This window comes from Acetobacter senegalensis (assembly GCF_001499615.1).
Lineage (GTDB): Bacteria > Pseudomonadota > Alphaproteobacteria > Acetobacterales > Acetobacteraceae > Acetobacter > Acetobacter senegalensis.
Genome location: NZ_LN606600.1, coordinates 1978029 through 2035699, shown reverse-complemented (window position 1 = coordinate 2035699; position 57671 = coordinate 1978029). Strand labels below are relative to the sequence as shown.

The 57671-nt window shown below is 57.4% G+C and carries 51 protein-coding genes (2 of these 51 cut by a window edge); 26 read left to right on the top strand and 25 right to left on the bottom strand.

The window, feature by feature from the left end; all coding sequences use genetic code 11:
- From ASN_RS09305 to ASN_RS09275, 7 genes are all read left to right on the top strand, one after another.
- Positions 1–276, top strand: the 3' end of a protein-coding gene (locus tag ASN_RS09305; protein ID WP_058988004.1) for an ABC transporter permease. Its footprint begins 600 nt before the window's first position; the window shows 276 of its 876 coding nt (coding positions 601–876); the start codon falls outside the window, past its left edge; the stop codon is at positions 274–276.
- A gap of 1 nt (position 277) precedes the next feature.
- Positions 278–1090, top strand: a complete 813-nt coding sequence (locus ASN_RS09300; RefSeq protein ID WP_058988003.1) for an ABC transporter ATP-binding protein — start codon at positions 278–280, stop codon at positions 1088–1090.
- A 156-nt stretch (positions 1091–1246) separates the two neighbouring features.
- Positions 1247–2746, top strand: coding sequence for an MATE family efflux transporter (locus ASN_RS09295; RefSeq protein WP_006558137.1), 1500 nt, complete (start codon positions 1247–1249; stop codon positions 2744–2746).
- Positions 2718–2927, top strand: coding sequence for a hypothetical protein (locus tag ASN_RS09290; protein ID WP_006558136.1), 210 nt, complete (start codon positions 2718–2720; stop codon positions 2925–2927). The genes ASN_RS09295 and ASN_RS09290 overlap by 29 nt, the downstream gene beginning before the upstream one ends.
- Before the next feature lie 102 nt (positions 2928–3029).
- Positions 3030–3608, top strand: coding sequence for a YqaA family protein (locus ASN_RS09285; protein WP_058989256.1), 579 nt, complete (start codon positions 3030–3032; stop codon positions 3606–3608).
- 133 nt (positions 3609–3741) lie between these two features.
- The gene (locus tag ASN_RS09280) at positions 3742–4746 is read left to right on the top strand and encodes an SDR family oxidoreductase (RefSeq protein ID WP_058988002.1); all 1005 of its coding nucleotides are present in this window, start codon (positions 3742–3744) and stop codon (positions 4744–4746) included.
- 507 nt (positions 4747–5253) lie between these two features.
- Complete coding sequence (locus ASN_RS09275; protein ID WP_058988001.1) at positions 5254–5964, top strand: META domain-containing protein; 711 nt, start codon at positions 5254–5256, stop codon at positions 5962–5964.
- Positions 5965–6014: 50 nt separating this feature from the next.
- Here the strand turns inward: ASN_RS09275 and ASN_RS09270 are convergent, their stop codons facing one another.
- The 4 genes from ASN_RS09270 to ASN_RS09255 form a co-directional block, all read right to left on the bottom strand.
- Positions 6015–6224 carry a TOBE domain-containing protein gene (locus ASN_RS09270; protein ID WP_006558129.1) on the bottom strand — a complete coding sequence of 70 codons (210 nt, stop codon included), beginning with the start codon at positions 6222–6224 and terminating at the stop codon, positions 6015–6017.
- 75 nt (positions 6225–6299) lie between these two features.
- Positions 6300–6746: a hypothetical protein gene (locus ASN_RS09265; protein ID WP_006558128.1), complete on the bottom strand. Its 447-nt coding sequence runs from the start codon at positions 6744–6746 to the stop codon at positions 6300–6302.
- Positions 6747–6869: 123 nt separating this feature from the next.
- A complete protein-coding gene (locus ASN_RS09260) occupies positions 6870–7763 on the bottom strand; it encodes a 4-(cytidine 5'-diphospho)-2-C-methyl-D-erythritol kinase (RefSeq protein WP_197603359.1) in 894 nt (297 codons plus the stop codon).
- An 8-nt stretch (positions 7764–7771) separates the two neighbouring features.
- The gene (locus tag ASN_RS09255) at positions 7772–9634 is read right to left on the bottom strand and encodes a tetratricopeptide repeat protein (protein ID WP_058987999.1); all 1863 of its coding nucleotides are present in this window, start codon (positions 9632–9634) and stop codon (positions 7772–7774) included.
- Between the two features lie 150 nt (positions 9635–9784).
- On the opposite strand from ASN_RS09255, the gene ASN_RS09250 reads away from it, so the two are divergent.
- Together ASN_RS09250 and ASN_RS09245 are read left to right on the top strand one after the other, a co-directional pair.
- Positions 9785–10684: a uracil-DNA glycosylase gene (locus ASN_RS09250; RefSeq protein ID WP_058987998.1), complete on the top strand. Its 900-nt coding sequence runs from the start codon at positions 9785–9787 to the stop codon at positions 10682–10684.
- A gap of 210 nt (positions 10685–10894) precedes the next feature.
- Entirely contained in the window at positions 10895–12832 is a 1938-nt protein-coding gene (locus ASN_RS09245) for a lytic transglycosylase domain-containing protein (RefSeq protein WP_058987997.1), read from the top strand.
- Positions 12833–12940: 108 nt separating this feature from the next.
- On the opposite strand, the gene ASN_RS09240 is transcribed toward ASN_RS09245, so the two are convergent.
- Complete coding sequence (locus ASN_RS09240) at positions 12941–14023, bottom strand: zinc-binding metallopeptidase family protein (protein WP_006558123.1); 1083 nt, start codon at positions 14021–14023, stop codon at positions 12941–12943.
- A 66-nt stretch (positions 14024–14089) separates the two neighbouring features.
- Positions 14090–15073, bottom strand: coding sequence for a transglutaminase family protein (locus tag ASN_RS09235; RefSeq protein WP_058987996.1), 984 nt, complete (start codon positions 15071–15073; stop codon positions 14090–14092).
- Positions 15074–15386: 313 nt separating this feature from the next.
- Here ASN_RS09235 and ASN_RS09230 point away from each other — a divergent pair, with 313 nt between their 5' ends.
- The 3 genes from ASN_RS09230 to ASN_RS09220 all read left to right on the top strand — a co-directional run bounded on the left by ASN_RS09230 (position 15387) and on the right by ASN_RS09220 (position 20459).
- Positions 15387–16859 (top strand): circularly permuted type 2 ATP-grasp protein, encoded by a 1473-nt coding sequence (locus ASN_RS09230; RefSeq protein ID WP_058987995.1) that lies wholly within the window; start codon positions 15387–15389, stop codon positions 16857–16859.
- Positions 16841–17890 (top strand): alpha-E domain-containing protein, encoded by a 1050-nt coding sequence (locus tag ASN_RS09225; protein WP_407922281.1) that lies wholly within the window; start codon positions 16841–16843, stop codon positions 17888–17890. Before ASN_RS09230 ends, ASN_RS09225 begins: the two co-directional genes overlap by 19 nt.
- Before the next feature lie 214 nt (positions 17891–18104).
- A complete protein-coding gene (locus ASN_RS09220; RefSeq protein WP_058987994.1) occupies positions 18105–20459 on the top strand; it encodes a TonB-dependent siderophore receptor in 2355 nt (784 codons plus the stop codon).
- Between the two features lie 100 nt (positions 20460–20559).
- Here ASN_RS09220 and ASN_RS09215 read toward each other — a convergent pair whose 3' ends face one another.
- Complete coding sequence (locus ASN_RS09215) at positions 20560–21858, bottom strand: hemolysin family protein (protein ID WP_039903896.1); 1299 nt, start codon at positions 21856–21858, stop codon at positions 20560–20562.
- Between the two features lie 277 nt (positions 21859–22135).
- The gene (gene hpnH, locus ASN_RS09210; protein ID WP_039903878.1) at positions 22136–23356 is read right to left on the bottom strand and encodes an adenosyl-hopene transferase HpnH; all 1221 of its coding nucleotides are present in this window, start codon (positions 23354–23356) and stop codon (positions 22136–22138) included.
- Between the two features lie 402 nt (positions 23357–23758).
- On the opposite strand from hpnH, the gene ASN_RS20435 reads away from it, so the two are divergent.
- From ASN_RS20435 to murA, 10 genes are all read left to right on the top strand, one after another.
- Positions 23759–23881: a hypothetical protein gene (locus ASN_RS20435; RefSeq protein ID WP_269148856.1), complete on the top strand. Its 123-nt coding sequence runs from the start codon at positions 23759–23761 to the stop codon at positions 23879–23881.
- A 14-nt stretch (positions 23882–23895) separates the two neighbouring features.
- Positions 23896–25833 (top strand): 1-deoxy-D-xylulose-5-phosphate synthase, encoded by a 1938-nt coding sequence (dxs, locus tag ASN_RS09205; protein WP_231948506.1) that lies wholly within the window; start codon positions 23896–23898, stop codon positions 25831–25833.
- A gap of 2 nt (positions 25834–25835) precedes the next feature.
- Positions 25836–26489, top strand: coding sequence for an ABC transporter substrate-binding protein (locus ASN_RS09200; RefSeq protein ID WP_058989254.1), 654 nt, complete (start codon positions 25836–25838; stop codon positions 26487–26489).
- 73 nt (positions 26490–26562) lie between these two features.
- Positions 26563–27738, top strand: coding sequence for a bacteriohopanetetrol glucosamine biosynthesis glycosyltransferase HpnI (gene hpnI / locus ASN_RS09195; protein ID WP_058987992.1), 1176 nt, complete (start codon positions 26563–26565; stop codon positions 27736–27738).
- A 93-nt stretch (positions 27739–27831) separates the two neighbouring features.
- Positions 27832–29256, top strand: a complete 1425-nt coding sequence (gene hpnJ / locus ASN_RS09190; protein WP_006559363.1) for a hopanoid biosynthesis associated radical SAM protein HpnJ — start codon at positions 27832–27834, stop codon at positions 29254–29256.
- 93 nt (positions 29257–29349) lie between these two features.
- Positions 29350–30201 (top strand): hopanoid biosynthesis-associated protein HpnK, encoded by an 852-nt coding sequence (gene hpnK / locus ASN_RS09185; protein ID WP_058987991.1) that lies wholly within the window; start codon positions 29350–29352, stop codon positions 30199–30201.
- Between the two features lie 488 nt (positions 30202–30689).
- Complete coding sequence (locus tag ASN_RS09175) at positions 30690–32375, top strand: carbohydrate porin (protein ID WP_058989253.1); 1686 nt, start codon at positions 30690–30692, stop codon at positions 32373–32375.
- Between the two features lie 136 nt (positions 32376–32511).
- Positions 32512–32730 (top strand): hypothetical protein, encoded by a 219-nt coding sequence (locus tag ASN_RS09170; protein ID WP_058987989.1) that lies wholly within the window; start codon positions 32512–32514, stop codon positions 32728–32730.
- Complete coding sequence (dcd, locus tag ASN_RS09165) at positions 32721–33275, top strand: dCTP deaminase (RefSeq protein ID WP_035377510.1); 555 nt, start codon at positions 32721–32723, stop codon at positions 33273–33275. The genes ASN_RS09170 and dcd overlap by 10 nt, the downstream gene beginning before the upstream one ends.
- A gap of 9 nt (positions 33276–33284) precedes the next feature.
- Entirely contained in the window at positions 33285–34547 is a 1263-nt protein-coding gene (murA, locus tag ASN_RS09160) for a UDP-N-acetylglucosamine 1-carboxyvinyltransferase (protein ID WP_006559356.1), read from the top strand.
- A gap of 358 nt (positions 34548–34905) precedes the next feature.
- On the opposite strand, the gene ASN_RS09155 is transcribed toward murA, so the two are convergent.
- From ASN_RS09155 to budA, 7 genes are all read right to left on the bottom strand, one after another.
- Entirely contained in the window at positions 34906–35928 is a 1023-nt protein-coding gene (locus ASN_RS09155; RefSeq protein ID WP_058987988.1) for an MYG1 family protein, read from the bottom strand.
- A 479-nt stretch (positions 35929–36407) separates the two neighbouring features.
- Entirely contained in the window at positions 36408–36995 is a 588-nt protein-coding gene (locus ASN_RS09150) for a LutC/YkgG family protein (RefSeq protein ID WP_035377503.1), read from the bottom strand.
- Complete coding sequence (locus ASN_RS09145) at positions 36992–38386, bottom strand: lactate utilization protein B (RefSeq protein WP_058987987.1); 1395 nt, start codon at positions 38384–38386, stop codon at positions 36992–36994. Before ASN_RS09145 ends, ASN_RS09150 begins: the two co-directional genes overlap by 4 nt.
- Positions 38383–39126 (bottom strand): (Fe-S)-binding protein, encoded by a 744-nt coding sequence (locus ASN_RS09140; RefSeq protein ID WP_058987986.1) that lies wholly within the window; start codon positions 39124–39126, stop codon positions 38383–38385. The genes ASN_RS09145 and ASN_RS09140 overlap by 4 nt, the downstream gene beginning before the upstream one ends.
- Positions 39127–39150: 24 nt before the next feature.
- Positions 39151–40848, bottom strand: a complete 1698-nt coding sequence (locus tag ASN_RS09135) for a thiamine pyrophosphate-binding protein (RefSeq protein WP_058987985.1) — start codon at positions 40846–40848, stop codon at positions 39151–39153.
- A 351-nt stretch (positions 40849–41199) separates the two neighbouring features.
- A complete protein-coding gene (gene alsS / locus ASN_RS09130; protein ID WP_058987984.1) occupies positions 41200–42888 on the bottom strand; it encodes an acetolactate synthase AlsS in 1689 nt (562 codons plus the stop codon).
- A 71-nt stretch (positions 42889–42959) separates the two neighbouring features.
- Positions 42960–43742, bottom strand: coding sequence for an acetolactate decarboxylase (budA, locus tag ASN_RS09125; RefSeq protein WP_058987983.1), 783 nt, complete (start codon positions 43740–43742; stop codon positions 42960–42962).
- A gap of 116 nt (positions 43743–43858) precedes the next feature.
- On the opposite strand from budA, the gene ASN_RS09120 reads away from it, so the two are divergent.
- Positions 43859–44794 carry a LysR family transcriptional regulator gene (locus tag ASN_RS09120; RefSeq protein WP_039905036.1) on the top strand — a complete coding sequence of 312 codons (936 nt, stop codon included), beginning with the start codon at positions 43859–43861 and terminating at the stop codon, positions 44792–44794.
- 298 nt (positions 44795–45092) lie between these two features.
- On the opposite strand, the gene ASN_RS09115 is transcribed toward ASN_RS09120, so the two are convergent.
- From ASN_RS09115 to ASN_RS09080, 8 genes are all read right to left on the bottom strand, one after another.
- Positions 45093–45968 (bottom strand): sulfurtransferase, encoded by an 876-nt coding sequence (locus tag ASN_RS09115; protein ID WP_058987982.1) that lies wholly within the window; start codon positions 45966–45968, stop codon positions 45093–45095.
- 134 nt (positions 45969–46102) lie between these two features.
- Complete coding sequence (locus tag ASN_RS09110; RefSeq protein WP_058987981.1) at positions 46103–46558, bottom strand: 23S rRNA (pseudouridine(1915)-N(3))-methyltransferase RlmH; 456 nt, start codon at positions 46556–46558, stop codon at positions 46103–46105.
- Positions 46559–46643: 85 nt separating this feature from the next.
- Positions 46644–47096, bottom strand: coding sequence for a ribosome silencing factor (rsfS, locus tag ASN_RS09105; RefSeq protein WP_006559496.1), 453 nt, complete (start codon positions 47094–47096; stop codon positions 46644–46646).
- Between the two features lie 95 nt (positions 47097–47191).
- On the bottom strand, positions 47192–47860 hold the full coding sequence (locus ASN_RS09100) for a nicotinate-nucleotide adenylyltransferase (RefSeq protein WP_058987980.1): 669 nt from the start codon (positions 47858–47860) through the stop codon (positions 47192–47194).
- A 5-nt stretch (positions 47861–47865) separates the two neighbouring features.
- Positions 47866–49164, bottom strand: coding sequence for a glutamate-5-semialdehyde dehydrogenase (locus ASN_RS09095; RefSeq protein ID WP_167541336.1), 1299 nt, complete (start codon positions 49162–49164; stop codon positions 47866–47868).
- Positions 49165–49217: 53 nt separating this feature from the next.
- The gene (gene ychF / locus ASN_RS09090) at positions 49218–50312 is read right to left on the bottom strand and encodes a redox-regulated ATPase YchF (protein ID WP_006559492.1); all 1095 of its coding nucleotides are present in this window, start codon (positions 50310–50312) and stop codon (positions 49218–49220) included.
- On the bottom strand, positions 50312–50893 hold the full coding sequence (pth, locus tag ASN_RS09085) for an aminoacyl-tRNA hydrolase (RefSeq protein WP_006559491.1): 582 nt from the start codon (positions 50891–50893) through the stop codon (positions 50312–50314). Before pth ends, ychF begins: the two co-directional genes overlap by 1 nt.
- Before the next feature lie 88 nt (positions 50894–50981).
- Positions 50982–51599 (bottom strand): 50S ribosomal protein L25/general stress protein Ctc, encoded by a 618-nt coding sequence (locus tag ASN_RS09080; RefSeq protein WP_006559490.1) that lies wholly within the window; start codon positions 51597–51599, stop codon positions 50982–50984.
- A 195-nt stretch (positions 51600–51794) separates the two neighbouring features.
- Here ASN_RS09080 and ASN_RS09075 point away from each other — a divergent pair, with 195 nt between their 5' ends.
- The 3 genes from ASN_RS09075 to ASN_RS09065 all read left to right on the top strand — a co-directional run bounded on the left by ASN_RS09075 (position 51795) and on the right by ASN_RS09065 (position 55744).
- The gene (locus ASN_RS09075; RefSeq protein WP_058989251.1) at positions 51795–52847 is read left to right on the top strand and encodes a threonine aldolase family protein; all 1053 of its coding nucleotides are present in this window, start codon (positions 51795–51797) and stop codon (positions 52845–52847) included.
- Positions 52848–52964: 117 nt separating this feature from the next.
- Positions 52965–54761, top strand: a complete 1797-nt coding sequence (aspS, locus tag ASN_RS09070) for an aspartate--tRNA ligase (protein ID WP_045541458.1) — start codon at positions 52965–52967, stop codon at positions 54759–54761.
- A 62-nt stretch (positions 54762–54823) separates the two neighbouring features.
- Positions 54824–55744 (top strand): cell envelope integrity EipB family protein, encoded by a 921-nt coding sequence (locus ASN_RS09065; RefSeq protein ID WP_058987979.1) that lies wholly within the window; start codon positions 54824–54826, stop codon positions 55742–55744.
- Between the two features lie 524 nt (positions 55745–56268).
- Here ASN_RS09065 and ASN_RS09060 read toward each other — a convergent pair.
- Complete coding sequence (locus ASN_RS09060; RefSeq protein ID WP_058989250.1) at positions 56269–56808, bottom strand: hypothetical protein; 540 nt, start codon at positions 56806–56808, stop codon at positions 56269–56271.
- A 17-nt stretch (positions 56809–56825) separates the two neighbouring features.
- Positions 56826–57671, bottom strand: partial view of an aminopeptidase gene (locus ASN_RS09055; protein WP_006559599.1) — the 3' portion only. Its footprint extends 450 nt past the window's final position; the window shows 846 of its 1296 coding nt (coding positions 451–1296); its start codon lies beyond the right edge, outside the window; its stop codon occupies positions 56826–56828.

Here is a 57671-nt window from a genome sequence, read left to right as displayed (position 1 = left end):
CGTTTTCGGGATGTTCCTCCCATTGTGGCGAGCACCATGCAGATTCTGTTCTTTGTCACGCCTGTGCTCTGGAAACCTGCGTTGATGTCCATTGGTCAGAACTGGCTGTTACTGGACCCCATGTTCCCCCTGATGGAAATTCTACGCGCCCCCCTTACCGGCGATGTTTTGAAAGCCGCCATATGGCCCGCCGCGCTAGGGTGGTCCGCCGGGTTGGCTGTTCTGACCTTCCTGCTGTTTGCCCGCATGCGGGCGCGTCTGGCCTATTGGGTGTAAAATGGCAGGCATTACAGTTCAGGATCTGGACGTTTCCTTCCCCCTTTACCATGGAACAGCCCGCAGTTTGCGCAAGACAATGCAGGCCTCTCTGGGTAGCCGCTTCATGCAGGACCGTCGGGACCGTGTGGTGGTACAGGCCCTGCGGGACATCTCCTTCACGCTTAACCCCGGAGACAGACTGGGTCTGGTAGGCGGAAATGGTGCAGGCAAAACCACTTTGCTGCGCGCGCTGGCGGGGATTTATGAACCCGTCAAGGGAAGCGTAACGGTAGAAGGCAATATCGGCACACTTCTTGACCCTTCTCTGGGCATGAACAACGAATTGACAGGGCGTGAGAACATTCACCTTCGCGGCATGTTCGCCGGGCTGTCAAAATCGCAGATACAGACCGTAGAGGAAGATGTAGAGGCCTTTGCCGGGCTTGGCTCCTTTATGGACCTTCCCGTGCAGACCTACAGCTCCGGCATGATGGTCCGGCTCTCCTTTGGTCTGGCCACCGCCATCATGCCGGATGTGCTGCTGATGGATGAATGGTTCATGGCGGGAGATGCCTCATTCCGTCAGCGTGCCCGTTCCCGTCTGGAAACTCTGGTCTCCAAAGCCGATATTCTGGTGCTCTCCAGCCACATGGCGGATGTCATGGCTGAATGGTGCAACCGTCTGATCTGGCTGGATGGTGGCAAGATCAAAATGGATGGGCCAACAGAGGACGTGCTGGAAGCATATCTCGGCACGCCCATTGCCCCGAACCCTGAGGAAAATGTGCTGCCACAGCCCGACCCGGCAGCCATCGTGGCATCTGACGAATAAGTAAGAAAGACGTTACACCCTTTCTCCGCTTGTGTCTGAAGGCGCTTTTCTGGGTTGGCATGACGGCTTTCTCTTTCCCCCATTCGCAGGAATGAAGGGACATGACATAATACAAGACTCGTCACGATTGCCTGCGGGCGCTGGAACGGAGTACGCATGCCCCAGAAAGACCCGCCATCCAGACAAAAGGCCTGTTTTATTACGGGCAGCATCATGCGGCATGTTCTGGTTATGGCTGGCACCGGGGCCATTGGGCTGATGGCCGTTTTTGCCGTTGATATGCTCAACATGGTCTATATCGCGCATCTCGGCCAGACTGCCCTGACGGCTGCAATAGGCTTTGCCGGTGCGGTGATCGGATTGCAGATTGCCGTGGCCATTGGGCTGACCATTGGCATCAGCGCAGCAACGGGCCGGGAAATCGGAGCAGGGCGGCATGAAGATGCGCGTCAGATTGCCTCCTCCGCCTTGGCTGTCATGCTCATGCTCACCACCCTGCTGGGGTTGGGCACCATGATTGCGGCGCACCCCATTCTTTCCCTGTTTGGCGCGCGCGGCGATGCCCTGGCTTACGCCACGAGCTATCTGCAAACCGTCAGTCCGTTTCTACCGCTTATCTGCACCGGGATGGGGTGTTCCGCCCTGATGCGGGTGGTGGGTGATGCCAAAGGCTCCATGCACATCACCCTTCTGGGGGCGGTGGTTGCCGCCATTCTGGACCCGATCATGATTTTCGGGCTGCATGAAGGATTGACCGGGGCCGCCATCAGCACCGTGATCTCCCGTCTTGTTGTCGCCTCAGCCGGTGTGCGTGGGGCATTGCGGCATGACATGATCACATGGCCCACTTTCTCCCGCATTGCGCGGGATACCCGGCATGTGGGCTCCATTGCCATGCCCGCTATTCTCACCAACCTCGCAACGCCGGTTGGTGGCGTTTACGTGACGGAATCCATGGCGCGGTTCGGTCTGGAAGCCGTGGGCGGACAAGCCTCCATAGAACGCACGGTGCCGGTGCTGTTTTCGCTTGTTTTTGCGCTGACAGGTTCCATTGGGCCGATCATGGCGCAAAACATGGGTGCGGAGTTGTACCACCGTGTGCGGGAGACGCTGGGGGCGGCCCTGAAACTGGTCATCCTCAGTATCGGGCTCACATGGATCATTCTGGCAGCCATGCAGAATTATGTGGTGGGGGTCTTCAATGCCCATGGTGATGCCGCCATGCTGATCCATCTGTTCTGCTCCCTGACCATTGGCAGTTACCTGTTTGTGGGGATGCTGTTTGTGGCCAATGCTGCGTTCAACAACCTTGGCTTTCCGCTGTATTCCACGGCTTTCAACTGGGGGCGGGCCACGCTGGGCACCATTCCCTTTGTGGGGTTTGGCACCCGTTTCGGGCCAGCAGGCGTGCAGATCGGGCAGGCGGCTGGTGTGATTGTGTTTGGCACCCTGGCGGTCTTGACCGCGTTTCGTGTTACGCGGACACTCACCGGGCCTGTTACTGCCAGCGAGCCGGGAACAGTTCCGGCTTCAGATATCCCGACCGTAAGTGCCGAAGCCGCCATGGCAGAACTGGACGAACTGAACAACACACCTGAACTGTGTGAACCAGACGGGGATCAGCCTTATGTCCAAACTGACAACCGAAGAACGTAACGCCCTGCCGGATGACGCGTTTGCCCTGCCGGGCCGACGTTACCCGATACCCGATGCCTCTCACGCCCGCGATGCGCTGGCCCGTGCCAGTGAAATGCTCCACCGCGGCACGCTGACACAGGAAGAGTATGACACCATCCATCGCAAGGCCGAGGACGTGCTACGCCGTGAAAGGATGTAAATCCTTTCCGTGAAGGAACACAGCCATGGGCTCTGGCGCCAGAACTGAGCTCGTGGCATCTGTCCTGCCATGTCTGACGTAACAGCCCCTGTCCGCCCGTCCCTGCTGAACCGCCTTTATGCTGCGGTGCTGAAGCACGCCGCCAGCCCATATGCGCCGCTATGGCTGGCGGCGCTGGCGTTTTCAGAGGCCAGTTTCTTCCCCCTACCACCAGAAACGCTGCTGGTGCCCATGGTTCTTGCGCAGCGCCAGCAGGCCTGGCGTTACGCTGCCATCTGCACTGTAGCCAGTGTGGCAGGCGGGATTCTGGGGTGGATGATCGGGGCCATGTTGCTGGACTATCTGGCCATGCCCATTGTGCGCTTTTACCACGCCGAGCACACCCTGCTGAACCTGCAGGAAAAATTCCGGCAGTGGGGCGTATGGATTGTTCTGTTCAAGGGGCTCACCCCTATCCCCTACAAGTTTGTCACCATCGCCAGTGGTATGGCCCATTTTGCTCTGGGCCCGTTCATTATCGCCAGCGCCATTACCCGTGGCCTTCGCTTCTTTCTGGTGGCGGCCCTTCTGCGCAGGTTTGGTCCCCCCATTCAGGCCTTTATTGAAACACGCCTGCCCGTGGTGATGGGGGTTTTTGCCGTTCTTCTGATAGGCGGGATTCTGGCGCTTCGTTATCTGTAACCTCTGCCCCCGCTGCTCCTACGCCGTCCGCACAGCAGCCCGGCACCGCCCGCAACTTGCAGGACAGCCCGGAGCGGGGCAAAACATCCGACAAAACTGAACCACCACGCCAGAAGGCAAGGGAGATCACCACATGCCATCCCAGATTGCTGTTGTTACCGGTGCCGGAGCAGGCATTGGCCGCGCCGCCGCCCGTGCGCTGGGCCGTGCAGGGTTTGACGTTGCCCTTCTGGGCCGTAATGAGGACCGCCTGAAAGATACCGCGCGGGATCTGGCGGCGCATTCCATCCGCACCCTTGTTATTCCCGTGGATGTTGCGGATGCAGATGCCGTTGCCAAAGCGGCTGACCGGGTAGAGAACGAGCTTGGCCCGATTACCGCATGGGCCAACTGTGCCGGGGCTACGGTTGTCGGGCAGGTGGCTACGCTCTCCCCGCAGGATATTCGCCGCGCCACGGAAGTGACGTATCTGGGCAGCGTCAACGGCACTCTTGCGGCACTTGAACGCATGCGCCGCCGCGGGCATGGAGCCATTATCAATCTTGATCTGGCGCCTTCCCTGCGTGGCCTGCCTCTACAGGCTGTGGAAAATGGATCACGCGCCGCGCTGCGAGGCTTTTGTGAAAGCCTGCGGCCAGAATTGTTGCATGATGCCGATCGGATTCGGATTGTGATGGTGGATCTCCCCTCCATCAACACCCCGCATTATGGATGGACCCGCAACACCACCGGCAAACGCCTGAAGCCTGTTGGCCCCGTGTATGAGCCGGAAGTAGCAGCGGAAGCTATTTGTCGGGCGGCCTTTACCACCAGCCGTTCCATCTCCATTGGGCCAAGCACCACTTTTGCCGCCATCTGGAGCCTTCTTGGGCCGGGCTGCCGGGAAAAGCGCATGGCAGACCATGGCTATAAAGCCCAGCTTGAAAAAACCTGTGCTGATACAGACGCCAAGGATGATCTGTTTGAAAGCGTACCTGGCGCATTTTCAGCGCATGGGGCTTTTGATGCCAAGTCACGCAGGCTGGACAGCCCGCTTTCCTTCTTTGTGACATCCAGCGCACGCGCTGGCATTGCGGGCGCATTGCTGGCAGCCGGGCTGACAGGACTGATTTCCCATATCCGCTCCGGCCGCAAGTAAGAGTGGCCTTTTTTACCCCCTTTTAAATAGGGGGAGCAGAGATACCCGGAAAAACCTCCGGGTTAAGCTGTTGCGCGGTTGTGGACCTGAACAGGTTGATATTTTCAGTCTCCAGAACCGCTTTCAACCCGTGAGCCCGTGCCCCAGCGTTTCCTGTACCCCCTTATCCGCATGTCCCGTTCTTAAAAAACGGGATCTGTTTTCCGCTGTCATTGCCACTGGATGAACAGAAGCCGCTTTCTGTCTTTCTCTGCTGAGCAGCCATCAGGCAACCAATAGACCGGAGCAGGGTTTCTACTCTTTGAACTGAATATCGGAACTGCTTTTCTTTATCCATTATGCATCACGGCAAATATCTGCCGGTTTTGAACTTATGGATGAAGAAGAAAAGAACAGTTCCAGCCACACACCATGCCCACGGGAGAGCCTATGTCTTCATCCTTTCTGCGTCGAACTCTAATGCTCGGGATGATCGGGGCTCTTGGTTTGGGAGGCTTATCAAGCGGAATGGCTCAGACATCTTCTCCCATTACTCTACATGGCAGCATAACCTACCGGGAGCGCATGGCTCTCCCCCCCGCCACAGTAGAAATACGGATTGTGGATATGACAAACAGGCCCACGCAGCCTGAAACTGTATCACGCGCCAGCTTTGCCACTACGCGGCAGGTGCCTATTCCGTTTCATATCACGCTGAACCGCGCCCTGCTGAAACCGAACCGGGCTTACGGAGTTGTTGCCACCCTTCTGGTGGAGGGACAACCTTGGTTTAAAACCCCTATGCCAGCCCCGCTGAACCTCAAAAATCAGTCCAATATTCTACTGACTCTCCGTCGGCATGGCACAAAGCGACCATCTCCCGCTCTTGCTGGCTCCTGGTATCTGGTCACGTTAGGGAAAACACTTCTGCAAGACGGCACACCAACACCCACGCTGGAATTGCATGAGGACGGAACCGTTGCAGGCTCCACCATCTGTAATCAGATCAATGCGACCATGACCGCAACGGGAGAGAAGCTGAAGTTTGGGCCGGTTGCCACCACGCGTCGGGCCTGCATGGACGCCACAACGGCGGAACGGGAACGTCTTTTTCTGGCAAGTCTTGAACAGACCAGCGCCTGGCGCATGAACACACCGGGCGATATGCTGACTTTGCTAAATGACCAGACACAACCGCTTCTGGTCTTTCATCGTCAGTCACACCTGCCCGTCAAATAATCCCGGCGTGGTGAAAACGCTCATGCAGAACAGCATGAGCGCAGAAAAAATCAGTCTACACCGACCATAACATCAGAAGCCTTGATCACAGCCGTGGCGGGTTCACCCACTGTCAGACCCAGATCGGCAACCGCTTCATTGGTGATGGCGGCCATCACAACGGCACCGCCCGTCAGTTCGATGCTGACGTGTGATGTGGTGGCGCCTTTTTGAATGGCGACAACTTTGCCTTGAAGCTGGTTTCGTGCACTGAGTCTCATGTCTTCTTCATCCTTTGTTTAAAATACAAATTTCACATCACAGAGCGCTATAGCGCTCTGTGATCTTCAATCACGTCAGTTCAGTTTGCCTCTATTGGCTTTCTGCTCCTGCCGTAATTGCTGGTGCAAATGCAGCCCGCGCATCAGCCGGTCAGAATCCTCAGGTGTCAGCACCAGCCCAATCGGGCCAAACGCCGGATGCTGAAACGCCAGCACCGAACCTTCTGTGCGTGCTTCCGGCTGAAGCGCCCATCTGGTGCGGGTAACAGGTGTAAAACGTGCCCCTTCAATCGGCTGCACGTCCTGATCAGCCAGCATCGTCTCCCGCACACGGCCCAGAACACTGATCAGGTGGGTAACCTGCTCCAGTGAAAGCGGAACCTCCACTTTAGGTTCTGTGCCCTCTCCTGAAAGCGTCATCTGAACCGATTTGTGATCGTCAGACAGCGTAAGGTCTATTTTTGAAGACATGATGCGCACCTCTTCCTGCTGGCCTTCACTGTGCCCGGTATCCTTGACCATACGCTTCAATGAGAGAGAACATCTGTTTCTGCCCTATCTCTCTGCGCGTCTGGCCCGTGGTGCTCCATAAAGGAAGGCACTCGTTTACATATGGGGCTCTTGTATGGTTTCCGCCAGAGCGGCTTACGCCAAGGCTCCGCCCCACAACCACCATGACGGGTGCTCTGCCCCAAGCGCATGCGCCGCCTTGCGTGCGTCTTCAGCAGAAGGGAAAAGCGCAAAACAGGTTGCACCAGACCCACTCATTCGAGCCAGCAGACAATCCGCCTGCTCGGCAAGAGCGGAGAGAACAGTCCTGACGGGCGGACACACCTCACAAGCCGGGGCTTCGAGGCAGTTACCCAGCCGGGCCAGATCATTCGCCATGTCCTGCGCCGATTTCCACTCTGCTGGCAGAATCGCCCGCTCCCGGAACGCACTATCCCGTTTCCGGAATACATCCGGGGTGGAGACAGCCTGCCCACAATTCACCAGCACCATGCCACATGTCGGCAGATGAGGTGCAGCAGAGAGATGCTCGCCTATTCCTTCCATCCGGGCAGTCTGACTGGCGACGCAAACTGGCACATCGGCCCCCAGCTTTTCCGCCAGATGCATCAATGTGCCCACAGGGACATCCACCTGCCATGCCCGCGCCAGCAAACGGATTGCCGCAGCCGCATCGGCTGAGCCACCACCAATGCCAGACGCCACGGGCAGTTCCTTGGTCAGAACAAGCCGCCCGCCCTGCACGTGGGCAGAAGAACCGCTGACAGAACGCAACGCCGCCGCTGCCTTCATCACCAGATTATCCGGCCCGGCAGCATCCGCCCCCAAGGTTTGGCCAAAGCGCCCTGTCAGTTCCAGATGCAATGGTTCCGCACCGGGCTGATACTGCAAACTGTCTCCGGCACCGGCAAACACCACAAGACTATCCAGCAGATGGTAGCCATCCGGGCGCTTGCCCGTAACGTGCAGATACAGGTTGATCTTGGCGTGAGCCTGTTCTGTCAGAATCTGTGTTGATGGGTCCATTATGGCTGACATCACGGCGTTTGCTTTCCTCCGGGCTGGCCTGCTGGTGCGTCTGCCTTTGCGGGAGACGCGTGTTGAATCTGTTCGGCTTTCTTGTCACCTGAGGCGGCAGCCCGTGCAAGAGCGGCACGTATCAGCGCTTCATCTCCGGGTTCAGGCTTCAGACCAAGCGCTACGTTCCACTGATCCACTGCCTCGCTGTGTCGGCCAGCGCGCCAGTAGGCCTCGCCAAGGTGGTAATTGACTTCCGGATCTTCCGGCGTCTGTTCCGCTGCCTGTTCCAGCAGCATGATCCCTTCCTTAAGGTCTCCCTGCTCCACCCGCACCCAGCCCAGACTGTCACGAATGGCGGCATCCTGCGGGGACAGCGCGATCGCCCGGCGCAACAGCTTTTCCGCTTCAGGCAGATCTTCCTTCCGCTCAGCCATGGAATAGCCAAGGGAGTTCAGTAAGACAGGTTCATCAGGAGCAAGGACGAGAGCTGCCTTCAAGTCCGCTTTGGCGTGCGGCCAGTCTCCCATCTCGTGATACGCCATGGACCGCAGAAACAGCAGAGACCAATCCACCGCCTTTTTAGGGGTGGCAAGCGCTATGGCCTGCGTATAGGCGGCTATGGCCCCTTTCCAGTCTTTCTGGGCGGAAAGGGTGTTCCCCAGCGCCCGGACGGGGAGAATCAGATTGGGGGACTCCTGCACCAGCCGGTTCAGTTTTTCCCGCGCCTCATCCAGATTGCCCGTGGAGCCATCTGCCAACGCAAGCCGGAATGCCGCAACTGGTGCCAGAGGGTCTGTTTGCGGGATGCGCAGCAATGTCTCCCGCGCTGCTGTCTGATGCCCCTCATCATCCTGAATTTCAGCCAGCATCAGCCGCGCTTCCGCCAGATGAGGGTCCAGCCCCAGCGCAAACCCCAGCATCAGGCGGGAGGCCTCATCAAACTGATGATCATTCGGCATGGGCCGGTTTTCCTGCCCGGCGGCGCTCTGGCGAGACTGCTGGAGCGATTGCTGCCTTAACAGAAAAGCCGTCAACACATAGGCGCGCGCCACCCCCTGCTGTGGGGAGGCTACTGGAAAGTGGCTGATGGAGGCCTGTAACTGTGTGCCTGCTAGCGCCAGAACGGGGTCTGCTTCAAGCATGGAGCGGAGCAGATTGCGGGCCTTTGTCTGCTCCCCCTGCGCCCAGAACCACGCAGCGTAGGACCGGGTCAGCAGCAGATCATACCCCGGCATCATGCGGGCGGAGAGAGCAAACAGATCTCCCGCCTGCGCCTTTTTCTGCGCAACCTGCGCGATCAGGGCGGCATGGAGCGTATAGAACGGCACCAGCACGGACCCCTGAATATGGGTCAGAGCGGCAATGGCCTCATCGGCATGGCCTTGGGCCTGTTGGCACCATGCCTGAAGCATGGGCATGATCAAATGCGCCATGGGGTCCGCCCCGGCCTGTTGATAATAGCGGGACGCTGCGGGCCAGTCTCCGCGCACCGCAGCGTCATTCCCCAGCACCAGAGAAGAAATAATAGTCTGCCCGCCCGGTAGCGCGGCGTTGAGATGCGCCAGAGGCACTGCCTCCGGGTCTCCTGCCATGACGCTGCGCACAAAAGCCTGCTTCACCAGATCCTTGTTGGACGGATCAGCCGCCGCGGCGGCCCTAAAGGCGCGGGCGGCATCCAGATCATCCCCGTTATGGGTTGCGACCACCGCTGTCAGAAAAGCGCCCGAATCGACATGCCCGTGTTGACCGCCAGCCTGATCCTGATGCGGCCCCGCCGAATGGACTTCAGCCGCCGTAGCATCCCGCGCAGCAACAGCGGGTGTCAGCACAGATGCAGAAAGCAGCAGGAAAACCGTAGGCAGAAGGCGACAAAACAGCATAATGACCCTTATCCAGGAGCGGCTCAGGCCCCAAAACCCTTCGGGCGGCCCCGTTCCGGCAACAACTGGGGAGAATGACATGAACGGCGGACACTTCTCTACCCTGCCCGCAGCCAACCGCCAAACTGCCCCCTTCTCCGTATGGTTTACATGATGGATGGCGCTCTGTCTCTTCTCCACCTCTATGCGGAATGGGGGGTGGACACGGCTGTTGAGGATGCGCCGCTAGACCATCGGCTGGCACGCCTTGCTCCGTTGCCCGTTCTGCAGGAGACCGGGCGTCAGAGCCGGGACCATCAGGACCATGATCCTCACAGACACAGCCCCCACCCTGCCGCCGGGCCGCAGGCGCGGAAAACACCGGCAACGCCTGCTCCTGCTTCAGCGCAGCGCTCTTCCACCAGTTCCCCTGCCTCACTATCGGCCGCAGGGCCTGCATTGCTTGCAGACAGCATTGCACAGGCACGTGCTGTAGCCGCTGCCGCCACGTCACCCGACTCCCTGAAAGCGGCGGTGGAGCAGTTTGATTCCTGCTCACTGCGCATAACAGCCATGCATACCCTCTTCCCGGAGGGGCCCATGCACGCTCCTCTGATGATTATCGGGGAAGCGCCAGACGCCGATGAAGACCGTAGTGGCCATGTTTTTTCTGGCCTGTCCGGCACATTGCTGGACCAGATGCTGAGCGCCATCGGGCTGGCACGGGATTCACTGCTGCTGGCCACGGCTCTTCCCTGGCGGCCACCCGGAGGAAGACCCCCTACAGACGCCGAACGCCGTATCTGTCAGCCGTTTCTGGAGCGGGCCATTGCCCTGTTTGCGCCGCAGCGGCTTCTGCTGTGCGGACGCCTGCCTGCCCACCTTTTAACGGGAACCAACAAGGCCCTGCCGCGTAGAAGCTGGCAGCCAGTAAGTGTAGCCGGTCTGCCTGCCCCCGTGCCGGCGCTGATCATGCGACACCCGCTGCAATTACGTGCCAGCCCGACTGCCAGAAAGGACATCTGGAACGATCTGCTGCTTGTTGCCCAAATGCTACAGCAAAATGGTTGAAAACAGATTGTGACAACAGGAACATGATCCTGACACAAAAATAATCATGCAGTGATCGAACAGAATTTTCCTTAAGAAACACAAGTAGTTCTTTAATAATTTACCCGCTATTCAGGCGGGCCTTTGCCCCGTACCCAAAGGAGGGCCCCGCTGTGCTTCCGGACCACCAAACTTGCTTTTTGGAGCAGAACCTCATAGACCCCGCCAGCCATGCGAGCGATAGGTCAAATTTCTCATAATATCGCAGCGAGGGCCTTTATGGCCGGAGCAGCCCTGTTGGCTAGTGCAACCGTCGTAGCGACGCGCGCCCATGCCAAGCCGCCCGAACCCGGGCCAGACACGCACAGCGAGGAGCTGGCGATGGTCTTGCCCAGGCAGGCGTTTCCGGAAGGGGATGACATCCCTCTGCCGAAGCCGCTATCCCCTGAAGTTGATACCCAGATCCGCGCCATTTTCCGCCTGCAACGGCAGGGGGCCTTTGCGGAAGCCATTACCAGCACCACCCGCCTGACAGATTCCACCCTGCTGGGCGATATTGAGGCGGACCGTTACCTCAACCCCGCCTACCACCCCGGCGCGACAGAACTACGGGGCTGGCTGAAAAAATATACCTCCTACGCCGATGCCGCCGCCATATGGGCCCGGCTGGCAGCCCTGCCACAGCGTGGGGGCCCTCTGCCTCCTGCTCCGGCTGGCGAGCATCTGACCCCCGAACACGCGACCATTCCGGCTGATCCGCTCACCCGCGATTATACGCGCAACCCCTTGCTGGACCGCACCTTGCGGGAACGCACGGGGTGGGGCCTGAAGGGCGTACACAGCGCCCTGAAACTGATTACCGCCACACCGGGCATGACCCCCGCCTATGCCGCACAGCTTCAGGCCGAGACAGCACAGGCCATGCTGGATGCGGGCGAGACAGATTTTGCGCTGGATATTGCCCGGACTGCTGTTGAAAGCGCCAAGGGCAACAATGCCCTCGCCGGGTTTGTAGCGGGGCTGGCCCTGTGGCAGCAGGAACAGTATGCGCAGGCCGCGCCGTTCTTTGAACGCGCTTCCCACGCCCGCAACGCCACCCCGGAAATGCGGGCTGCCTGCGCCTTCTGGGCTGCACGGGCGCATGAAAAGCTGGGCAGCGACCGCGCGCGCCATCTATGGCTGCAACATGCGGAAGCCTTCCCCAACAGTTTCTATGGCCTTCTGGCGGCCCATATCCTGCACCCCGCTGCGGGCAACCACAGCCGGGATCACACCCACAAGATCAATTTCGCACCGCTGGAGGAAGCCTCCCGGCCCTCCGCCCCCGTGTTGACAGAAATTGATATTGAAGCCGTTGGCGGCACAGAGATCGGCCGTCGTGTTTTTGCCCTGCTTCAGGTAGGCGAGCAGGAACGGGCTGAAAACACCATCCGCCGTGCCTGGCCGGACCTGCGTGATGTCACGCTCGCCCGCTCCTTCCAGCTTGTGGCGGAATCTGCTGGCCTTCATGATCTGGCCACCGAGATGTCAGACGCACTGGCAGCGCATGAAGCGCATGGCAAAGAGCATGATGATCTGCCGTTGCCGCTGCTAAAGCCACGGCATGGCTTCACCATGGACCCGGCCTTGGTCTATGCACTGACACGGCTGGAATCCAATTTTGATCCACAGGCTGTTTCCGGAGCAGGCGCACATGGGCTGATGCAGATCCGCCCGCTAACGGCTGACTTTGTGACCAGCGGTTCCTCAACCACCATCAGCCGCCGGTTTGAAAATGCCGCCACGGCCCTGCACGACCCCAGCCTCAATCTGGAAATCGGGCAGCGTTATGTGCAGTATCTGGCTGATCTGACCCAGCATAACACGCACCTCTCCGTCCGCGGTGGGGACATGATCCGCCTGCTGGCCAGCTACAATGCTGGCCCCTCCGCACTGGCACGGTGGGAAAAAGCGGCGGCGGCCTCAGATGATCCGCTGCTGTTCATGGAGCTGATTCCGAACACGGAAACACGGGATTACGTGCACCGTGCCCTGTCCTATCTGTGGATTTATGCTGCAAAACTCAAACTGCCCACGCCTTCCCTTACGGCGTTGACGCTCAACAAATGGCCTGACTTTGCGGATGAACAGGCGCTGGCACAAACACTCAACCTGCGCGTCCTGCACTGAAGGCTGGCGGATATCAGTCCGCCTCCTTGCCACAGCCTTTGCCCCGCTCTCCCCATCATCTCGCTTACCGCGCAGGCTGACCAGCCAGCGCGGTTTTGCATCCAGACTTCAGGAGCGAAGGGCCTGCACTTCTCTTATAAGAGTATGGATGTAAGAGAGCTTTCTCACCACGCCATCCGTCAGCACAAACGGGTAGAAATCCGGCAGCCCCATTGAGCGATTCAGGCTGTTGACGGCATAGGTCAAAGGAAGCCAGGACTGAATGATGTCTTCAAATGAGGCATCCGTGTAAGGATTGCCGCGCTTGTCGGGCCAGGATGCCTGCCCTCCGGCAACACCCGGACTGATGGTCACGCCATAAGCCCATGCGGTTTCAAGCGTGGAGACAATATGCAGGTAGTGCGCCCATGTCTCAGCAAAATCCTCCCAGGGATGAGAGGTCGCATACAGGCTGACATGCTGCTCCCGCCATCCCTCCGGCGGAGGACGATGGTAATGCCGCAGGAGGGCTTCCTGATAATCCTCCCGGTCATCTCCAAACACGGCGCGACACGAATCCAGCCGACCACCATCGCGCACCAGCAGATTCCAGTAGTAATGTCCGCTTTCATGCCGGAAGTGCCCTAGCAGCGTGCGGTAATACTCCCCCATTTCCACACGCATACGCTCGCGCTGGTCATCATCCGCTTCTTTCAGGGCAATGGTGATGACGCCGTTACTATGGCCGGTCATCACATTGTCCGCCCCATCAGGCGGGTCATCCAGAAAATCAAACGCCAGTCCGTTCTGCGGATCCTCCCGCCGGGTCTTCATGGGAAGCTTGAGGCGCAGCAACGTATAGAACAGCCGGTGTTTGGCGACCTCCAGCTTACGCCAGCGCTCCAGATTTTCCGCCTTTTCCAGATTGGGAATAATGCGGTTGAACTGACAGGCAACGCAGAAGCTGGCCTGATGCGTCTGGGGGGCCGCCGTCAACCAGTTGCACACCCCATGCGCATGATTGGCGCAAAAAGCCAGTTCGGCCTTGCGCACCTGCCGCGCCAGCGGACGCCACAATCCGTTATCCAGCCGGTCCAGTGCTGTAAGCGTGAACAGACCGGGCAGATAGCCCAGCGTATGGTGGCACCCCTCACAAACTGTATTTTCAAAAAAGACAATCTGTTGGCAGGACTGGCAGGTAAAAAGCCTCATAAGACAGTACTCTCTGCGCCTGCATGGAAAAGAGCAACATATTTCAACAGTGTTTACACTGAGGCTTCAGACCTCGACCTGCCCATACAGCCGCTGCGCCTGCATGGAGACATCAAAAACAGCCTGACAGTGATCAAGCAGGCCGGATACCGGCGCAGCATGCTCGGGTGAAGGCGTTGCCGCCAGAGGCACATGACCCTGCGCCGTCAACAGGCCAGACGTGGTATCAAACCCAATCCAGCCGGCACCGGGCAAAAATGCCTCGGCCCAGGCATGCAGATCGCAGGTAAGAATTTCCTCACCTTCCCCGTTGCGGGTAGCCTGAATGAGATAGCCGGACACAAAGCGCGCCGCGAACCCCAGATTGCGCAACAGGGCAATCAGCAGCCATGCACTGTCCCGGCAGGAGCCACTGGCCTGCGCTAGAGTTTCTTCCGGTGTCCAGACTCCGGGTTCAAGCCGGACCTGATAACCGACATGCGCCGCAACAGCCCGATTAAGCCCAACCAGCATTTCCAGCGTCTCAACCGGCGCTTTCTGCACCCAGTCCTGTAGAAACGCCAGCTGGCGTGGCCCCGGTACGGATGCCTGCCGGTAAGGCGCAAGGGCCGCATACTCCTGCGCCGCGCCATAAAAAGGTTGGTGCGGGACAGACCACTGAGATTGAGACTGCGCCAGACTGCCATGTGGGTCTGCCACAACACATTGCCTCTGCCCTGCCATGGCTGGGGCTGACTGCACACGCCAGGAAGGCGGAACCCAGCGCGTCACATCCGGGCGGAGCACGAAATCAAACGGATTTTGAGGGCTGATATCCGCTTCCATCTGCACGCTGATATCAAAATGGGTCACACGTTCCGCAAACGTCACGCATGCAACATCATTTCCGTATGCATCTCGTTGCCATGTCTGCTGTTTACACGGTGGGCCGATGCGGAGCGTATAGGATCGCACAGGCGTTTTTGCCGTGGCCACCGGGCGCAGACGAATGGTTTGTGGGCCGAGACATACCGGGCGATCATACTGATACCGGGTGTGATGACTCAGCATGACATGTGAACTCATGATGTCTGGTCTGAAAGTCCTCTGCACACGCTGATCTCTGCTTTTCTTCCGCTCCTGCCTCCTTGCTCTGGGACGGGGAACCGGAAAAGCATGAAGCCCATTACGGTAACAGGATTATTCAGGACAGCAACAGCCTGCAATCATCTGATTCGAAAAAACAACAAATATGGGTTTTGCGACTTGGCAAAGCCGTGAATTCTTGCTCCGTTAGTAATTAATCGTAATGAACTGGCGTGCAGCCTGCGTGGTCTCTCTTCCACACAAGCCACCTGCCAGAAACAGGATCGGGAGGCAGGGGATGACTGACTCGCTAACACATGCACCCGCTCAGAAAGCTGGCATTTTTGCGGATTATTCCGTTCCGGATTTTTTCTGCGAACTCCTCAACCGCAAGGATACGCCGCCGCCTGACCTCACCCGTATCTACAACCGGCTGGCCAAATTTGATCTGGCGGAACTGCGGCACCGGGCCGCAGCAGTTGAAGCGCAGCTTTACCGCCTTGGCATTACCTTTACCGTCTATTCAGACAAGGAAGCCATAGACCGCATTCTGCCCTTTGATGTGATCCCCCGCGTGCTGACGGCACAGGAATGGGACCATGTAGAACGTGGCGTGCAACAGCGTGTCAAAGCCATCAATCTGTTCCTGCATGATATCTATCATGATCAGGCCATTCTGCGTGATGGGATCATCCCGGCGGATCTTGTGCTTAAAAACCCCAATTACTGTTCCGCCATGGTGGGGATAGACGTGCCGGGTGGCGTATATGTGCATATCAACGGCACAGATTTGATCCGCGATCAGGAAGGGCGCTTTCTGGTGCTGGAAGATAACGCCCGCACCCCGTCTGGCGTGTCCTACGTGATTGAAAACCGGCATATGATGCTGCGCCTCATGCCGGATCTTGCCTCCGGCCTTCCGCTGCGGTCTGTGGAGGAATATGGCCTGCGCCTGCACCAGAGCCTGTGTGACGTAGCCCCGGAGGGGGTGAGTGATCCACAGGTGGTTCTGCTTTCTCCGGGTATTTATAATTCAGCCTATTTTGAACACGTCTTTCTGGCCCGTGAAATGGGCGTTCCCTTGGTGGAAGGGAAAGATCTGGTGGTGGAAAACCACCGTGTTTACATGCGCACGGTTGTTGGGCTTCGGCCTGTTCACTCCATTTACCGCCGCCTGAATGATGAATTTCTCGACCCTCTGGCTTTCAACCCGGAAAGCCTGCTGGGTGTGCCGGGCCTGGTGGAGGCTTACAGGCGCGGTAATGTCACCATTGCCAATGCGCTGGGGACCGGCGTTGCCGATGACAAGGCCGTTTATGCCTACATGCCCCGCATCATCCGTTATTATCTGAACGAAGACCCTATTCTGGACAGCGTGCAAACGCACATCTGCGCTGAACCGGAAGGGCTGGCCTATACGCTCGCCAACATGAACAAGCTGGTGATCAAACCCGTGGGAGAGTCCGGCGGGTATGGCCTGCTGATCGGCCCGCAGGCCAGCGCGGCAGAACTTGAAGATTTTCGCAACCGGTTGCTGGAAAACCCCACAAATTACATCAGCCAGCCGGTGATCAATCTCTCTGTCTCCCCCACCTTGTGCGAGGATGGCGTGGAAGCCCGCCATGTTGATCTGCGCCCCTTTGCGCTGACAGGACGCTCCACCTGGGTTCTGCCCGGAGGGCTTTCCCGCGTAGCGTTGCGCAAGGGATCACTTGTGGTCAATTCCTCTCAGGGGGGTGGCTCCAAAGATACATGGGTGCTGGCATCATGACACAAATTGCCTTTGGTCTTTCCTCCGTTCTGCCGGGCCTGAATCATCTTCTTTCACGCTATGCGGAAAGCATGATGTGGCTGGCACGCTACATGGAGCGTATTGAAAACCTAGCTCGTCTTCTGGAAGTTACAGAAGCCTTTGTGCGTGGACCGGATGGCCACACCGGCTGGGATTCCATCATCCAGTTGAATTCGGACGAAGACCGTTTTTTCAGCCTGCATGACAGCGCCACGGAAGAGGACGTTCTTGTCTTTTACGTGACGGAGCGCGCCAACCCCAATTCCATCAAGGCCATGGCACATTCCGTCCGGGAAAACGCTCGCGCCGTGCGCCCGCTGATTTCCACCGAGATGTGGATGCAGCTCAATATTTTTACACGCTGGGTTCAAGATCTTGAATTCTCAGATATCCGTCTGAATAGCCTCTCCAGTATCTGCAACCGGCTGAAGCAGGAATGTCAGACCCACTTCGGCATTACGGAGGGCACCCTCTACCGAGATCAGGCGTGGCTGTTCTACCTCTTGGGCAAACATCTGGAACGGAGTGACCAGATCACGCGCTTGATTGATATCCGTTATCACACCCTGCTTCCACAAGAGGAAAAAATAGGGTCGGACATTGATATCACCCAATGGGCGTCTGTTCTTCGGTCTGCGGCGGCCTATCATGCCTTCCGGCGCTTGCAGCCCGTAACCACAACACCCGCAAACGTGGTGAGCTTTCTGCTGAAAAATGAAGGATTTCCGCGCTCTCTGGCCATCAACCTCAGTCAACTGGATTCAACACTGGCGGCTCTGGCTGGCCATAGAAGCCTGCGGAGACGATGCAGCCCTCTTCAGGAACGTGTGGCCGAACTCCGCGTAACCCTGCTGGATCAGACGGCCGATGACATCATCATCCGGGGTCTGCATGAGTACATGACGTGGATACAAGGCCAGCTTTCCCTGCTTCAGGCAGACATCGCGGAAGCCTTCTGGCCTGCAATGCCTGAAAAACCCTGCGCATCGGAAACACAGATGCAGGCATGAGGCAGCGCCGATAGCTGATTGATACGCAAAACAGCCTCTTTTCCTCCCATTCATAAGGGAAAGAGAGGTGTAACTGTATTATTCTGGCATCACTGCACGATTATATTTCACCCTATACAGATTTATATCCCTGCAAATATGGACAATGCCCCCTCGGGCCCGGCAGAAGAAGCGTGTCTCCCATTTTCCTTCATTTGCCGGACCCGCTTGATTCATGCCCGATCGTTTTCAGACCGCTTTCGCCACAGGAACGTTGAGCGCTTTTCTGCTGACCACATCAGCACTTGCCGCCACCCCCGCACAGCATCGCGCAACTGGCAAACCGACGGTTACCAAAACCTCTTCCTCTGCCACTGAAAAAACCACCCCCAATCGCACGCCTATTGCCGGGATACTTGATGGTTCCAACGGCGAAACAGTAAATGTTCATGGCCACCACGCCGCAGATGGTACGGGTGCCAAATATATGAACAAGATTGTCTATCTTGGGCCGCTGGGGAATCGGGATACGCTGGATACACCTTATTCCGTCATGGGGGTTACCCATGACGTTGTGGTCAACCAGCAGATCCGCAACCTGAATGACATGGCGCAGTATCTGCCTTCCGTGCAGTTGGAAATCCGCGGAGACCCCAACACATCACGCCCGCAGTCCCGTGGGTTTGAATCCGATGTGGTTGCAAACTCCCGCCTGGACGGGCTGAATGTGGTTTCCACCACCCCCTACCCTGCTGAATGGGTTGATAACCTGCAGGTTCTCAATGGTCTTGCCGGGGCAATGTATGGGCCTCAGAACCCGGCAGGTGTGTTTGAATACACTCTCAAGCGCCCAACGGACCGCCGCACTGAACGCCTTTCCGTTGGTGTGGATTCCATTGGCACCCCTACGGTAAATGGCGACATTTCCGGTCGGCTGGGCCGGAATGGGTGGTTTGGATATCGCCTGAACATGCTGCATGCGGATGGCACGGCCTATACGCAGGGCAGTTCAATGCGCCGCGAAATGGTAAGCGGTGATTTTGATTTCCATATTGATGACAAGACAGTTATAGAAATCGACGCCAGCCATTACACGTACGACCAACGCGGTTCAGCCCCGGGCTTTGGTATTCTGGCGACCGGTGTCGGGGGAAACAAGCTCCCCGAAGCACCCGATCTGGGTCGCCGCCTTGCTCCTGAATGGAGCGGCTACAATATGGAAACCAATACGTTCCTGGCCAAGATCAGGCACCAGATCAACAAAGACTGGAGCTTTACGCTGGGAGGATTGTATCAGGACGCCGCCCGGCAGGCTTTTGGCGTTGCCGATACCTTGTGTGATGGCGGCACGACCTGTTCCGGCCTGCGGGGTAGTGACGGATGGTTCAGCTCCCGCGCAACGGCAACCACCACCGCGAATGATTTTCGCGTCGGCAGTAACATGGCGTATTTCAACGGCCGTGTTTACACCGGGCCAGTCAAGCATGATCTGGTGATCGGCACCAACGGGTACATGATGGGGAATTACAACCCCACAGGCGCCACCACAGCCGCGCAGAATCTGGGAATACACAATCTCTACGGGGCATCCCCGTCCGGCGGCACGCAGCCTTATTATCACGGCCGCTATAAATCCAGCAGTGTCACCAGCCAGTCCTTTATCATTGGGGATACGATCACCCTGAATAAACACTGGTCCATTATGGGGACATTGGCCTGGAGCTGGATTGACCAGCAAAGCGCCCTCAACGCCAAAAGCCCTTTGAGAGACACGTTCCAGACATCTGCTGCGTTCAGCCCGACCACCAGCCTGATGTATAAACCCACGGACAACCAGACCATCTACTTCACATATGGTCGGTCAGTTGAGGCTGGGCCTGTCACACCCAATAACGCAAGCTACACCAACACCAACATGGCGCTGCCCATTGCGCATTCTGAAGAATATGAAGTGGGATACAAACTGCGTTACAAGAAAATGCAGTTTAACGTTGCCGGTTTCCGGATGACCTCTCCTTACGCCATGTATGTTGCAGCGGCCAACGGAACAGGCTGCGCCGCCGCGAGCAACTGCCAGACATACCAATATGGCGGGACGCAGCGGAACTATGGTGTGGAAGCCCAGATTTCAGGCGAAGTTCTGCCTAATCTGTCCGTTCTTGCTGGCATGACCTGGCTGGATGCTGAACTGGTTCATGCAGCCTCCCCTGCCCTCAACAACAAGGAAATTGTTGGTGCGGCGCCCTTGCAGGCCAACATGCTGCTCGATTACCGCCTGCCAGCGTCCTTTGGCTCCTTTGCCTCCGGCTGGGCCTTCAACGCCAATGTTCATTATATGGGCAACCGCGCCGCCAACGTCACCAACACGCTTCACACGGGATCCTACACCACGCTGGAGCTTGGAACACGTTATGCCTTCCGCGCAGCAAAGTTCCCGTGGGTTGTGCGCTTCGGGGTAAGCAACGTCACGAACGAACGCTACTGGGCCTCCGTATTCACCGGCGCACCGAGTGGCACATCGGGCGCTGCCTCTACCTTGTATGCTGGCTTGCCGCGTGTGTACCACTTTACGCTGTCAGCCGAGTTCTGAGCCTTTTACCAAAAACAGAAAAGCCTGCCTCCACCGAGAGACTTTATGAAAGGTCTCTCACGTGGGGCAGGCCACAGCCATCTGAAATAGTGACTGTCTTCTAGTTTTCAGCCAACACCTGACGGCTGGCCCGAACACGGGAGACACGACGCCCCTCCATATCCACCACTTCAAACAACCAGCCGGAATAGGCCACCTTGTCGCCTACCGCTGGCACGCGCCGCAGAAGAGCCAGCAGCAGACCACCGAGCGTATGGTAACTGCCTTCATCTGGCAGGCTACGCAGACCCAGCCGGTCTTTTACTTCATCAGCTGAATCCGTGCCATCAAGCAGCAGCACATCGTCCTGCGTCGCCTCATGCGCCGTATGCGTTGCCTGTTGGGTTTCATGCACGCCTTCCCCAACAATGGCGTCAAACAGGTCCGAGGCCGTAACTATTCCCTCAAAAGACCCGTATTCATCAAATACGAAAGCAATGCCCAAAGGTATGCTGCGCATGCGTTCAAGCATATCAAAGGCAGAAATGCTGTCTGGCACCACAACCATCTGGCGCAACCCGGCTTCTATTGAAACAGGCATGCCATCAAGCGTGCGGTCCAGCATATCCTTGGCCAACACCACACCCACGGGATTATCCACGCCGCCTTCACACACCACCAGCCGCGCATAGGTTGTCTGTTTCAGCGCCTTGATCAGCGCCTCACGCCCCGCATGGCGATCAATCCAGTACAGCTCATTACGGGGGGTCATGATCGCGCGCACAGGGCGGTCCGCCAGACGCAGAAGGCGCTCAATCATGGTGCGCTCTTCATGTTCCAGCACACCGGTTCTGGCACCTTCAGCGATATAGGCCTTGAGTTCTTCTTCTGTCAGCGTCTGGCTGACAGCATCTGACGCCCCCATCAGCTTGAGCACCAGATTGGAAGACTGCCGCAACAGCCCCACAACGGGGCGGGTGGCGTAGGCCAGCATTTCCAGCGGCAGGGCCAGACGCGCCGCCATGATCTCGGGTTCCCGCAAGGCGAGCTGCTTTGGCACAAGCTCACCCAGAACCAGCATGAGGGCTGTGATGATCAACACCACCAGCACCATGGAAACCTGACCGGCTATGGGGCGGATGACGTCAATTTTTTCAAGCAGAGGAGTCAGATGGGCTTCCACCTGCACACCACCGAATGTGCCTTCCAGAATGGACACCAAGGTCATGCCAATCTGCACGGTAGGCAGAAAGATCTGCGGATCTTCAGCCAGCCGCATGGCGCGATCCGCCCCCCGCAGGCCCTGCTCACGGAGAATGGCAAGACGCGGTGTTCTGACAGAAATAAGCGCCAGTTCCCCCATAGCAAACACTGCGTTCAGGAAAATCAGGAGGAAAATGACAAGTATGGAAACAGTCATGAAAAACAGAAGCCCTGCGTGACGGAATGTCTGAAACGCACGATAGGGGAAGCTGCGCCGAGAAACCAGTTCACCAAACAAGAAACAGGACTGACATCATTGACCTGCACTGCGCCTATACGCAGGCCAAGACGCGCTGATCTTCTTATGCGGGATCTGTATATCTGGCAGACCGATAAAACAACCTGATCTGGTCCTTTTTCACCCTACGGACAAAAAGAAAGGGCGGTCCGTTACCGAACCGCCCTTTCTCCTCATGGAGTCGGAAAACCCGAAATCAGTCAGCCGCAGTTGCTTCAACCGGTGCCGCGTCCGTTTTAGCCGGGGCAGGCGCATCGGTTTTGGCTTCCGTGCGAATAACCTTCACACGCGGGGCTTTTGCGGGCTTGCGGGCCGCAATTTCCGCCATCTGCTCTTCAACCTGTTTGGAGAACACGTACTGGGCCGGGCGCTGGTTGGCCAAAGAGATTTCCGGAGCCATCGGCTTTTCTGTTTCCGGTCCGAACAGGGCAACCTTGGCAATGTGCCAGGGCCGACGAACGGCATCCATCACAGCGGTCGATTCGTAACCGGAGTGCACCATGCAGTCGGCGCATTTTTCATAGTTACCGGTGCCGTAATCGTCCCACTTGGTGTCTTCCATCAGTTCCTTGAAAGACTTGGCATAGCCTTCACCCAGCAGGTAGCACGGGCGCTGCCAGCCAAACACGTTACGCAGGGGCTTGCCCCACGGCGTGCAGTGGTACTGCTCATTCCCGGCCAGGAAGTTCAGGAACAGCGGAGACTGCGTAAACCGCCACTTCTTGCCTTTACCCAGACGGAAGATGTCACGGAACAGCTGCTTGGTCTTCTGACGGTTCAGGAAGTGTTCCTGATCCGGCGCACGTTCATACGCATAGCCCGGAGCGGTCATGATTCCGTCCACGCCCATGGCCATCACTTCATCAAAGAAGGAGGCCACACGCTTGGGGTCTGCGCCATCAAACAGGGTGCAGTTGATGGACAGACGGAACCCGCGGGCCTTGGCCTTCTTGATAGCGGCTACCGCGCGTTCATACACCCCGTCCTGACAGACGGAGGAATCGTGCATGGACTTGTCACCATCCAGATGCACGTCCCACGAGAAGAAGGGTGAGGGTTCGTACTCATCCATCTTCTTTTCAAGCAGCAGGGCGTTCGTGCACAGATAGACATATTTTTTCCGGGCGATCAGACCCCGGATAATTTCCGGCATTTCCTTGTGCAGCAGCGGCTCGCCCCCTGCCACGGCAATAACCGGTGCGCCTGCTTCCGCATCCGCATCCAGACATTCCTGCAGCGTCATGCGCTGGTTCAGGATAGCCGCCGGGTAATCAATCTTGCCACACCCGGCGCATGCCAGATTGCAGCGGAAAAGCGGCTCAAGCATCAGCACCAGCGGGTAGCGCTTACGCTTCTTGAGATGCTGTGTGACGACATATTTGCCGACCCTGACGGCCTGCATTATCGGTACGGCCATAAACCCCCGCTTCCGGCGCTTCTCTTACGCCCGCATCATAAACTGGATGAGACTAGTAACGTGTCAAAAAACGTGGCCCTGCCAAGCACCGGTCTAGCCCGCTTGCCTTACGGCAGCCGTTCAGGACGGCGGGCACAGCCACGTAGGTTCTGTTGGCCTGCATATAGGTCGGCCCATTTGTCAAGCTCAAGCCTTTTTCAAATCATGTGACAAAAAAGACACATTCACAAGTTAGTTTTTTAGGAAGCCTTGCGTTCAGGCGAGAAACATTAAACCAAAATGGCGGATCGCAGTGTCCGCTAGACATTTTGCGCGACGTAAGACACGCAAAGGGCAGCAAGTTCCGACCACGACTCAGGACGGCATTCTGCTTGCCGCAAGCAAGAAGATGGAAACGATCGCATGGACAGTTCTCCTGACAAGAAACCGGCGCTTTCTGCCGTGACATCGCATTCTTCCGCCCCCTTGCCACTGGCGGTGCGACCATTCCGACGCTGGGCCGTTTTCCTGCGCTGGACCGTGTGACGTATCCGTCTGACATGCGGAACTTCTCGGTTGAGCAGCTCAAGCAGGTTGCCGATGAACTGCGCGCCGAGACGATTGATGCCGTCTCCACCACCGGCGGGCATCTGGGGGCGTCTCTGGGGGTTGTGGAACTGACCGTGGCCCTGCATGCCGTGTTCGACACGCCTGAAGACAAGGTGATCTGGGATGTGGGCCATCAGGCCTACCCGCACAAGATCCTCACCGGCCGGCGTGACCGCATCCGCACCCTGCGCCAGCCCGGTGGCCTCTCCGGCTTTACCCGCCGGTCTGAAAGCACCTACGACCCGTTTGGCGCAGCCCACTCCTCCACCTCCATCTCCGCCGGGCTGGGCATGGCCGTAGCCCATCACCTGCGCGCCGAGGAAGACCCGTCCTACCGCGAACGCAGCGTGATCGCCGTGATCGGCGATGGCTCCATTTCCGCCGGCATGGCCTACGAGGCCATGAACAACGCCGCCGTGGCCGGTCCCGGTGCGGAACGGCTGATCGTCATCCTCAACGATAACGAGATGTCCATCGCCCCGCCCGTGGGCGCGATGTCCAACTACCTCTCCCGCCTGATGTCCTCGCGCAAGTTCATGGGCCTGCGCGAACTGGCCGGAAAAGTGGTGAAGAAACTGCCCGCCCCGGTGGAACGCACAGCCCGCAAGGCCGATGAATATGCCCGCGGCATGATCACCGGCGGCACCCTGTTCGAGGAACTGGGCTTCTATTACGTCGGCCCCGTGGACGGGCATGACCTGCCGCAACTGGTGGCCATCCTGCGCAACCTGCGCGATACGGATAACGGCCCTATCCTGCTGCATGTCATCACCGAAAAAGGCCACGGCTACCGCCCGGCTGAAAAGGCAGGAGACAAGTATCACGCTGTGGCCAAGTTCAACGTGGTCACCGGCGAGCAGAAGAAAGGCCCGTCCGGCCCGCCCTCCTACACCTCCGTCTTTGCCCGTGAACTGGTGCGCCGCGCCGCCACGGATGACCGGATCACCGCTGTCACCGCCGCCATGCCGTCTGGCACGGGGCTGGATGCATTCGCCAAATCCTACCCTGACCGCTTTTTTGACGTGGGCATTGCCGAACAGCATGCCGTGACCTTTGCCGCTGGCATGGCCACGGAAGGGCTGCGGCCGTTCTGCGCCATCTACTCCACCTTCCTGCAGCGCGCCTATGATCAGGTGATGCATGACGTGGTGCTGCAGAAGCTGCCTGTGCGCTTCGCCATTGATCGTGCCGGTCTGGTGGGCGCGGATGGCGCCACCCATGCGGGCGCGTTTGACCTCGCCTATCTGGGCTGCCTGCCGGGCATGACGCTGATGGCCCCCTCAGATGAGGTGGAACTGCTGCACATGACGGCCACCGCCACCGAATTCGATGAAGGCCCGATTGGTCTGCGCTACCCGCGTGGTGGCGGTCTGGGCCTTGATCTGCCCGCCGAAGGACAGGTTCTGGAGATCGGCAAGGGCCGGATCATCCGGGAGATGGGCCGTCAGGCCGGCGGCGAGAAAGGCGGCATTGCCATTCTCTCGCTGGGCCCGCGTCTGGCTGAAGCCCTGAAGGCTGCGGACATGCTGGCCGCCCATGGCTTGCCGCCCACGGTGGCCGATGCGCGCTTTGCCAAGCCGATTGATGTGGAGCTGGTGGAAAACCTGGCCCGCAACCATGCCGTGCTGATCACGCTGGAAGAAGGCTCGATTGGCGGATTCGGTACGCAGGTCGGCCATCATCTGGCCCGCACCGGGTTGCTTGATAACGTCCGTTTCCGCCCCCTCGCCCTGCCCGATATCTTCATCGACCATAATTCGCAGGACGCTCAATACGAGCAGGCTGGACTTACAGCGCCACACATCACAAAAACCGCTCTCAGCGCATTGGGCATCGGAGACATGCTTCCAATGAACTTGCCAAACAGCTCAACGGGAACAAAATCATGAGCATGAAACGTATTTCTCTTCGTGCAGGGCTTGTGCTCGGTCTGGGCATGGCACTGCTCCCCGCTGCTGGAACGAGCATTCTTGCTTCGGCAGCCGTTGCTCAGTCTGCTCCCGCCAGTGCTGTCAGCGCACCAGTGCAGACACTGTATGCCGCACTGGACAAGGCTCAGAATTCAAGCGCCAGCTTTGCTGAACGCTCCCAGATTGTCGGGGCGGCGGTTGATCAGGCCTATGATCTGGACGCCGTGCTGAAGGCCTCCATCGGCCTGCGCTATCAATCCCTGGCGGCGGAAGACAAGCAGAAGCTGCTCAGCGCGTTCCGTGATTTCACGATCGCCCGTTATGTTTCCAGCTTCAAGCCGGGTTCTGGTGCACGCTTCACCGTAAAACCGGCCATTGAAAATTCACCTGTGGGTGATAATAAAGTCGTGAACACGTATATCGGGTCAGACGACAGCATGCCGGGCACCCCCGTAAGCTACATCATGCATAACGGCACCTCCGGCTGGCGCATTACTGATGTGCTGCTGGGCGAATCCCGCATCAGTCAGGCCGCGGCCCAGCGTTCCGATTTCAGCTCCACGCTCACATCTGGTGGCGTACCGGGCCTGATCAACGTTCTGGAACGCAAAGTTAAAACCTTTTCTAAAGATTGAGCAGGAAGAGGGACGTGAAACCAAGCGGATGTATCGACAGCCCATATCTGGGCCGCGTGACGGCTGAGCTGTAATGTCCGCTTTCCCTTTTCTGGCTGCCGCAAGCGCTGTGCTGGCGGTTAGCGGGTGCGTCCAGTCCATGGCGGGCGCACTATTGCTCCGACGTTTCCGCACGCAGGAGCGTAAGCCTGTCACGCTCACGCCGCTCCCTCCAGTAACGGTTCTCAAGCCCCTTTATGGGTCCGAGCCGTTACTGGAAGAAGCGCTGGAGAGTTTCTGCACGCTGGATTACCCTGGCGGGGCCGTGCAAATTCTCTTTGGTGTGCGGGACGATGACGACCCCGCAATTGCCATTGTCAGGCGTCTCCAGCAACGCCACCCGCATTTGGATATGCAGATTGTGATTAATCCCGCCGTACATGGGATGAACCGCAAGATCAGCAACCTGATGAACATTCTACCTCAGGCGAAATATGACATCTTGGTCATTTCCGACTCGGATATTCATGTCACCCCCGATTATCTGCGGCATATTGTCAGCGCGCTGAGCAAACCCGGCACGGGGCTGGTCACCACCCTGTATGCCGGGCTGCCAGCCAAATCGACCGTGGTGCAGATGCTGGCCGCCTGCCAGATCAACCACAACTTCCTTCCCGGCGTTATCCTGTCCCGCTATCTGGGGCGGCAGGACTGTCTGGGCGCCACCATGGCGCTGAAGCGTGAGATGCTGGACGCTGTGGGAGGATTTGAAGTCCTGCTGCCCCACGTAGCGGATGATGCCCTTCTGGGTCGGCTGGTGCGGCAGCGGGGTTATGACATCACCATTGCCGATTGCCTGACATGGACCACCATTGCGGAACGCAATACATCTGAACTGCTTTCACACGAGCTCAGATGGGGCCGCACAGTCTGCACCCTTGCCCCCGCCGGGTATGCGGCCTCTTCCATCCAGCTTCCGCTTTTCTGGGCGACTCTGGTGTTTCTGTTCCAGCCTCATGCGCTGTGGGCGTGCCTGCTGTTCTTCAGCGTATGGGCCATACGGGCCGTGACCGCCCTGCTCATAGACCGGACGGTCGGCACCCGCCCCTTGTGGCCCCTGCTGCTTTTGCCCATGAGAGACTGGCTTTCTGCGGCCATTATGGTGGGCAGCGCCAGTGGCACACGTGTGGACTGGCGTGGGCAGACCATGCATGTCGCGCCACACCCCATTCCCCCGCCGTCTCCGGGGCATTTGTCAGCAGAGCGCTGATACTGCTTGTCTCGCCCCTCCCTCGGCGGTAAGTCCCTACCCATATTTCCTGAGTTTCTCAGAACACCTTTCAGCCTTGTCAGGATAAGACCCATGATGAGAACCCTTTTTCTCCAGCCTCCGACCTTTGATGGTTTTGATGGCGGTGCTGGTTCCCGCTATCAGGCGCGACGTGAGATCAAATCCTTCTGGTATCCAACCTGGCTCGCCCAGCCGGCCGCCATGGTTGAAGGCAGCCGTCTGATTGACGCACCGCCTGCTGGCATGGGTATGGACCCCATTCTGGAAGACGCGAAGAACCGCGATCTGGTGGTTCTGCACACCTCCACCCCTTCCTTCGCGAAGGATGTGCAGGTGGCCCAGATGCTCAAGGATACCAACCCCAACCTGAAAATCGGGATGGTGGGCGCAAAAGTTGCCGTTCAGCCGGAAGAAAGCCTGCTGAAAGGTGCCCCGATCGACTTCGTGGCTCGTAACGAATTTGATTACACCATCAAGGAAATTGCTGAAGGCCGCGATTTCAAGGATGTGGACGGCATTACATGGCGCAACAAGGATGGTGTGATTGTCGCCAACCGTGACCGCGCCATGATTGAAGACATGGACAGCCTGCCCTTCGTGACCGAGGTGTACAAGCGTGATCTGCGGATTGAAGACTACTTCATCGGCTATCTCATGCACCCGTACATTTCCATCTACACTGGTCGCGGCTGTAAATCCCGCTGCACCTTCTGCCTGTGGCCGCAGACGGTGGGTGGCCATCGCTACCGCACGCGTAGCCCGCAGCATGTGGCAGCCGAAATCCGGCTGGCACGCCAGTATTTCCCGCAGGTGAAGGAATTCTTCTTTGATGATGATACCTTCACCGATGACCTGCCCCGTGCAGAAGCCATTGCGCGTGAGCTCGGCAAGATGGGCATCACCTGGTCCTGCAACGCCAAAGCCAATGTGCCGCGTGAAACCCTGAAAGTTCTGCGTGACAACGGCCTGCGCCTGCTGCTGGTAGGATATGAAAGCGGCAATCAGCAGATCCTGCACAACATCAAGAAGGGCATGCGCGTTGAAGTGGCGCGTGAGTTCACCAAGAACTGCCATGAACTTGGAATCAAGATTCACGGCACCTTCATTCTGGGTCTGCCGGGCGAAACCAAGGAAACCATTCAGGAAACCATCAATTTCGCCAAGGAAATCAACCCGCACACCCTTCAGGTGTCTCTGGCCGCTCCGTATCCGGGCACGGCCCTGCACAAGCAGGCAACCGAGAACGGCTGGCTTGATGAAAGCAATGCGGAACTGATTGACGAAAACGGCGTGCAGATGGCGCCGCTGCATTATCCGCATCTATCCCACACGGAAATTTTCACCAGCGTGGAAGAATTCTACAAGAAATTCTATTTCCGCGCCCCGAAGATTGCGTCCATTGTCAGTGAAATGGTTCGTTCTCCGCAGATGATGAAGCGCCGCCTGCGTGAAGGTGTGGAATTCTTCCACTTCCTGCGCGACCGTAACGCGGCCTGATAACGCTCCACTTCCTGTTGGGTTGGAGAGTATGATCAGGCTCCTGTGTCTGGCCATACTCTCCCCTCCGCGACGGGAAGACAGGGTTTACCCATGAAACGCGCCATTATTTCCGCTGATGATTTCGGCCTGTCGGTTGAAGTGAATGAGGCCATTGAGATCGCCCACCGCGAAGGTGTGCTTTCTACCGCCAGCCTGATGGTGGCGGGCCCCGCTGCGGAAGATGCCGTTGAACGGGCAAAACGCCTGCCAAACCTTGGGGTCGGGCTGCATCTGGTGGTGATTGAAGGGGCTTCTGTTCTGCCCCACACCCGTCTGCCACTGGTCACCCAGCCCGATGGCTGGTTCTCTTCCTCCCAACTGGGCTTGGGGATTGATTATTTTTTCCGCCCCGAAGGCCGTAAGGAACTGGCAGCCGAGATCACGGCCCAGTTTGAGGCTTTCCGGCGTACGGGGCTGGTTCTGGACCATGCAAACGCCCACAAGCACATGCATCTCCATCCCACGGTTGGCCGTCTGCTGATTGATATTGGCAAGCAGTATGGCCTACGGGCTGTGCGCACACCGCTGGAACCCCCGGAACCGCTTTACGCGGCTGGCACCTACACGGATACGCTGGGAGACGCCGCCCTCCGCCGGTGGACCAACCTGCTCCGCCACCAGATCCTTTCCGCAGGGCTGGTAACCAATGACTGGTGCTTCGGCCTGGCATGGAGCGGACATATGACCGCCGACAGGGTGGCCGCCCTTGCAGCGCATCTGCCCGAAGGTATGTCTGAAATCTATTTTCACCCCGCCACCCATAAAAACGCCCTGCTGCAAAAGCTGATGCCCACCTATGAGCATAAGGCGGAATTTGAAGCGCTGTGTTCTTCGGGCTTTCGGGCAGGGTTAGAACATTCGCATGCTGTGTTGTCTGGATGGCGGGATCTGATCCCTTCATAAACCGACAGGTTTCTTTGCAAGCTATGATATAATTATCACATTTTTGGTAATTTTCTTTCGTTTTCGCTCATATTTCTTGTTATAACTTACTCAATTGTTGACGCTGTTTTTCCTTTCTGTTTCAACTTCTGCCTGACCACTCAAAAAACAAAAACGAAATGGTCCACGCATTATGAAAAACAGCGCCTCTTCCGCAGCAACGTTCCGCCAGCACTCTCATCACGCTGGCTGTTTGACTGATACTCTTCTGTTTTCTCCTGTTTCTCAGAACGCCCTTGGCCTTACAACGGCATGGCGAAAAGCCGTTCACGTCCGTGCAGGACGTTACAGCCCTGTAGGCTTTACCCTGCACGGTTAACGGCTAGAGGCCCCTGCGCCTCAGCCTCAGGCATCGCCATTTTTTCCTACAAAACGAGAATTCAGGCATGAGACTGTCAGAAGCCCGTTGCGATAAAACGCAACGCCCGCTGTCGTACACCAGATCCCGTATGGATACAGGCTATCTGGCCCTGGCGCTTATAGTGTCCTGGGGAGCGAGCCCGCACAAAGCGGCGGCTGCCCCCCAGACACTGGAAAAACCCGTAGCCCCCGTAACGGACGCCATTGTCAGCCCGAGCGCCAAGGTCCGCCCGAATGTTACGGCAACCACGCGCCCGCTGAATACGGGCATGATGGATGCCGGCAGCCTTGGGCCTGATCCGGCTGCCATCAAGCGCCCGCCCAACACACCTATTCCGCCAAGCGGCGTACCGGTTCTACCAACCCCCGGTTACGCAACCATGAGTGTGCAGTCTTACGCACCGGCGGGGGATCAACAGGGAGCGGCCCACACGCTGGAGCTGGATGCCCTGACATCATGGGAAGGACCATCAGGACTGCTGCCACCACGGCTGGACGCCCTCCGCCGCATGGACATGAATGACCCCTATTACGTACCGACGGCGGGCTCTGGCCATCTGGTGCCACAACTGACAGGCCCCAGAAACTGGCTGCATGACCGCGGCTTCACATTCTCCTTCACTTACAAGGGAGAAGCCATGGGCGTGATGACAGGAGGGCTGGAGAAAGGGGTCAGCTATGTGCATGAACTCACCCTTCAGGGCGTATTTGACCTTGAACGGATGGCACATCTGAAAGGATGGTCCGTGCATGCACTGGTCATGGAACGGGCAGGCAAGGCGCTGCAAAACGGGCGGCTGGGCGAATATTACGTTGCCATGCAGGAAGTCTATTCTCTTTCTGGCAACGTGGCCGCGCATCTGGTGGATCTGTATGCCGAAAAACGCTTCATGCAGAACCGCATGGACGTCATTTTCGGCCGCATGTCCCTCACCCATGTGTTCGCGACCTCTCCGCTACTGTGCTCCTTCATGGTCACATGCTCCGCACCAGTTGCATTGAAGCAGAATCCGGGTTTCAGCGTTTACCCCAAAGCCACATGGGGCGCGCGGGTGCGCCTGCGGCCAACACGCGATACAGCGCTGCAGGTGGGCGCGTATTCCGTCAGTGCCCTGACCGACAACCCCAGCGGCTGGGCGTGGGGAGCAGAAAATACCACCGGCCTCTCTCTGCCAATCGAATTCACATGGCAGCCCTTTCTGACCCGCAACCGTCTGCCGGGCCACTATGTGATCGGCTATGCGCATGACACCACACGCTATGCGGACAAGATTTCCTCCGCACTGCCTGAGAAGGTTGCCGAAACCATTCCCGGAAAACGGTCTGCCCCGTCAGACATGTTCTGGGTGGAAGCAGACCAGATGATCTATCGGCGTGGTGGGCGTAACATGATGGCTGGCGGCTATCTGATGGCAGGTTACGTGCATGTCACCCCACGCGTGGTCAATCTGTCTGATCAGGCCTATGCCGGGTTCTCTCTGGTGGGGGTCATCCCCTCCCGTCTGACAGACCGTCTGGGGATTCTGTATTCCTGGTATCATGTCAGCCGCCGCAGGAGGGAAAGCCAGATTCTGGCGCAGGATGCAGGCCTCTCTCTGGGCTCCACCCTGCACGGCGTGCAGAACGATTCCCATATCATTGAGGCCTATTACGCCATAGATGCCTTTCCCGGCGTGCTGATCCAGCCCACGTTCCAGTACATGATCCATCCGGGTGAGACACACCACATTCCGGATGCCTCCATCATGGGGCTGAAACTGATCGCCAATCTCTGACCATTATTCCCCTGTATGGAATGCATCTGAAGGCGTTCCATACAGGCGTCGCCCGCGCTTTGACGCGCACGGCACCTAGGCATGGCAGCGCCTCTCTGCTAGGCAGCAGAGGATACTTTAACATTCTGACGCTGGCATGACTGACACGCCTTCTTCTCCCTCTTCCGGCCCTTCTGTAACGCCCAACGCAGCAGACGCAAAAGCTGACCGTGCAGCACGGCAGGCCGCTGCGTTGCGCGCCAACCTGCGCCGCCGCAAACAGCAGGCCCGCAGCAGGAAGGAACAGGAAGCGGATACTCAGCCCGCCACATCCCCAACAGACCCCGCCAATGGAGAAACCCCGACATGCCCGTGATGCCCGATACTTGGATCCGCCAGATGGCACAGGATCACGGCATGATCGAACCGTTTGTAGAAAGCCAGAAACGGGAAGGCGTGATCTCCTACGGTCTGTCCTCCTACGGGTATGATGCGCGCGTGGCGGATGATTTCCGTATTTTCACGGATGTGAACAACGCCATTGTGGACCCCAAGAACTTCAGCCCTGAAGGATTTGTGTCCCGCAAGGCAGATGAATGCATCATTCCGCCCAACAGCTTTGTGCTGGCCCACACCATTGAATATTTCCGCATCCCGCGGGATGTGCTGGTGGTGTGCCTTGGCAAATCCACCTATGCCCGCTGCGGTATTATTGTGAACGTCACACCGCTGGAACCCGAATGGGAAGGCCAGGTAACAATCGAGATCAGCAACACCACCCCGTTGCCTGCGCGCATTTATGCCAATGAAGGCATCTGCCAGTTTCTGTTCTTCAAGGGTGAAACCCCATGTGAGACCAGCTACGCAGACCGCGCAGGCAAATATATGGGCCAGCGTGGCGTTGCCACGCCCCGCATGTAAGCAGAACCCATGGACAGATTCATCATCCGGGGTGGCCGCCCCCTTCACGGCGAAATCACGATTGGCGGGGCCAAGAATGCTGGCCTGAAACTGCTTGTGGCAGGCCTGCTGACTTCTGAACGTCTGGTGCTGACCAATGTGCCGCACATTGCGGACATTGCCACCATGTGCGCCCTGCTGACCCAGCACGGCCTGACGGTTGAGGCTGTAAACGGTGACAAGACCACCCTTTCCGTAGGGGGCGAAATCACCAGCACGGAAGCGCCTTACGATATTGTTTCCAAAATGCGGGCCTCCATCCTTGTGCTGGGCCCACTTCTCGCCCGCTGTCGGGAAGCCCGTGTTTCCCTCCCCGGTGGCTGCGCCATTGGCACCCGCCCCGTTGATATGCACCTCAAGGGGCTGGAAACACTCGGCGCTGTCATCACGCTTGAAAACGGCTACATCCATGCCCGCGCCCCAGAGGGCCTGAAGGGTGACCGCATCGTGCTGCCATTCGCCTCGGTCGGGGCAACGGAAAACCTGATGATGGCCGCCACCCTGGCCAAAGGGCGCACGGAAATTGTCAACGCGGCGCGTGAGCCGGAAATGGCTGATCTGGCAAGCTGCCTGAACGCCATGGGTGCCAAGATTACCGGTGCGGGCACAGGCCACATTATTATTGATGGTGTGGAAGCCCTACACGGAACCACACACCGCATTATGTCTGACCGCATTGAATGTGGCACATATGCCTGCGCTGCGGCCATTACCGGGGGTGACCTTCGCCTGATTGGTGGCCAGGTTGAACATCTGGGCGCTGTGGTGCGCGCATTTGAAGAAGCGGGCGTGGAAGTAACGCAGGAAGGAAATGCCATGCGCGTGCGCCGCACCGGTGCGCTGCGTGGCATTGATATCATGACAGAACCCTACCCCGGCTTCCCGACAGACATGCAGGCCCAGTTCATGGCGCTACTTTCTGTTGCGGAGGGGGCATCCATGATTACGGAAACCATTTTTGAAAACCGGTTCATGCATGTGCCGGAACTCAACCGTATGGGCGCACGCATCAATGTGCATGGCTCTTCCGCCATTATCCGGGGCGTGCATAGCCTTTCTGGCGCACCTGTCATGGCAACAGACCTCCGGGCATCTTTCTCGCTGATTCTGGCGGGGCTGGCGGCCCATGGAGAAACCATTCTAAGCCGTGTCTATCATCTGGACCGCGGATATGAAGCGGTGGAACGCAAACTGGCTGCCTGTGGCGCCCAGATTGAACGTGTCAGCAACTGACATTTTCAAGGCCGGGCTTTTTACAGCCCGGCCCCTGTTCAGCATGCCTGCATAAGAAACAGACACGTAAAAACCACTCAGCCTTCAGCTTTTTTGCAAAACTGGCTGCATTTTCCTGATACAGGTTGGCCCCTATGGGCGCTTTGCGTGCCTGATGACGTGTCGTGTGCCAACACTCATCAAACCTTGGCAAAAAATTTGAGAAATACAGTAAACAAGCGAAGCGGCTGTCTATTTTTCCGACCACTCAAGCATCGTTACAGAGTACTGGCAGAGATCTGCCCTTCTCCCTTTTTTACTCAAGCCTGACATTTTCCTTCTGCCCCGGAAAATTTTCACGGGGCAGGAAGATTACGCCTTATTGCGGCTGGTTTGCTGCATCAATTTCCAAAGCAAGCTGCGCCATTTTCAGCGCCCCTTCCCGGCTTTTAGCACCGCAAATGAAACGGGCCGGATGCGCAAACACGGCGTCTTCCACGCCAGAGACCTGCGCCAGCGTCTCTTTTTCCAGTCCACCCCATGCTTCCGGCAGGGACACCCGTTGGCCGAAATCCCCACGCACGGGCGGGATTGCCTTTACGTTCCACTGATCCGGGCCAGCCGGAGACACAACATACACAACCGGAAGATCATGCTCGAAGATCACTTTTTCGGTCGGCATGCCGGTTTCCATGAGCAGAATCCGTTTGTCTTCGGCTTTTTCATAGGCTTGCAGAACGCGGTCTGTTGCCTTCAGGCTTGCGCGCACACGGTCAACCGTGTTGACCAGATGAGCCGCCGCCGCTGTCGCCGCATTGGCAAAACCCAGAGCTTCCCGCGCCAGCGCTTCCTGCCGACCATACAATTCCGTTGTGTCCCATGCCGGGCCACAGGCGGAAACAATGTCCGCCAGAGAAAGCTTGCCCATTTTGGCAACGCCATTGTCATCCTGATCAATGGGCAGAATCAGGGATTTGTCGATCGTCCGCCACATTGCATCCAGTGTGTCATCATCCACCGGGCTGGTCAGAATATTACGCAGGGCAGCGCGGCCATAATCCTTCCACAACAAACCTGCCGCGCTGTATGGCACTCCATCTTCACGCAGGGGCTTTTCCTTCATGTGGTGGTCATACCGCCCCTGGGCAGGATCATGACGGCCGCCTACGTCAAAAACAATATCAGCCTGGGCAATCTGGTCTGGGGCACGGGTGCGGACCAGTTCCAGCCCGTCAGACGCTGCACGGTCAATCACGCGCGCGCGCAGATCTCCTTTGGGCGCAAGAGCGTAATGAAGAATGACATACCCCATTGTCTCATCAAGGTGGAAATTCCCTGAATGGGTCAACGCTCTGATGGATCGACGCTCTTGTTCAAGACCAATGGGAGTATGTTCTGACATCTAAAAACCTGCTGACAAACGGAAAGAAGAGTTTGGAGTTCCGCCCTTTCATGCCTGACAGCGCGGATACAGACAATCCGTTCTCACCATTCCTGCGTCCTCCGCACATTTTCCAGCCATCACAAAGCGGATTGCGAGGCTCGCTTTCGATCACAACAAACCCCTGTGAGACGCAGCCTTACGCGACAACATACTCACAGGCTGTTTGAGCAATCTGTGTGGGCGGTCTAAGGGGGTTTTTTGTAGCTGAATCGTTTGGATTTACGTCCTGATCGTGCCGTATCCGGGCTGACAATCTCTCCGTTCACTTTCTAAAATGCTGCACCTGCCTTCGATAGCTGAATTTTCAAGCCGACTTTAAAATCAGACTTACACTGAACATCTGGACGAAACAGGATTCTTCCAACGCAGGCTTTCCCCATAAAAAAGCCGGAGCGGGATATGTCCCCTCCGGCTTTTTCGTGGCTCTCAAGCCGTGTTTATTCCCACCAGATCGACAGGGAGCGAACGCCCTGTGCCCCGCGGATCAGAACCCCCTGAATATCCGCTGTCGCGGAAGGGCCGCTCATCAGCACGCCATAGTTGGCGGTGTGAAATTCCGGACGCTCCAGATAGGCCGTGTGCATATTGGCGGTCAGATTTTCCTCAGACAGGATCACCACAATATGCTGGGTCAGATGCGCGGCTGAATTAAGGTTATTCAGTTGCGCTTCGCTTAGATAGATGGACCCCATTTCTGCAATACCGAAGGGGCTGCGCACAACCAGCACATCCGTGGCCGCTGCCTGCTGCGGAGATTCAATCTCTTCAATGCGAATGGTGCCTTCAAAGTCAGGCACAGCGGAGCAGATCACCTTGGCATCTGGAAAACGGCGGGCAATGGCAGTAGCCAGTGTATCACCTTCCTGAGGCATCAAAATCTGACCACCCAGAATCTGAAGGGAATTTTCAAACCGGTCACGCCCCTTATCCATATCCCCCAACATAGCCACGGGTGGCAGTGGATGGGCAGCAGGGTCTGGACGGTTGGCGCGCAGGGTCGCCAGAATGGTATCGCGCGAGCTCATTGTGCCTTGTCCTTCTTCAGACGGTTCTGCTTGTACCAGCTATGGAAAGTCTGCTTCACCGGGTGCGGCAGTTCCCTGTGTTTGCCCCACGGGTTGAGCCAGTTATACAGCACAAAGCGCGGCATGGTGCTGAGCGCGACCTCGGTCCCGTTAATGGCTGTTCGGTACAGTTTGGGCTGGCCCATCAATTTGCCAGCCATATGCATGATCTCCCGCTTCACAAACGGCAGTTCATGATGTTCAGCCAACACGCGCCGCCATTTGTAAAGCTGCTCATGAATATTGATCTTCACGGGACAGACGTTGGTACAGCTTCCGTTCATGGTGGAGGCAAACGGCAGGGTGCTGTATTTCCGTTCATTGAAGGTGGGATCAATGATCGCGCCAATCGGGCCGGAATACACAGCACCGTAGGACAGACCACCGGAACGGCGATAGACCGGACAGGTGTTCATACAGGCACCGCAGCGGATACATTTAAGAGACGTCCAGAACTCTTCCATGCCCAGCCGGGTGGAGCGTCCGTTATCCACCAGAACAATGTGCATTTCCCCACCCTTTTGCGGGCCACGGAAATGGGTGGTGTACTGCGTGATGGGCGAACCAAGCGCGCTGCGTGACAGCAGCCGTACAAACACGCCAAGGTCAGCCATACGCGGCACAAGGCGTTCAATCCCCAACGTAGCGATATGCAGATTGGGCACTGTCGAGCTTAGATCTGCGTTGCCTTCGTTTGTGCAGACAACAAAGGTTCCAGTTTCCGCCACCAGAAAGTTGCCGCCCGTCATGCCCGCATCCGCCGTCAGAATAACGGGGCGCGCGGCCATACGCTGTGCTTCCGCCAAGGACTGCGGATCGTTATCGTTCGGGTCCGTATGGTAGTTTTTGGCAAAAATTTTTGCCACATCCGGCACAAGCTTGTGCACAGCGGGCACAACAATATGACTGGGAAGCTGATCATCAAGCTGCTGGATGCGTTCGCCCAGATCCGTTTCCGTCACGGTTACGCCGCGCGGCTCCAGATAGGCGCGCATGTCACATTCTTCCGTGACCATGGACTTGCTCTTGATGAGCGACTTTGCGCCGTGCTTTTCCAGAATCTCGCCAACAATGCGGTTATGTTCCGCACCATCAGCCGCCCAGTGCACATGAATGCCGTTCTTTTTGGCATTGGCTTCAAACTGCTCCAGATATTCGGGCAGGTTGGCCAGCGTGTGCTCCTTGATTTCAGAAGCACGCGTGCGCAAATCCTGCCATTCCGGCAGTAGGTGCATCTGCTGGTCGCGCTTCTGACGCATGTCCCACAGCCTTTCATCATGAAAGGTCAGATGCGGGGCGTCTTCCAGAAACTCTTCCGCCGCCTTGGCGTGATTGACTGGTTTGACCTTCATGCCCGTGCTCCGTTCAGGATTTCAGCAATATGAATGAAGCGAATGGGCACGCCATTCCGCTCAGCACAACCCTGCTGATGCATCATGCAGGACGTATCGGCCGAGACAATATATTCCGCCCCGGCATTGTGATGGTCACGCACCTTGTCCAGCCCCATACGGGCGGAAATGGCTTCTTCCGTTACGGAGAACGTGCCACCAAACCCGCAGCATTCATCCGGCCGCTTGGGGGTTGCAAAGGTAATGCCCTTTACTTTTGACAACAGATCCATGGGTTTGGAGAAGAACGGCTCTCCTAGTTCGGACATGCTGGCCGTGCGCAGGGCGCGCAGGGTGCCGCAACTGTTGTGCAGGCCCACCTTGTGCGGAAACTCTGCCCAGGGGAAAGCATCAACTTTCAGAATATCGTGCAGAAATTCCACCAGTTCGTAGGTGTTCTTGCGCACATGCTTGACGTCTTCCGTCTGTGAAATGGCGTCAAAATTGTCGCGCACATGATGGGTGCAGCTACCGGAAGGCATGACGATGGCATCATATTTGGCAAAATTGCGCACAAACAACGCCTCAGCCGCAGCGGCATCAGAGTTGCAGCCGGAATTCGCCATGGGCTGACCGCAGCAGGTCTGATCCATTGGATACTCAACATCCTGCCCAAGTTTTTCAAGCAGTTCCAACGTCGCTATCCCGGCGTTAGGATAAAACGCATCAATATAACAGGGAATAAACAGACCGATCTTCATCAAACCCTCCGGTATAAAACAGGCTTACCCTGCCGCAATCATGATTTCGACAAGCGATGGACCACCGGAAGCCAGAGATGCTTCAATGGCAGGTGCGATATCCGCAGCCCGTGTAACCTGACATGAAGGTACACCCATAGACCGCGCCATAGCCTGATAATCTATGGTCGGATCAACAATATCCATGGCTGGATATGTTCCATCACGTGCAGAAATGTAATCTTTCTGCTGCCGCATGAAATTTTTGAGAACATTATATTCGCGGTTGTTCATGACCACGAATGTGACAGGCAGTTTTTCATGCGCTGCCGTCCACAAGGCCTGAGGCGAATAAAGCGCCGCACCATCCCCCACCAGAGAGACAACGCGGTCACGCCCCAAACCAAGAGAAGCGCCCACCGCAGCAGGCATGCCCCAGCCCAGCGCCCCACCCCGCAGGAAAGAGTATTGACCAGACCATGAACTTTCCAGAAACAGCCGCACATCGGAAGACGTTGCAATAGCTTCATCCACAATCGCAACATCGGGGCCGATGGCCCGCACAGCTTCCCACGCTGCCACCCGTGGTGGAATGACCGCTTCGTTCTGGCGGCTCTGGGCTTCCTGAATAGCCTCGGCCCGCAACGTCCGGCGCTGTTGCGCCACCGTGGCAGCATTGGCTGCATAAGCATCCTGCCGCCCAGCCGCTGCAGCCTGCAACAGCGGAAGCAACGCCGAGAGAGAAGCCTTGATATCCCCCACCACGGAAAGCGGCGTATAGAATGTACGCCCCAGATCCTTCACATCGGAAGACATCTGATACACGGCACATCCCGGCGGCACGGCCGGGCCTTCCGTATAGAGAATGGTAATCAGGGATTTCCCACCCAATGCAAAAATGGCGTCATAATCACTCAGCCGTTCGGCAATCGCTGTGGCCTGGGTGGGCAGGTTGCCGCACCACAACGGATGTGCCGTGGGAAAAGGCACGCGAGAGGGCCACGATGAGCCATAAACCGGTGCACCCAGGCATTCCGCTACTGCCGCCACTTCAGCAGCAGCATCCGACGCATAGACTTCATCGCCCGCAATAATGGCCAATCGGCTTGGGGAAATGGCGGCTAATGTTTCCGCCAGTTGGTCCAGCCCGCCAGCCACAGCATTCCGATTGATGACTGAGGGAGTGCCAATATCCACGCTGCTCATTTCTTCCATGACATCAATGGGAAGAGAGAGGAAAACCGGACCTGTTGGGGCGGCCATGGAATCATGGAACGCGCGGCGCATCAGCACGGGAAGTTGGTCGGCATGCGCCACTTCCTGCGCCCATTTGACTGCCGGGCGTGCAATCTGAACCAGATCACCAAACAAAAGAGGGTCTGAAATAGTGTGGCGGGAATCCTGCTGCCCGGCCGTAACCACCAATGGCGTTTGAGACACGCTGGCATTCAGCAGATTGCCCATGCCGTGCCCCAGACCGCCCGCTGTGTGCAGATTCAGGAAACCCGGCTTACGCGCTGCCTGTGCGTAACCATCGGCCATGGCCACCACGCTGGCTTCCTGCAAGCCAAGGATATACCGCACATCCTGCACTTCCAGCAGGGCGTCCATTAACGGCAGTTCTGTGGTACCTGGGTTACCGAAAATATACTCTACGCCCTCGCTACGCAGAATTTCCAGCAAGACCGCCGCACCCCGGCGTGTGCCGCCGTTGCCTGCTGCATCCACAGATGAGACCTGCATTCCTCTTTCCTTCACCAAAACATCCACGGGCGGCCCGCATGCGGTGAACGCCCTTTTATCTGTAGACGTTCCGGTGCTCTGGCGCGTCCGTCAAGCCGGATAGCCAAGGACACGCCAGCAACCCACGGGTTTGCTGGCCTGCAAGAAGAAGCAGGAAAATGCTGTGTGAAGTCGGGGGGCGACATCTGCACGGATCAAGGTCTTTCATACTACGCAGCCGGGCGCAGGAAAGACATCAGGGAGAGGCATTCTCTCCCTCAATGCATTTAAAAACACCGCAGCGCTATGTGTTATAACAGGAAGCGCTGCGGAGAAACAGTAAAACAATATGCGTTTGGGCCAGAACAGGCTTTACGCTGCCGCAGAGGTTTCCCCCAACTGGGCCAGCGGCTGCATGAGCAGATGGTTGTGGGAGTAATCAACCGGCACGGCAATCACTACCGGACCCTGAACATCCATGGCGTCACGCAGGGCTTTGCCGACACCGTCCGCAGAATTGACGGTAATGCCTTTAGCACCGCATGCTTCAGCAAATTTTGCAAAATCAATCGGCCCGAAATCCACGCCAGAGCCACGGCCGTATTTTTTCTTTTCCTGCATTTCAACCATGTTATAGGCCTGATCAATCCAAACCATATGGATGAGATTGCACTTCAGCCGCACAGCGGTTTCCAGCTCCATGCTGGACATCATGAACCCGCCATCACCGGAAATGGAGATCACTTTTTCCGCAGGATTAACCAGAGAAGCCGCAATCCCCCACGGCAGGCCGACCCCCATGGTCTGCTGGCCGTTGCTGATCAACACTTGCCGCGCCCGGAAGGACAGCAGATAACGGGCCAGCCAGATATGGAACGTGCCCATATCCAGACAGAGCGTCATGTCCGATGTAACGAACTGTTCAAGTTCACGCACAATCTGGAGCGGATGCACAGCATTGTTGCTGGTGCTGCGGGCGTTCAGCAGCGCAGAACTGCGAGCAGCCTTGTAGCCTTCCAGAATGGTTTCCAGTTCTGGCGCACGATCCAGCTTACCGGTTTCCTTGGCCAGAGCTTTCACTGTCGGGGCAATATCCCCCACCAGTTCAACAACAGGCACAAAGGCGTTGTCCAGCTCTGCCGCTACAATATCAATATTGATAATCTTGCGGGCATCATTCACGTTCCACAGCCACGGATCATATTCCACCGGGTTGTAGCCAATTGTCACCACAACATCGGCTTCATGCAGAAGCTGATCACCATGCTGGTTGCGAAACAGACCAACACGCCCGCCGAACCGGTCCACCAGTTCATGAGAAACCGCACCCGCCGCCTGATAGGTGCCCACAACAGGAACGCCGGTTTCCTTCACAAAAGTTCTTACGGCCTCTGCAACATCCGGACGGCTGGCCAGCATGCCCAGCAACACGACCGGGCGGGCTGCATTTTTCAGAAGTTTAGCTGCCTCAGCCACAACATCTGCCGAGGCCGGGCCCGTTTTGGGCACGGCCCGATCTGCCAGAACAGGTGCATCAGCAGGCATGGACAGAACATCCATAGGTGTGCTGACAAAAGATGCACCCGGCCGACCACTTTCTGCAAAACGGAAGGCATTGGCAATGACTTCTGAAATAGCCGTCGGCGTCGTAATTTCCGCACTGTATTTGGTAATGGGCTTGAACAGGCTGACCGTATCCATGGTCTGGTGGGTCAGCTTCAGGCGATCCGCCAGTTTGACGGCACCGCCAATAGCCAGAACCGGGTCCCCTTCTGAATTGGCAGTTGCAAGACCAGTTACAAAATTTGAAGCGCCTGGGCCGGATGTTGCAATTGCTACACCAGCCTTGCCCGTCAAACGCCCCAGACCACCCGCAATAAAAGCAGCGTTCTGTTCATGCCGGGTGACCACCGTGGTAATGGGGGAATCGACCAGCGCATCAAACAGGCGGTCAACCTTGGCCCCTGGAATACCAAAGACATGCGTAATGCCGTGGGCCACCAGATTTTGGACAATAAGCTCCGCGCCGCATTGTGCAGCGTGATCAGATTTTTTCGTCATGACTGTAAGATCCTGAAAGAATAACCACCAGAACTTGCTGTTTTGCAGATTCCGGTGGTTAGAAAAGGAAGTTAGCCGCCTTCAGCAATCCGAATGGCTTCGCTCAGGTGCTCAGGATTGAGATTGGCCTGAGCAAACTGCTCGGTGCGAGGCAGCTTGATTTCAAGGTTGGAGATCGTGGCAACTTCCAGTTGCCCCCGCACCAGCCGATATTCGGTAACATGCCCACCACGTTTCTGATCTTCCGTCAGAAAATGCAGGTGGTAACCAGCAACGTTCACACCCTGCATGTAAACAGGCGTGCGGAAACCGATCATGGTGCCGGTTACAGATTCCATGGTGAGTGTCGGCTGTTTCTTCACCACTTCAAGCATATGCGGGTATGGCTTGCACTGACAGAAGACCGTCCGGGTATCCACCCGTTCAAACTCACCGGTAAAACGCACGGCGGCAAACAGGTTGGGGTTCCCGACCAGACTGTCCACCAGGCCTTCAAAACTTTCCTTGGTCTGCGGACGATCAATGTTGAACGTTTTTTCCGGTTCGAAATAGGTGACGCAGGCAAAGGGTGTTTTCAAAGAACCAGGCACTTCCGCAGCCAGCCCTTCAGCCCGGAACTGGCGCACCACCCCTTCCGTGACAATCATTTCGCCATCAAGCGCGTTGAACGTTCCCAGCCCGAAATTACCGTATTGAAGCAGTTCATCCAGAGTGGTTTCGCCATCATAAACAGCATCCAGCAACGCTGCCATGGTGGAGGTCTGATACAGGCGGTTTGCCACGGGCTTTTTGCTGACACCATTTCCCAAGGCGGAAGACCGGACATCCATGTCGGTCACCGGGCTGTTTTTCATGCTTCGCACCGTCTCACACTCTTGCTGATTAAGATTTGTGAGAAAAAGTTATAACAAGCCAACCAAGTGTTCCAATATATATTGAACCCATTATCCATACATATTATATATGCGACATGAACATCCGACACTTGCGTTACTTTGTAACAGTAGCTGATCTTGGCAGTATTACCCGTGCTGCTGAAGAACTGGGTATGGAACAACCCCCATTAAGTCAGCAAATCCGCCAGTTTGAACAGAAATTGGGCGTAAAACTGTTTGAACGGCAGACACGCGGTGTAAAACTGACGGAAATTGGCGCAACCCTGATTCCGCGCGCACGCGCCATTCTGGAATTGCAGCACCAGTTTCAGGTCACAGCCGAAGGACTCGCCCGCGGGGAAGTCGGGCACATCCGGCTCGGGCTGGCGGGAGCAGTACCGCTTCTTCCAGTTATCCCTCTTGCCATCAGATCTTTTCGGGATATTGCCCCGGATGTCACCCTCTCTCTGGAAGAAAGCAATACACCGGCCCTGTGTGCCGCACTGCACGAGTCCAGTACGGATATTGCCATTGTTCGCCCACCCGTGCCTGATCCCGCGCGCCTTTCCGTTTCGCATCTGCTGGATGAACCGACCGTTATCGCCCTGCCCCGTGGTCATCGGCTGACAGAAGAACCTGTTATAAGTCTGGATATGGTGGCGGATGATCCTTTGATCATCTTTCCCCGTGAACTAGGCCCCGGTTTTCATGATGCCATTCTTTCGGCCTATCAGTTGGCCGGGGTAACACCCATCCTCGGGCAGCAGGCACCGCAGATTGCCGGCACGGTTCCGCTGGTTGCCGCAGGGATGGGCGTTTCAGTTGTGCCGCGTTCCCTGTGCCAGATTCATGCGGGCGGGGTCACGTTCCATACCATCAGCGAACCCGCACCACGGGCCACTCTTGCCGTCGCCATTCGGTCTGGCCAGAACATGCCTATTGTCAGCCGTTTTGTAAAAATTCTGCGCACAACTTGCCGAGAATGGGAAAAAATGAGCCCGGAAGCACAGTTTCCCGCTTCCGGTTTCTAAAACACGGAACATCACCCATTCCGCCTGTTACCGAAATCGGGACTTAAACGACCTGCTTCAGCAGATCAGGACGTGCTGCCTCAAAATAATTTTGAACCTGCCAGAATGATCTGACAGGTTCTCACTGCTTTTCCGAGTAAGCATTGAAAAGTCAGCCGTTACGGGATGGCGAAGGATTTTTGAGACGAAAGGTGGATTTGTCTGGTAGCACGGCGCTGCTATCCGGCTGACACCCCAGATCATTCAACCCCAAAACCTCGCCAGACCTAACTTGGCAGACTTTTCAACAAGCAGCCTCTTATTGACGGTGATACGGCACGGAAGCACGCGGCAGGCCGTCCTCTATCGGCATGCTTTCATCGCGGGACCATTCATTCCAGGACCCCATGTAAATGCGCAGTTTCTGGAAACCCGCAGACGCCAGCGCCACATAAGTATTGGCTGCGCGGGCTCCTTTGAAACAATAGATGATAATATCATCTTCAGGGAACAGATTCCGCGATGCCGCCAGTGCACGAATCTCCTCGGCAGACCTGAAAGCCGACTGCTCTGCGTCCACACGCATGAAATCGTACCATTCTATCCAGACCGCACCGGGAATACGGCCTTTGCGCGGGGCAAAATCCACGCCGTAAGGGGAAGAACTTTCGCCCAGCCATTCCACTTTGTCACGGTTATCCAGCAGTTTGATGCCAGGGTTTTCCAGAGCGGCAAATACGTCTTTCCGTGTTGCCATCAATGCCGCGTTGACCTTCAGGGGGAATTGGGTGGGCGTAATAACCGTACGCTCCGCCGTCAGAGATCCTCCCTGCGCACGCCATGCCTGCAACCCGCCATCCAGAATACCAACCTGCGGATAACCCAGATAACTGAGAATCCAGTATCCACGGCATGATGCGCCGTAGCGGGTATGAAGCGCATCTTCATACACTATGGCCTTTTTGCTGCCATCCAGCCCGTAATCTGCAAACAGAGTGGAAAATGTCTGCTGAAGCTTGCTGAGCCCTTCCTCAGATGTTTCTGCCAGATAGGTGAAAATATCCGGCATATTGACTGCACCCGGAATATGCTCCCTGGCAAAATCTTCTTCTGCCCGCACGTCAATCAGCAACGCATCATTCTGGCTGATCAGAGCGCGAACATGCTCAGGAGAATAAAGAACCTCTGCTGGCATCGCGCTTTTCCATCTTCATGTGAAAGGAGGCTTTATCCCTATAAGATGTCTTCTTCGCCCGGCAGGGGGGCGATCACAAAGCCGCTATGCCCGCGTCCGGCTGTACAGTTCCATCATGAAAACGGAAGGCAGGATCAGGGGCGTCCGGAACGATGATAGGGATGCCCTGCAGCAATGGCCTGCGCACGGTAGATCTGCTCCACCAGCATGATCCGTACCAGCATGTGCGGCCATGTCAGTGTGCCAAAAGACAGTTTTGCATCAGAACGTTCAATAACAGCGGCATCCAGCCCCTCAGCACCGCCAATGGCGAAGCATAACGGGCGGCCAAGAGCAGACCACTCCGCCATTGCTTCTGAAAAACCCGGACTGCTGAAGGAGCGTCCGGCTTCATCAAGAACGATGAGAAATGCCTGAGGAGGACACGCCGCAAGAATCGCCTGTGCTTCCCGGCGTTTGATTTCATCAGGGCTGCCGCGCCCGTCAGCCAGTTCCACAATATCCAGCCGGGGGCGCAAGCGCTTGAGGTAACGCTCCACAAGCGCCAGTTCGGCCTTGTCCTTCATGCGCCCAACCGCAACAAGCCTCATGGAGTGCTCCCCAAGGTTGGTTGGGCGTCAGGCGCATGAAAAAACAAAGCCGGAAACATCTGGTCACACGTCACAGAAAACAGACTCAGGCTGTGGGGACAGCCTCTGCGTTGCCGTCATCCAGCTCTGCGCCCCACATTTTTTCCAGACCGTAGAGTTCGCGTGCTTCTGGCTTGAACAGATGCACAATGATGTCACCCGTATCCAGCAACACCCAGTCTGATCCGTTAGCCCCTTCGATCAGCACACGCTTGATGCCGATTTCCTTGAGCTTGCGTTCGATATGCTGCGCCATGGCGGCAATCTGACGATCAGCCAGACCGGTAGCGATCACCATCTTGTCCGCAAATGAGGCCCGACCGGCAAGGTCGATGACCACAATGTTTTCGGCCTTATCATCATCCAGACTGGTGGTGATGATGGTGAGGGATTGCGCCAGAACGTCGGGGGAAACGGGCTCACGCTTGACCTTGCCCTTGGGGCCGGAGGCTGCGGCTTTCTTGCGGACAGAGCCCGTGCTGGTAGCAGCACCAGCCACAACCGGGCTGGCGGACGGCGCCTTGGCGGCAGCGGCTTTGGCGGTTGCCGTGGAAGACCGTGTGCGTTTCGGTTTCTCGGCGGGGGGATTGGTGGTTATGATCGTTCTCCTGAGTGTGACCTGCCAGACGGGACGAGAGAGCCGACAGAGCTCCCAAATCCACCATTCTGACGAATTGATGTTGCAGATATACCGTTTTGTCGCCCCGGAAGAAAAGTCCATACTGGGGGGGGGAGATCAGCAAGCAATGCTGCGCGGCGGGCCGGTATGCGCCAGTGCGCCATATAATGCCCCGCTGCCCCATGCAAGGCGCGATTATTCTGCCCCGGTCTGGGCATAACGGCCAGAGGCACACACCGCACCAGTTGCCGCCAGCCTTTCCAACGCGGCAGCGAGGCCAGACCATCTGCCCCGGTCAGCCACACAAACCGCGCATGGGGGAAACGCATCTGCAATTTGCGGATGGTATCAACCGTATAGCGCGTGCCGAGTCGGGCTTCTATGTCCGTTGCCACCAGCTTATGGCCATCCACCAGCCGCGCGACCGACTGAAGCCGCTGAACAAACGGCGCCATACCTGACGTTGCCTTCAAAGGATTGCCGGGCGAGACCATAAACCACACCTGATCCAGCCGCAGCGCCCGCAACGCCCGACGGGCAATGGCCAGATGCCCTTCATGCGCCGGATTGAAGGACCCCCCCAGCAACCCGATACGCGCGCGCCGCAAGTCCCCCGCAGTTGGAATAGCGTCCTGGCCGCCCACCCAGATCAGGTCCGAACCTGTCCTGTGCCGAGCACTTCGTACCGGAAGGTGGTCAGTTGCTCCACACCCACCGGACCACGTGCATGGAAGCGACCTGTGGCAATGCCGATTTCAGCGCCAAACCCGAATTCCCCGCCATCACAGAACTGGGTGGAGGCATTCCACATCACAACCGCGCTGTCCGTGCCATTCATGAAGCGGTTCGCTACTGCTTCATCAGACGTGACAATGGCTTCCGTGTGAGAGGAGCCATAGCGGGCAATATGGTCCAGTGCTTCATCCACACCGTCCACCACGGCAATATTCAACATGGCATCCAGCCATTCGGTCCCGAAATCCTTCTCGGTCGCGGCAGGCATATCCGGCACAATCTCACGCGCAGCAGCGTCGGCCTTGAAGCCACAGCCAAATTCAGCCAGATCACCCACAATCAGCGGCAGCAGGCCGGGGGCGATGGCCGCATCAATCAGCAGGGTTTCCGTCGCCCCACAGATACCAACCCGCCGCATTTTTGCATTCAGGATAATCCGCCGCGCCATGCTGGGGTCTGCTGCGGAATGAATGTAGGTGTGGCAAAGGCCTTCTGCATGGGCCAGCACGGGCACGCGGGCATCTTTCTGCACACGTTCCACCAGAGACCGACCACCACGCGGAATCAGCAGATCAACCAGCCCGGCAGCACCCAGCATCTCAGCCACATGGGCACGGTCCGCATCGGGGGCAATCTGTACGGCATCTTCGGGAAGATCGGCTGCCCGCAGGCCAGCCTGCATGGCGGCATGAATAGCCCGCGCACTGTGCAGACTTTCCGAACCACCACGCAACAACACCGCATTACCGGATTTGATGCACAAACCAGCCGCATCTGCTCCTACGTTGGGGCGACTTTCATAGATCACGCCAATCACACCAACAGGCGTGGCCACGCGACGAATACGCAGGCCATTGGGGCGCGTCCATTCTTCCAGAACACGACCAACCGGATCAGGCAGATCAGCCATATCCTCCAACCCGCGCGCCATGGCTTCCACGCGCTCCGGCGTCAGGGTCAGCCGATCCCGAAAGGCATCATTGGCCGTTGATGCTTCCAGATCGCGGGCATTAGCTTCCAGAATGGTGGCTGATGCCTCACGCAGGGCCGCAGCGGCGGCCCACAACGCCCGGTCCCGCGCGGAAGACGGGGTGGTGGCCAGAGTGCGTGCTGCCAGCCGGGCCCGCTTGGCCAGAACCGTCATTGGTCCCGGCGCAGACGCGGCCACGGTCTGCGTTATCACACTCTGTTCTCCGTCTTCATGCGCCTTCATGGCGTCCTTCATCCCCATTCCAGTGTTAGTCTCAGCCGCTTAACGTTACCGGATCACACGTTGAAGCGGAACAGCAGAACATCACCGTCCTGCACAACGTAATCACGCCCTTCAATACGTAGGCGGCCAGCTTCTTTTGCGCCGGCTTCCCCACCATACTGAACGTAATCATTGTACGCGACTGTTTCACAGGCAATGAAGCCGCGTTCAAAATCATTGTGAATGACTGCGGCTGCCTGCGGTGCTTTTGTACCTGCGGTAATGGTCCAGGCCCGTGTTTCCTTGGGGCCAACCGTAAAGTAGGTGCGCAGCCCCAGAAGGCCGTACCCGGCAGCAATCACGCGGTCCAGCCCGCTATCCTTCAGGCCGAGGCCTTCCAGAAATTCACGGCGTTCATCATCTGCAAGCTGGCTGACTTCGGCTTCAATAGCAGCAGACACCACCACAACCGCAGCGCCTTCCGCTTCGGCTTTAGCCTTGACCGCCTGTGAGAACGCGTTGCCCGTAGACGCCGAGTCTTCATCCACATTGCACACGTACAGCACGGGCTTGGACGTCATGAGCTGCAGGCGACGAACGGCTTCTTCCTGCCCTTCGGGAATGGCTGTGCGGGCGGGGCGACCTTCCTTCAGCGCTTCGATCAACGGTTCCGCCACGGCAATCTGGGCTGTGGCTTCAGCATCACGGTTCTTGGCGCGTTTCTGAAGAGCAGGCAGCCGCTTTTCAAGCGATTCCAGATCCGCCAGCATCAGTTCCGTTTCGATAATTTCCGCATCACGCACGGGGTCCACCCCGCCTTCAACATGTGTGATGTCATCATCTTCAAAGCACCGCAGCACGTGAATGATGGCATCTACTTCGCGAATGTTGGCCAGGAACTGGTTACCCAGCCCTTCCCCGCGGGAGGCACCACGCACCAGACCGGCAATATCCACAAATTCAAGGCTGGTGGGCACGGTCTTCTGCGATTTGCCAATTTCCGCCAGCTTATCCAGCCGGGGGTCAGGCACGGCCACACGGCCCACGTTGGGCTCAATGGTGCAGAAGGGGTAATTGGCTGCCTGAGCCGACGCCGTTGCAGTCAACGCATTGAACAGGGTGGACTTACCCACATTGGGCAGACCGACAATACCGCAGTTAAACCCCATCAGCCCTTACTCCCTTCTGGCAACGCAACTTGCGTCATGAATTTTTCCGGCTGGCCATCCGCCAGCAGCGGCGCGGCGGCCGCCATTTTATCCAGCAGCGGCTCAAGCCAGTCCTGCCGGTCAGACTCCGTGAAATTACCCAGCACCCATCCATGCACACGCTCCTTGGCGCCCGGATGCCCGATGCCAATGCGCACCCGCCAGTAATCCGGCGTGCCGAGCATTTTGTCCATGGAGCGCAAACCATTATGCCCTGCGGCCCCGCCACCCCGTTTCACCCGCACCTTGCCTGCGGCAAGATCCAGTTCATCATGGAAAGCGGTAATCTGATCGGGCGCAATTTTATAGAAAGCGGCGGCTTCCTGCACGCTGGTGCCGGAAAGGTTCATGTACGTCATGGGGCGCAGCAACAGCACGCGCTGATTACCAACGCGGCCTTCCGCCACCTCACCTTTGAACCGATTGCGCCAGGGGGAAAAGCCGTAGCGCTCTGCAATGGCGTCAACCGCCATAAACCCGACATTATGCCTGTGTCGGCGCATGGAAGGCTCAGGATTGCCGAGCCCGGCCCAGAGCAACATCACTGGTCCTGTATCTTGCAAGTAAAACGGGGGCACATGCGCTGTGCACGTACCCCCGCGCCATCACTCCATAACAGAATGACTGCTATCAGGAAGCGGCTTCTTCCGTGCTTTCTTCAGCGTCATCCGCTGCGTCAACACTCGGTGCCGCAACGGTGGCGATCACAAAGTTGGGCACGTGCACCAGCGGGGTCACGTTTTCCGTGCCCTTCAGGTCTTCCCAACGCACGTTGTCGTTGATGTCGAGCGTGGACAGATCAACACTGAAGAATTCAGGGATGTGTTCTGCATCGGCTTCAACTTCAACCGTGTGACGCACAATGTTCAGCACACCGCCGCGCTTGATGCCCGGAGATTTTTCTTCACCAGAGAAGTGAACCGACACTTCAACCGTCACGCGCTGACCAGCAGCCAGACGCATGAAGTCAACATGTTCCGGCGTATCTTTTACCGGGTGCAGCTGAATGTCACGAATCAGGGCGCGTTCGGTCGCACCGCCTTCAATCTTGATTTCGTAAACGCGGGAACGCCAGCCAGAAGCCTGAATACCCTTGATCACGATGCGGGGGTCGAGGGCAATAAGAGCAGGCTCTTTCTTGCCACCATAAATCACGCCAGGCACCAGACCGGCACGCCTCGTCGCACGCGCTGCCCCCTTACCAGCCTTCGCGCGCGCAGAAGCTTCGATGGATGTAATCTTTGACACGGTGTACTCTCCTAGAAACCAGAACGTGCAGGCCTCCAGGGGTGCCTGCACGGTGCGGTGCCCTTAGCGGAAATCTGCCCTGAAAGCAATGCTTCCCTTGCGCCAGGCCGGATTGACGCCACCCCCTGCCCCATGCAAGCCAGAACACAGGCTGCCGCCATGCAGCCCTGTGTCATACGCCCCGCCAGCGCAGGAATGCCGCCCATGCCTGAGACTCCTCCCCAGCAGTTCGCCAGTGACAATTATTCCGGCATCTGCCCGCAAGCACTTGACGCCATTGTTCGTGCCTCTGCCGCAGGCTCGGCCCCGGCTTATGGTGACGATCCATGGACTCGGCTGGCGGAAGATGCCATCCGCACCCTGTTTAACACGGATGCCGCTGTTTTCTTTGTCTTCAACGGCACAGCGGCCAACGCGCTGGCTTTGGCGACCCTGTGCCCGCCTTATTGCAGCATCATCGCGACCGACATTGCCCATGCCGATACATCCGAACGGGGCGCGCCGGAATTTTTTACGGGCGGCAGCAAACTCATGACGCCCCCGTGCCCCGATGGCAAACTGACATCCGCCGCCATCAAGCTGTGCTGCCGCAAGGCGCAAAGCCCGCAGGCTTCCGGCCCGGCGGTAGTCACCATCACCCAGCCCACGGAAAACGGACTTCTTTACACACCAGAAGAAATCCGTGCGCTGGCGGACACCTGTCACGAGCATGGGCTGAGCCTCCATATGGATGGCGCGCGTCTGGCCAACGCCGTTGCCGCGCTGGGATGTTCCCCCGCCGCCATAACGTGGCAGGCCGGGGTGGACGCCCTGAGCTTTGGCGGCACCAAGAACGGCATGGCTGTGGGAGACGCTGTGGTATTTTTCAATCGCAAACTGTCTCGCGGCTTTGCGGAGCGTGCCAAGCAGGGCGGACAGATTGCCTCCAAAATGCGCTTTATCACGGCTCCATGGCTCAGCATGATCAAGAGCGGTGCGTGGCTGGAAAACGCCAAACATGGTAATGCCTGCGCCCGCCTATTTGCCACAGAACTGGCAGGCGTGACCGGCCTTGACCTTGCATGGCCCGTACAAAGCAACGGTGTGTTTCTGCTGCTGCCTGAGCAGAGCATGAACACGCTGCGCGTAAAGGGCTGGCGATTCTATACCATGTTTGGCGGAGTAGCCCGCTTCCTGTTCGGATGGGATGCAAAACCCGAAACCGTAAAGGCACTGGCGGCTGATATCCGGGCCAGTCTGCAAGCTTGATCCACCTCTTCCCTTGACATCTGGGCGGCTCCCCGGCTTCCTCCCGCCCATATAGATAACAGACAAAGCGCCGGGCCTGTGTGATAGGCAGGCCGGGCCACAGTTCAGGACCAGACAATGCACCCTTACCGTACCCATAGCTGCTCGGCCCTTCGCGCCAAGGATGCCGGCACAACAGCCCGCCTGTCTGGCTGGGTCCACAGCAAACGGGACCACGGCGGGCTGCTGTTTATTGACCTGCGTGATGAAACAGGCATCACCCAGATTGTTATTCCGGCAGGCGCACCCGCACTGGCGCTGGCTGAAAACACCCGTGTTGAAAGCGTGATCACGGTCACCGGCGATGTGGTGGAGCGCGAGGAAGGCACCCGCAACCCGGATCTGGCCACCGGGGATATTGAAGTCCGCGCTCGTGAATTTGTGGTGCAGTCCGCCGCTGCCGTGCTGCCTTTTCAGGTAGCAGGTCATGAAAACTATCCTGAAGATCTGCGCCTGCGGTACCGCTACATTGATCTGCGCCGTGAGAGCGTGCACAGCAACATGCTGCTGCGTGCCCGCGTTATCCAGAGCATGCGCCGCCGCATGACGGATCTGGGCTTTGTTGAACTTCAGACCCCGATCCTGACCGCATCCTCACCCGAAGGCGCGCGTGACTTTCTGGTGCCTGCCCGTATGCACCCCGGCAAGTTCTACGCCCTGCCGCAGGCGCCGCAGCAGTTCAAGCAGCTTGCCATGGTGGCCGGGTTTGACCGCTACTTCCAGATTGCCCCATGCTTCCGTGATGAAGCCTCCCGCGCTGATCGCTCTCCGGGTGAATTCTACCAGCTTGATTTTGAAATGGCCTTCGCCACACAGGACGAGGTGTTCGCCACGCTGGAAGATGTGATGTCCGGCCTGTTTACGGAATTTGGCAAAGGCCGCACGGTCAGCCAGGCACCGTTTGAACGCATCCCCTACGCCCGCGCCATGAAAGTCTATGGGTCTGACAAGCCAGACCTGCGCAACCCGCTGCTGATTTCCGATGTAACGGAAGACTTTGCCAATTCCGGCTTTGGTCTGTTTGCCCGTATTGCAGCCGATGGTGGCGAAGTGCGCGCCATTCCGGCCCCCGGCGCTGGCGACAAACCCCGCGCATTCTTTGACAAACTGAACAACTGGGCGCGCGAAGCTGGTGCTGGCGGGCTGGGTTATATTGTGTTTGCTGAAGAAGGCGGCAAGGGCCCGATTGCCAAGAATCTTGAAGCTGACCGTGTGGACGCCATCCGCACCAAGCTGGGCCTGAAGGCTGGAGATGCCGTGTTCTTTGCCGCAGGCAAAGGGGATGAGGTTGCCAAGTTCTCTGGCCAGGTGCGCACCCGCATTGCGGAAGAGCTGGACCTGATTGAAAAGAATGCCTTCCGCTTCTGCTGGATCACCGATTTCCCGATGTATGAACTGAATGAGGAAACCGGCCGGATTGATTTCTCGCACAACCCGTTCTCCATGCCGCAGGGCGGCCTTGAAGCCCTGAACACCAAAGACCCGCTGGATATCACCGCCTACCAGTACGACATTGTGTGTAATGGTATTGAGCTTTCCTCTGGCGCAATCCGGAACCATCTGCCGGAAGTAATGATCCGCGCCTTTGAAATTGCCGGTTACCCTGAAAGCGAAGTGGAAGCCCGGTTTGGCGGTATGCTGAATGCGTTCCGTTATGGCGCACCGCCGCATGGTGGGTCTGCGCCGGGTGTGGACCGTATTGTCATGCTGCTGGCAGATGAACCCAACATTCGTGAGGTCATTCTCTTCCCGCTGAACCAGCAGGGCGAAGACCTGATGATGGGCGCGCCCGCCACGGTACCGCCCGAACGGCTGAAAGAACTCTCCCTGGCGCTGGACCTGCCAAAACCGAAACCCACCATCAAAAAAGTCTGAGACTGGAGATTCCCCATCCGGCGTGGTTGCGTCTGCCCGCCGGATGCTCTTTTGTATGAGGCATGACCAGATTCTGCGTTTCTCTGCCTGTTCCTGCCTCAATTTTACCTGCCAGACATAGCTGTCGGCGTTTCAGGGCCCTTTCTCTGCACATCAGTCTGGCAGCCTGCCTTCTGGCCCCTGCACTAACAGCCGCCAATACTGTCCTTGCGGCACAGGCACCCAAGACAGCAACGCAGGACACCACCACCGCAACGCCGCTGACTGCCCAGCGGGCCAGCTATGATCTGGCACTTGCGGAATCCTCAGGCGGCAACACACTCTCCGCCACAGGCTCCATGACCTACAATGTGCGTGATACCTGCACCGCATGGTCTACCCAGCAACATCTGGATATTCAAAGCGCAACACGCAGCGGCGGCGCCGTCGCCATGGAATCAGATTACACCACGCTGGAAAGCAAGGATGGACGGCATCTGATTTTTCGCACCGTACAGAAATCCAACAACACCATTTTGCAAACCATTAGCGGCGAAGCGACACTGGACGCCAAAAATGCAGGTGGTGTGGTGCATTATGAAAAACCACTCAAAAAAACCCTTAAGCTCCCACCGGGCACTCTTTTCCCCATGGCGCACACAGCCGCCATTATCTCCGCCGCAGAACATGGTACCTCCAACTTTTCCCCATTACTGTTTGACGGAACGGGCGAGGACGGTGCGCAATATACCTACATAACGGCGTTCCACTGGGGTAAGCCTGAAAGCGCACCACCGTTTCCGGCCCTACAGAACATGGCGGCAGGCCGGGTGCATGTCGCCTTTTTTGGCCACGCTCAGGATGCCATTCTTCCTGATTATGAAATTGGCATGCGTTATTTTGCCAACGGCGTTTCAGATAATCTTGATATGGATTTTGGAGATTTCAGAATGGCAGGAACGCTCCGTAGCCTGACCATCCCCCCTAAACCCCGCCATTGTTAGGGAGCCGCAGCGCTAAGCATTTTTTACACATTTTCCATTTTTGTCTTTTCATGACAAAAGCAGTCATTATTCCCCACTTCAAGCATGCAAGACGCTATTTGAAGAGCCTGTCAGGTTGGTTGGACGGAGCTGCTTGAAACTAAATTCTTGGATTTGCGTCTCGATCGTTTCGCATCAAGCCTTCAGATCCGCCATTACCTGCTCTTCCCAAACAGCCTCAAAAAGATTTTGAAGATCAGAACAGAAGTGAGTCTGTTTTAAAGATCGCAGTATAAAAACTGTTAGTTTTTCATTCCGACCATGCGTGGCTATTACGCTCCCGCGCCCAGTAACCATTCCCCTATACGAGACATCTTATTTCAGGGGCTGCGGTCGTCATTGCTCTTGTTGGAGAGCAAAAGCGCACCGTGCTTTAGCCGGCTCCGTCGGTGTAAATCCGTGCAGATGGAAAGATAAAATCTGACCATAAAAAAACGGGCCACCATGCGGCAGCCCGTTTTCCATCCCATCAAAGGCGTTACGGCCTAGCGCTTCACTTGTTCGGTGCGCAAAACACCAATCAAATTCTGTAAATCTGCCTGATTGGCCTTCAAAAGAGCAACATTTTCAGGCTCTGGTGTCGGCATCTTGCTGCTAGCCTGCCCCGGCGGCACGTTCATCAGGCTGCCTGTCAGACCCACACATGTCAGGCTCATCACAAAATCACGCGGCGCAAAGCCATTGGCCTTCAGAATAGGGGCGAGGCCCTGCACTTTGCTGACCATGGCAATCTGCTCATCCAGAGACATCCCGACATGGCCGGGAGGCTGAATATTGGCTGCGTGAATGGCCTTCAGGGCATTTGTCAGACGCGGCAGAACATCCGGGGCCAGTTTGTAATGCAGCGCGGTATCCATATCATGCCGCATGGTGGCCATCTGCTCCCCCGTCAGGGCTGGCGGCTGCTGGCCGCCCTGTGCCGGAGCGGTTTGCGCTAAGGCAACAGGCCCCACTGCCAAAAAGGCAGATGCGGCCAGTGCCATGATTTTAGCAGATGCCAAAAGGGACCGTGTTTTGGTAACCATTTTTTTCAAATCCGTGCTCATGCAGAAATAACCCATTCGCCTTTACGCATCAGAGGCACACGGCCTCCCTGTGCATCAAGCCCATCCACATCAATTTCGCCTGAACCAATCATCCAGTCGATGTGAATCATGCTGCTGTTGGCGCCGCGTGCGGCCAGAGCGGCTTCATCCTGTCCGGCAGTATCGCGCATGCATTTGGTGTAAGCCTGCCCAAGCGCGATATGGCTGGCGGCGTTTTCATCAAACAGCGTGTTCTGAAACAGAATACCACTGCGTGAAATGGGGGACGAATGCGGCACCAAGGCAACCTCACCCAGCCTGCGTGCGCCTTCATCCGTATCCAGCACGCGGGCCAGAACATCCTCGCCCTTGGCGGCGTTCATCTCCACAATCTTACCACCTTCAAACCGCACCTTGATCTGGTCAATCAGAGTGCCCTGATAGGAAAGCGGTTTGGTGCTGGCCACATATCCATCCACCTTTAAGCGGTGGGGCGTGGTGAACACTTCTTCCGTGGGGATATTCGGGTTGCAGATCACGCCATTTCCGGCTTTTTCAGACCCACCAGCCCAATCATGCCCATCGGCCAGCCCAACGGTCAGATCCGTTCCCGGGCCGGTAAAATGGAGGGCAGCGTAGCGGGCGTCATTCAGGAACGCCGCGCGCCGATGCAGGGTGGCGTTATGCTCAGCCCAATCCGCTACCGGATCTGCACCTGTCAGACGGGATGATTCAAAAATAGCCTGCCATAAACGCGCAACGGCCTCGTCTTCCGGCAGACCGGGAAACACAAGCTTGGCCCATGCGGGTGTGGCCGTGGCGACAATGTTCCAGTTCACATCGAAATTGGTGATAATTTCCAT

Coding starts and splice junctions, on each gene's coding strand:
- ASN_RS09300 (WP_058988003.1), top strand. CDS start 278: ATGGCAGGCATTACAGTTCAGGATCTGGACGTTTCCTTCCCCCTTTAC.
- ASN_RS09295 (WP_006558137.1), top strand. CDS start 1,247: ATGCCCCAGAAAGACCCGCCATCCAGACAAAAGGCCTGTTTTATTACG.
- ASN_RS09290 (WP_006558136.1), top strand. CDS start 2,718: ATGTCCAAACTGACAACCGAAGAACGTAACGCCCTGCCGGATGACGCG.
- ASN_RS09280 (WP_058988002.1), top strand. CDS start 3,742: ATGCCATCCCAGATTGCTGTTGTTACCGGTGCCGGAGCAGGCATTGGC.
- ASN_RS09275 (WP_058988001.1), top strand. CDS start 5,254: ATGGCTCAGACATCTTCTCCCATTACTCTACATGGCAGCATAACCTAC.
- ASN_RS09270 (WP_006558129.1), bottom strand. CDS start 6,224: ATGAGACTCAGTGCACGAAACCAGCTTCAAGGCAAAGTTGTCGCCATT.
- ASN_RS09265 (WP_006558128.1), bottom strand. CDS start 6,746: ATGGTCAAGGATACCGGGCACAGTGAAGGCCAGCAGGAAGAGGTGCGC.
- ASN_RS09255 (WP_058987999.1), bottom strand. CDS start 9,634: ATGCTGTTTTGTCGCCTTCTGCCTACGGTTTTCCTGCTGCTTTCTGCA.
- ASN_RS09250 (WP_058987998.1), top strand. CDS start 9,785: ATGATGGATGGCGCTCTGTCTCTTCTCCACCTCTATGCGGAATGGGGG.
- ASN_RS09245 (WP_058987997.1), top strand. CDS start 10,895: ATGCGAGCGATAGGTCAAATTTCTCATAATATCGCAGCGAGGGCCTTT.
- ASN_RS09240 (WP_006558123.1), bottom strand. CDS start 14,023: ATGAGGCTTTTTACCTGCCAGTCCTGCCAACAGATTGTCTTTTTTGAA.
- ASN_RS09235 (WP_058987996.1), bottom strand. CDS start 15,073: ATGCTGAGTCATCACACCCGGTATCAGTATGATCGCCCGGTATGTCTC.
- ASN_RS09230 (WP_058987995.1), top strand. CDS start 15,387: ATGACTGACTCGCTAACACATGCACCCGCTCAGAAAGCTGGCATTTTT.
- ASN_RS09225 (WP_407922281.1), top strand. CDS start 16,841: ATGGGTGCTGGCATCATGACACAAATTGCCTTTGGTCTTTCCTCCGTT.
- ASN_RS09220 (WP_058987994.1), top strand. CDS start 18,105: ATGCCCGATCGTTTTCAGACCGCTTTCGCCACAGGAACGTTGAGCGCT.
- ASN_RS09215 (WP_039903896.1), bottom strand. CDS start 21,858: ATGACTGTTTCCATACTTGTCATTTTCCTCCTGATTTTCCTGAACGCA.
- hpnH (WP_039903878.1), bottom strand. CDS start 23,356: ATGGCCGTACCGATAATGCAGGCCGTCAGGGTCGGCAAATATGTCGTC.
- ASN_RS20435 (WP_269148856.1), top strand. CDS start 23,759: ATGGACAGTTCTCCTGACAAGAAACCGGCGCTTTCTGCCGTGACATCG.
- dxs (WP_231948506.1), top strand. CDS start 23,896: ATGCGGAACTTCTCGGTTGAGCAGCTCAAGCAGGTTGCCGATGAACTG.
- ASN_RS09200 (WP_058989254.1), top strand. CDS start 25,836: ATGAAACGTATTTCTCTTCGTGCAGGGCTTGTGCTCGGTCTGGGCATG.
- hpnI (WP_058987992.1), top strand. CDS start 26,563: ATGTCCGCTTTCCCTTTTCTGGCTGCCGCAAGCGCTGTGCTGGCGGTT.
- hpnJ (WP_006559363.1), top strand. CDS start 27,832: ATGATGAGAACCCTTTTTCTCCAGCCTCCGACCTTTGATGGTTTTGAT.
- hpnK (WP_058987991.1), top strand. CDS start 29,350: ATGAAACGCGCCATTATTTCCGCTGATGATTTCGGCCTGTCGGTTGAA.
- ASN_RS09175 (WP_058989253.1), top strand. CDS start 30,690: ATGGATACAGGCTATCTGGCCCTGGCGCTTATAGTGTCCTGGGGAGCG.
- ASN_RS09170 (WP_058987989.1), top strand. CDS start 32,512: ATGACTGACACGCCTTCTTCTCCCTCTTCCGGCCCTTCTGTAACGCCC.
- dcd (WP_035377510.1), top strand. CDS start 32,721: ATGCCCGTGATGCCCGATACTTGGATCCGCCAGATGGCACAGGATCAC.
- murA (WP_006559356.1), top strand. CDS start 33,285: ATGGACAGATTCATCATCCGGGGTGGCCGCCCCCTTCACGGCGAAATC.
- ASN_RS09155 (WP_058987988.1), bottom strand. CDS start 35,928: ATGTCAGAACATACTCCCATTGGTCTTGAACAAGAGCGTCGATCCATC.
- ASN_RS09150 (WP_035377503.1), bottom strand. CDS start 36,995: ATGAGCTCGCGCGATACCATTCTGGCGACCCTGCGCGCCAACCGTCCA.
- ASN_RS09145 (WP_058987987.1), bottom strand. CDS start 38,386: ATGAAGGTCAAACCAGTCAATCACGCCAAGGCGGCGGAAGAGTTTCTG.
- ASN_RS09140 (WP_058987986.1), bottom strand. CDS start 39,126: ATGAAGATCGGTCTGTTTATTCCCTGTTATATTGATGCGTTTTATCCT.
- ASN_RS09135 (WP_058987985.1), bottom strand. CDS start 40,848: ATGCAGGTCTCATCTGTGGATGCAGCAGGCAACGGCGGCACACGCCGG.
- alsS (WP_058987984.1), bottom strand. CDS start 42,888: ATGACGAAAAAATCTGATCACGCTGCACAATGCGGCGCGGAGCTTATT.
- budA (WP_058987983.1), bottom strand. CDS start 43,742: ATGAAAAACAGCCCGGTGACCGACATGGATGTCCGGTCTTCCGCCTTG.
- ASN_RS09120 (WP_039905036.1), top strand. CDS start 43,859: ATGAACATCCGACACTTGCGTTACTTTGTAACAGTAGCTGATCTTGGC.
- ASN_RS09115 (WP_058987982.1), bottom strand. CDS start 45,968: ATGCCAGCAGAGGTTCTTTATTCTCCTGAGCATGTTCGCGCTCTGATC.
- ASN_RS09110 (WP_058987981.1), bottom strand. CDS start 46,558: ATGAGGCTTGTTGCGGTTGGGCGCATGAAGGACAAGGCCGAACTGGCG.
- ASN_RS09095 (WP_167541336.1), bottom strand. CDS start 49,164: ATGAAGGCGCATGAAGACGGAGAACAGAGTGTGATAACGCAGACCGTG.
- ychF (WP_006559492.1), bottom strand. CDS start 50,312: ATGGGGTTTAACTGCGGTATTGTCGGTCTGCCCAATGTGGGTAAGTCC.
- pth (WP_006559491.1), bottom strand. CDS start 50,893: ATGTTGCTCTGGGCCGGGCTCGGCAATCCTGAGCCTTCCATGCGCCGA.
- ASN_RS09075 (WP_058989251.1), top strand. CDS start 51,795: ATGCCGCCCATGCCTGAGACTCCTCCCCAGCAGTTCGCCAGTGACAAT.
- aspS (WP_045541458.1), top strand. CDS start 52,965: ATGCACCCTTACCGTACCCATAGCTGCTCGGCCCTTCGCGCCAAGGAT.
- ASN_RS09065 (WP_058987979.1), top strand. CDS start 54,824: ATGACCAGATTCTGCGTTTCTCTGCCTGTTCCTGCCTCAATTTTACCT.
- ASN_RS09060 (WP_058989250.1), bottom strand. CDS start 56,808: ATGGTTACCAAAACACGGTCCCTTTTGGCATCTGCTAAAATCATGGCA.